44 protein-coding genes and 2 pseudogenes are annotated in these 57,671 nt (G+C 75.5%); 22 read left to right on the forward strand and 24 right to left on the reverse strand.

Annotated features, from left to right (window positions below; translation table 11 throughout):
* Positions 1-11 precede the first annotated feature (11 nt).
* Together ACFU9E_RS22010 and ACFU9E_RS22015 are read left to right on the forward strand one after the other, a co-directional pair.
* Positions 12-3,506, forward strand: coding sequence for an amino acid adenylation domain-containing protein (locus ACFU9E_RS22010; protein WP_380680389.1), 3,495 nt, complete (start codon positions 12-14; stop codon positions 3,504-3,506).
* Complete coding sequence (locus ACFU9E_RS22015; RefSeq protein WP_380680392.1) at positions 3,503-4,411, forward strand: leucyl/phenylalanyl-tRNA--protein transferase; 909 nt, start codon at positions 3,503-3,505, stop codon at positions 4,409-4,411. The genes ACFU9E_RS22010 and ACFU9E_RS22015 overlap by 4 nt, the downstream gene beginning before the upstream one ends.
* Positions 4,412-4,457: 46 nt before the next feature.
* Here the strand turns inward: ACFU9E_RS22015 and ACFU9E_RS22020 are convergent, their stop codons facing one another.
* Complete coding sequence (locus ACFU9E_RS22020) at positions 4,458-5,960, reverse strand: right-handed parallel beta-helix repeat-containing protein (RefSeq protein ID WP_380680395.1); 1,503 nt, start codon at positions 5,958-5,960, stop codon at positions 4,458-4,460.
* Positions 5,961-6,219: 259 nt separating this feature from the next.
* Between ACFU9E_RS22020 and ACFU9E_RS22025 the strand changes: the two genes are divergently transcribed.
* On the forward strand, positions 6,220-6,984 hold the full coding sequence (locus tag ACFU9E_RS22025) for a serine hydrolase (protein WP_380680398.1): 765 nt from the start codon (positions 6,220-6,222) through the stop codon (positions 6,982-6,984).
* Here the strand turns inward: ACFU9E_RS22025 and ACFU9E_RS22030 are convergent.
* The 6 genes from ACFU9E_RS22030 to ACFU9E_RS22055 all read right to left on the reverse strand — a co-directional run bounded on the left by ACFU9E_RS22030 (position 6,929) and on the right by ACFU9E_RS22055 (position 14,036).
* Positions 6,929-8,014 carry an aminotransferase class I/II-fold pyridoxal phosphate-dependent enzyme gene (locus ACFU9E_RS22030; RefSeq protein WP_380680401.1) on the reverse strand — a complete coding sequence of 362 codons (1,086 nt, stop codon included), beginning with the start codon at positions 8,012-8,014 and terminating at the stop codon, positions 6,929-6,931. The two genes, ACFU9E_RS22025 and ACFU9E_RS22030, sit on opposite strands and share 56 nt — an antisense overlap.
* A gap of 148 nt (positions 8,015-8,162) precedes the next feature.
* Positions 8,163-9,296, reverse strand: coding sequence for an FAD-dependent monooxygenase (locus ACFU9E_RS22035; protein WP_380680404.1), 1,134 nt, complete (start codon positions 9,294-9,296; stop codon positions 8,163-8,165).
* Positions 9,297-9,383: 87 nt separating this feature from the next.
* A complete protein-coding gene (locus ACFU9E_RS22040) occupies positions 9,384-10,004 on the reverse strand; it encodes an ATP/GTP-binding protein (RefSeq protein WP_380680407.1) in 621 nt (206 codons plus the stop codon).
* 3 nt (positions 10,005-10,007) lie between these two features.
* A complete protein-coding gene (locus ACFU9E_RS22045) occupies positions 10,008-10,439 on the reverse strand; it encodes a DUF742 domain-containing protein (RefSeq protein ID WP_380680410.1) in 432 nt (143 codons plus the stop codon).
* Between the two features lie 7 nt (positions 10,440-10,446).
* Positions 10,447-10,878: a roadblock/LC7 domain-containing protein gene (locus ACFU9E_RS22050; protein ID WP_380680413.1), complete on the reverse strand. Its 432-nt coding sequence runs from the start codon at positions 10,876-10,878 to the stop codon at positions 10,447-10,449.
* Positions 10,875-14,036: a nitrate- and nitrite sensing domain-containing protein gene (locus ACFU9E_RS22055; protein WP_380680416.1), complete on the reverse strand. Its 3,162-nt coding sequence runs from the start codon at positions 14,034-14,036 to the stop codon at positions 10,875-10,877. Before ACFU9E_RS22055 ends, ACFU9E_RS22050 begins: the two co-directional genes overlap by 4 nt.
* Before the next feature lie 706 nt (positions 14,037-14,742).
* On the opposite strand from ACFU9E_RS22055, the pseudogene ACFU9E_RS22060 reads away from it, so the two are divergent.
* Positions 14,743-16,416, forward strand: a pseudogene (locus ACFU9E_RS22060) (2-isopropylmalate synthase); the annotation flags it as partial.
* 90 nt (positions 16,417-16,506) lie between these two features.
* Complete coding sequence (locus tag ACFU9E_RS22065) at positions 16,507-17,004, forward strand: YbaK/EbsC family protein (protein WP_380680440.1); 498 nt, start codon at positions 16,507-16,509, stop codon at positions 17,002-17,004.
* A 153-nt stretch (positions 17,005-17,157) separates the two neighbouring features.
* Here ACFU9E_RS22065 and ACFU9E_RS22070 read toward each other — a convergent pair whose 3' ends face one another.
* Positions 17,158-18,573, reverse strand: coding sequence for an MFS transporter (locus tag ACFU9E_RS22070; RefSeq protein WP_380680419.1), 1,416 nt, complete (start codon positions 18,571-18,573; stop codon positions 17,158-17,160).
* 193 nt (positions 18,574-18,766) lie between these two features.
* On the opposite strand from ACFU9E_RS22070, the gene ACFU9E_RS22075 reads away from it, so the two are divergent.
* Positions 18,767-19,357 (forward strand): helix-turn-helix domain-containing protein, encoded by a 591-nt coding sequence (locus ACFU9E_RS22075; protein ID WP_380680443.1) that lies wholly within the window; start codon positions 18,767-18,769, stop codon positions 19,355-19,357.
* 59 nt (positions 19,358-19,416) lie between these two features.
* Here the strand turns inward: ACFU9E_RS22075 and ACFU9E_RS22080 are convergent.
* Positions 19,417-19,587: pseudogene (locus tag ACFU9E_RS22080) on the reverse strand (NAD(P)-binding protein); the annotation flags it as partial.
* A gap of 451 nt (positions 19,588-20,038) precedes the next feature.
* Between ACFU9E_RS22080 and ACFU9E_RS22085 the strand changes: the two are divergent.
* The 3 genes from ACFU9E_RS22085 to ACFU9E_RS22095 all read left to right on the forward strand — a co-directional run bounded on the left by ACFU9E_RS22085 (position 20,039) and on the right by ACFU9E_RS22095 (position 21,626).
* Positions 20,039-20,305, forward strand: a complete 267-nt coding sequence (locus ACFU9E_RS22085) for a hypothetical protein (RefSeq protein WP_380680422.1) — start codon at positions 20,039-20,041, stop codon at positions 20,303-20,305.
* Positions 20,305-20,928 carry a restriction endonuclease gene (locus tag ACFU9E_RS22090; RefSeq protein WP_380680425.1) on the forward strand — a complete coding sequence of 208 codons (624 nt, stop codon included), beginning with the start codon at positions 20,305-20,307 and terminating at the stop codon, positions 20,926-20,928. Before ACFU9E_RS22085 ends, ACFU9E_RS22090 begins: the two co-directional genes overlap by 1 nt.
* 92 nt (positions 20,929-21,020) lie before the next feature.
* The gene (locus tag ACFU9E_RS22095; protein WP_380680428.1) at positions 21,021-21,626 is read left to right on the forward strand and encodes a helix-turn-helix domain-containing protein; all 606 of its coding nucleotides are present in this window, start codon (positions 21,021-21,023) and stop codon (positions 21,624-21,626) included.
* A gap of 127 nt (positions 21,627-21,753) precedes the next feature.
* On the opposite strand, the gene ACFU9E_RS22100 is transcribed toward ACFU9E_RS22095, so the two are convergent.
* Positions 21,754-23,154, reverse strand: a complete 1,401-nt coding sequence (locus ACFU9E_RS22100) for a LuxR C-terminal-related transcriptional regulator (protein WP_380680431.1) — start codon at positions 23,152-23,154, stop codon at positions 21,754-21,756.
* Between the two features lie 160 nt (positions 23,155-23,314).
* Between ACFU9E_RS22100 and ACFU9E_RS22105 the strand changes: the two genes are divergently transcribed.
* Entirely contained in the window at positions 23,315-24,283 is a 969-nt protein-coding gene (locus tag ACFU9E_RS22105; RefSeq protein ID WP_380680434.1) for an NADP-dependent oxidoreductase, read from the forward strand.
* 172 nt (positions 24,284-24,455) lie between these two features.
* A complete protein-coding gene (locus ACFU9E_RS22110; RefSeq protein ID WP_380680437.1) occupies positions 24,456-25,184 on the forward strand; it encodes an MIP family channel protein in 729 nt (242 codons plus the stop codon).
* A gap of 188 nt (positions 25,185-25,372) precedes the next feature.
* Here the strand turns inward: ACFU9E_RS22110 and ACFU9E_RS22115 are convergent, their stop codons facing one another.
* From ACFU9E_RS22115 to ACFU9E_RS22140, 6 genes are all read right to left on the reverse strand, one after another.
* On the reverse strand, positions 25,373-26,023 hold the full coding sequence (locus ACFU9E_RS22115; protein WP_380679781.1) for a response regulator: 651 nt from the start codon (positions 26,021-26,023) through the stop codon (positions 25,373-25,375).
* Complete coding sequence (locus tag ACFU9E_RS22120) at positions 26,011-27,255, reverse strand: histidine kinase (RefSeq protein ID WP_380679784.1); 1,245 nt, start codon at positions 27,253-27,255, stop codon at positions 26,011-26,013. The genes ACFU9E_RS22115 and ACFU9E_RS22120 overlap by 13 nt, the downstream gene beginning before the upstream one ends.
* Positions 27,256-27,517: 262 nt before the next feature.
* Positions 27,518-28,228, reverse strand: coding sequence for an ATP-binding cassette domain-containing protein (locus ACFU9E_RS22125; RefSeq protein ID WP_380679787.1), 711 nt, complete (start codon positions 28,226-28,228; stop codon positions 27,518-27,520).
* 126 nt (positions 28,229-28,354) lie between these two features.
* Entirely contained in the window at positions 28,355-29,119 is a 765-nt protein-coding gene (locus ACFU9E_RS22130) for an ABC transporter ATP-binding protein (protein WP_380679790.1), read from the reverse strand.
* Entirely contained in the window at positions 29,116-31,224 is a 2,109-nt protein-coding gene (locus ACFU9E_RS22135) for an ABC transporter permease (protein WP_380679793.1), read from the reverse strand. Before ACFU9E_RS22135 ends, ACFU9E_RS22130 begins: the two co-directional genes overlap by 4 nt.
* A 12-nt stretch (positions 31,225-31,236) precedes the next feature.
* Complete coding sequence (locus tag ACFU9E_RS22140) at positions 31,237-31,854, reverse strand: hypothetical protein (protein WP_380715265.1); 618 nt, start codon at positions 31,852-31,854, stop codon at positions 31,237-31,239.
* A 149-nt stretch (positions 31,855-32,003) separates the two neighbouring features.
* Between ACFU9E_RS22140 and ACFU9E_RS22145 the strand changes: the two genes are divergently transcribed.
* Together ACFU9E_RS22145 and ACFU9E_RS22150 are read left to right on the forward strand one after the other, a co-directional pair.
* On the forward strand, positions 32,004-32,642 hold the full coding sequence (locus ACFU9E_RS22145; RefSeq protein WP_380679798.1) for a hypothetical protein: 639 nt from the start codon (positions 32,004-32,006) through the stop codon (positions 32,640-32,642).
* A complete protein-coding gene (locus ACFU9E_RS22150) occupies positions 32,633-34,054 on the forward strand; it encodes an ABC transporter substrate-binding protein (RefSeq protein WP_380679801.1) in 1,422 nt (473 codons plus the stop codon). The genes ACFU9E_RS22145 and ACFU9E_RS22150 overlap by 10 nt, the downstream gene beginning before the upstream one ends.
* 24 nt (positions 34,055-34,078) lie before the next feature.
* Here ACFU9E_RS22150 and ACFU9E_RS22155 read toward each other — a convergent pair whose 3' ends face one another.
* From ACFU9E_RS22155 to ACFU9E_RS22170, 4 genes are all read right to left on the reverse strand, one after another.
* Complete coding sequence (locus tag ACFU9E_RS22155) at positions 34,079-35,443, reverse strand: PP2C family protein-serine/threonine phosphatase (protein WP_380679804.1); 1,365 nt, start codon at positions 35,441-35,443, stop codon at positions 34,079-34,081.
* A gap of 108 nt (positions 35,444-35,551) precedes the next feature.
* The gene (locus ACFU9E_RS22160; RefSeq protein ID WP_355362720.1) at positions 35,552-35,974 is read right to left on the reverse strand and encodes a MarR family transcriptional regulator; all 423 of its coding nucleotides are present in this window, start codon (positions 35,972-35,974) and stop codon (positions 35,552-35,554) included.
* Between the two features lie 37 nt (positions 35,975-36,011).
* The gene (locus ACFU9E_RS22165) at positions 36,012-37,214 is read right to left on the reverse strand and encodes a M48 family metalloprotease (RefSeq protein ID WP_380679807.1); all 1,203 of its coding nucleotides are present in this window, start codon (positions 37,212-37,214) and stop codon (positions 36,012-36,014) included.
* Between the two features lie 100 nt (positions 37,215-37,314).
* Entirely contained in the window at positions 37,315-38,121 is an 807-nt protein-coding gene (locus tag ACFU9E_RS22170; protein ID WP_380679810.1) for a universal stress protein, read from the reverse strand.
* Between the two features lie 257 nt (positions 38,122-38,378).
* Here ACFU9E_RS22170 and ACFU9E_RS22175 point away from each other — a divergent pair, with 257 nt between their 5' ends.
* Together ACFU9E_RS22175 and ACFU9E_RS22180 are read left to right on the forward strand one after the other, a co-directional pair.
* Positions 38,379-39,653 (forward strand): CapA family protein, encoded by a 1,275-nt coding sequence (locus tag ACFU9E_RS22175; RefSeq protein WP_380679813.1) that lies wholly within the window; start codon positions 38,379-38,381, stop codon positions 39,651-39,653.
* A 75-nt stretch (positions 39,654-39,728) separates the two neighbouring features.
* Positions 39,729-40,019 carry a CYTH domain-containing protein gene (locus ACFU9E_RS22180; protein WP_380679816.1) on the forward strand — a complete coding sequence of 97 codons (291 nt, stop codon included), beginning with the start codon at positions 39,729-39,731 and terminating at the stop codon, positions 40,017-40,019.
* A gap of 7 nt (positions 40,020-40,026) precedes the next feature.
* Here the strand turns inward: ACFU9E_RS22180 and ACFU9E_RS22185 are convergent, their stop codons facing one another.
* From ACFU9E_RS22185 to ACFU9E_RS22195, 3 genes are all read right to left on the reverse strand, one after another.
* Positions 40,027-40,728, reverse strand: coding sequence for a siderophore-interacting protein (locus tag ACFU9E_RS22185; RefSeq protein WP_380679819.1), 702 nt, complete (start codon positions 40,726-40,728; stop codon positions 40,027-40,029).
* An 89-nt stretch (positions 40,729-40,817) separates the two neighbouring features.
* The gene (locus ACFU9E_RS22190) at positions 40,818-41,606 is read right to left on the reverse strand and encodes a TetR/AcrR family transcriptional regulator (protein ID WP_380679822.1); all 789 of its coding nucleotides are present in this window, start codon (positions 41,604-41,606) and stop codon (positions 40,818-40,820) included.
* 10 nt (positions 41,607-41,616) lie between these two features.
* The gene (locus ACFU9E_RS22195; protein ID WP_380679825.1) at positions 41,617-42,855 is read right to left on the reverse strand and encodes an MFS transporter; all 1,239 of its coding nucleotides are present in this window, start codon (positions 42,853-42,855) and stop codon (positions 41,617-41,619) included.
* Between the two features lie 305 nt (positions 42,856-43,160).
* Here ACFU9E_RS22195 and ACFU9E_RS22200 point away from each other — a divergent pair, with 305 nt between their 5' ends.
* The 6 genes from ACFU9E_RS22200 (at position 43,161) to ACFU9E_RS22225 (ending at position 48,970) form a co-directional block, all read left to right on the forward strand.
* The gene (locus ACFU9E_RS22200; RefSeq protein WP_380679828.1) at positions 43,161-44,012 is read left to right on the forward strand and encodes a 2,3-dihydro-2,3-dihydroxybenzoate dehydrogenase; all 852 of its coding nucleotides are present in this window, start codon (positions 43,161-43,163) and stop codon (positions 44,010-44,012) included.
* A 243-nt stretch (positions 44,013-44,255) separates the two neighbouring features.
* On the forward strand, positions 44,256-45,458 hold the full coding sequence (dhbC, locus tag ACFU9E_RS22205; RefSeq protein ID WP_380679873.1) for an isochorismate synthase DhbC: 1,203 nt from the start codon (positions 44,256-44,258) through the stop codon (positions 45,456-45,458).
* A 92-nt stretch (positions 45,459-45,550) separates the two neighbouring features.
* Entirely contained in the window at positions 45,551-47,239 is a 1,689-nt protein-coding gene (locus ACFU9E_RS22210) for a (2,3-dihydroxybenzoyl)adenylate synthase (protein WP_380679876.1), read from the forward strand.
* Between the two features lie 83 nt (positions 47,240-47,322).
* Positions 47,323-47,955 carry an isochorismatase family protein gene (locus ACFU9E_RS22215; RefSeq protein WP_380679831.1) on the forward strand — a complete coding sequence of 211 codons (633 nt, stop codon included), beginning with the start codon at positions 47,323-47,325 and terminating at the stop codon, positions 47,953-47,955.
* 5 nt (positions 47,956-47,960) lie between these two features.
* The gene (locus ACFU9E_RS22220; RefSeq protein ID WP_030391815.1) at positions 47,961-48,185 is read left to right on the forward strand and encodes a phosphopantetheine-binding protein; all 225 of its coding nucleotides are present in this window, start codon (positions 47,961-47,963) and stop codon (positions 48,183-48,185) included.
* Positions 48,185-48,970, forward strand: coding sequence for an AMP-binding protein (locus ACFU9E_RS22225; protein ID WP_380679834.1), 786 nt, complete (start codon positions 48,185-48,187; stop codon positions 48,968-48,970). The genes ACFU9E_RS22220 and ACFU9E_RS22225 overlap by 1 nt, the downstream gene beginning before the upstream one ends.
* Positions 48,971-49,086: 116 nt before the next feature.
* Here the strand turns inward: ACFU9E_RS22225 and ACFU9E_RS22230 are convergent, their stop codons facing one another.
* On the reverse strand, positions 49,087-50,244 hold the full coding sequence (locus ACFU9E_RS22230; protein WP_380679837.1) for a M20 family metallopeptidase: 1,158 nt from the start codon (positions 50,242-50,244) through the stop codon (positions 49,087-49,089).
* A 129-nt stretch (positions 50,245-50,373) separates the two neighbouring features.
* Here ACFU9E_RS22230 and ACFU9E_RS22235 point away from each other — a divergent pair, with 129 nt between their 5' ends.
* Positions 50,374-57,627 (forward strand): amino acid adenylation domain-containing protein, encoded by a 7,254-nt coding sequence (locus ACFU9E_RS22235; protein ID WP_380679839.1) that lies wholly within the window; start codon positions 50,374-50,376, stop codon positions 57,625-57,627.
* Positions 57,628-57,671 lie beyond the last annotated feature (44 nt).

Consider the following 57,671-nt stretch of genomic DNA (forward strand, 5'->3'; position numbering starts at 1 on the left):
AGGTCAAGCCGGTGGACGATGCAGCAGAGAGCGCACGGGGAGCACGTCCCGGAGCGCGTTCCGGACGTCACGCCGTGCTGGTCAGCCAGGACGGTCAGTACGCGATCTGGCCGGGGGACCTCACGGTGCCGGGCGGCTGGCGCCCGGTGTTCGGGCCCGCCCCGCGCGAGGAATGCCGCCGGTACGTGGAGCGCGAGTGGGCTCCCGCCGGACTTGGCTGCGGGCCCCCCGGACACGCCCCCGGGACCGGAGCCCGACCCCGGTCCGGGCCCGCCGGCACCGTGCACGGGCTGGTCCGGGCGCGCGCCGCGCACGACCCGCGTGCCGCCGCCGTCGTCGCGGACGACCGCACGCTCGACTACGGAGAGCTGGACGCCCGCAGCGAACGGCTCGCCGCCGTGCTGCGCGCCCTGGGCACCGGGCCCGAGCGGATCGTCCCGGTGTGCCTGGAGCGCGGAGCGGACCTGGTGACCGCCTGGCTCGCCGTGCTCAAGGCGGGCGGGGCCTTCCTGCCGCTGGATCCGGCGCACCCGCACCGTCGGCTCGCCCGGCTGGTCGCGGACTGCGGCGCGCACCTGGTCGTGGCGGGGGAGGGGACGCGCTTCCCGCAGGCGCGGACGGTGACCCCGGACGAGGGCGCCGCCGCGCCGGCCGAGGTGCCCGACATCGGTGCGCCGGACGACCTGGCGTACCTGATCTACACCTCGGGGACCACCGGCACCCCCAAGGGCGTGCCGGTCACCCACCGCGCCCTGGCCTTCACCCTGGACCGGGTGATCGACGCCTACGGGCTCACCCCGGCCGACCGGGTGCTCCAGCTCGCCGCGCTCGGCTTCGACACCTCGCTGGAGCAGGTCTTCGCGACCCTCGCCGCCGGGGCCACCCTCGTCCTCGGCGGCGCCCGCACCTGGGCGCCCACCGAGCTCGCCCACCGGATGCCCGGGCTGCGGCTCACCGTCGCCGACCTCACGCCCGCCTACTGGCACCACCTGCTCGGCCTCTTCCCGCCCGGCGGACCCGCGCCCGAGGGACTGCGGCTGATCGTGGTCGGCGGCGACACCGTGCACGAGGACGACTGCCGGGCCAGCCTGGAGCGGCTGCCGGGCGTCCGGCTGGTCAACGCCTACGGGGTCAGCGAGGCGGCCGTCACCTCCACGCTCGGCGCCGTCACGCGGCGAACGCTCGCCGCGCCCGGTCCGCACGGGCCCGGCGCCCCGGTACCGATCGGACGGCCGCTGCCCGGGGTGCGGGTGCACGTGCTGGACGCCCGGCTCAGCCCCGTGCGACCCGGCGAGAAGGGCGAGATCCACCTCGGCGGGCCGGGCCTGGCCCGCGGCTACTGGAAGGCGCCCGGGTCGACCGCCGAAGCGTTCCTGCCCGACCCCTACGCCCCCGGTCCCGGCGAGCGCATGTACCGCACCGGCGACGCCGGGCGCTGGCGGGCGGACGGCACCCTGGAGGTCCTCGGCCGCTACGACGACCAGCTGAAGATCCGCGGCCACCGCGTCGACCCCGCCGAGGTCGAGTCCGTGCTCGCCGGCCACCCCGACGTCCGGCAGGCGCGGGTCGCCGCCGGCGAGGGCGGCGACGGCAGCCGTGTGCTCACCGCGTACTACACGCTCACCGACCGGGCCGTCTCCGGCCCCCGCGCCCGGCGCGGCCGGATCCGCGCCTACCTCGCCGAACGGCTGCCGGACTTCATGGTCCCGGACCGGTTCGTACCGCTCGCCGGCATGCCGCTCACCCCGGCCGGGAAGATCGACCGCCGCCGGCTGCCGGACGCCCCGCCCCGGGTGCGGCCGCGCGACGACGACCGGGCGGACGGGCGCCCGGCGGACGGGGACCGGTACGAGGGGGACCGGTACGAGGCGGATCGGTACGCCGGGGACCGGCCGGACGGGGCGGCGGCGCGGGCCCGGGCGGACGCGCCGCCCGACCGCCGCGAGCAGGCGCCCGCCCCCGGTGGCACCGGCTCCGCCGTCGAGGCCGGCGTCGCCCAGCTCTGGTCCGAACTGCTCGGCATCGAGGAGATCGGCCCCGACGACGACTTCTTCGAACTCGGCGGCAACTCCCTGCTCGCCATGGAGATGCTCGCCCGGGCCCGCATCGTGTTCGGCATCGACGTCACCCGGATCCGCTTCCTCACCCGCGCGTTACTGCGCGACGCCACCCTGCGCGCCTTCGCCGCCGCCACCCTCGCCGCCGGTGAGCCCCCCGCCGGCGAGGCCGCCGTCGACTGGGCCGCCGAGGCCCGCCTCGACACCCCCCTGCGGCAGTCCTGGAGCCCCGCCCCCTCCCGCGCCGAACCCACCGAGATCCTGCTCACCGGCGCCACCGGCTTCTGCGGCGCCCACCTGCTGGACGCCCTGCTGCACACCACCGACGCCCGGATCCACTGCCTGGTCCGCGCCCCCGACGAGGAGCACGCCCTCGAACGCCTGCGCGCCGCCCAGCAGCGCTACCTGCGCCACGACCTCGCCGACCGCCGCGTCGTCCCGCTCGTCGGCGACCTCGCCGAACCCCGGCTCGGCCTGGGCCGACCGCACTTCGAGCGGCTGGCCGGCAACCTCGACGCCGTCCACCACCTCGGCGGCCAGGTCAACTTCCTCTACCCCTACCACCAGCTGCGCGCCGCCAACGTCGCCGGAACCCGCGAGGTGATCCGCCTCGCCGGACACTCCCGCGGCATCCCCGTCCACTACCTCTCCACCCTCGCCGTGCTGGCCGGCTTCGGCCCGGCGGGCGTGCGGGAGGTCGCCGAACGGACCCCGCTCGCCCACCCCGACAAGCTCGCCGTCGGCTACGTCGAGAGCAAGTGGGTCGCCGAACAGCTGCTCCACCACGCCGCCGCGGGCGGGCTGCCGGTCACCGTGCTGCGCACCAACGACGTCACCGGGGACCTGCGCACCGGCGTGATGAACACCGGCACCGAGATCTGCGCGCTTATCAAGTACATCGCGCAGAGCGGCAGTTGCCCCGACGTCCGGCTGCCGCTGGACTTCGTGCCGGCCGACCGGTTCAGCCGGGCGATCTGCCACGTGGTCGCCCACGCCCCCGCCATCGGCGAGGTCTACCACCTGACCTCGCCGCACCCGGCGGACCTCGCCGACCTCGCCGCCCGGCTGCGTGCCCGCGGCCACCGCGTCGACCTCGTCCCCTACCCGCGGTGGGTGCGCGACCTCGTCCGGTTCGCCGCCGGGCACCCCACCCACCCGATGACGCCGTTCGTGCCGCTCTTCGTCGACCGCGTGCCGGGTACCGAACTGTCCATCAGCGAGCTGTACTTCCAGCCCATGTTCCCGCGCTTCGACCGGGCCGGCACCGAACGGGCGCTGGCCGGCAGCGGGGTGGAACTGCCGGCCGTCGACGACGCCCTGCTCGACTTCTACCTCGACCGGCTCACCGCGGACGGCTTCCTCGACGCGCCGAGCGAGCCCCGGCCGCGGGAGGCGTCGGCGCCGGAGGCACCGCTCGTGGAGACACCGCCGCTGGAGGCGCCGCGATGACGGCCACCGCCCCCGAGGAGCTCTTCGCGGCGCTCGACGTCGCCCGGGCGCCCGCCGACGGCCCGGCCGCGTTCGGCGCCGACCTCGCGCCCCGCACGCTGCTCGCCGCCTACCGGCGCGGACTGTTCCCGCTGCCCGCCGCCGACCCCTACGCGAGCGCCTTCAACGAGGCCCGCTGCGAAGGGGCGGTGGCGGCCGGCGAGATCGCCCTGCTGCCGGTCCCCGGCGCCGACCCCGAGGCCGCCGCCGACCCCGCCGCCGACCCGTACGCGCTCGCCTGGTGGTCGCCCGACCCGCGGCCGCTGCTCGCCGTCGACGGCGTCCGGCTCGGTCGCAAGCTCTCCCGGCTGCTGCGCAACCGCCTGGACTGGTGGACCACCGCCGACCTGGCCTTCGGGGAGGTGCTCGCGGCCTGCGCCGAGGGCCGTGAACCTCCCTGGCTCACCGAGGACTTGCAGCGGGCGTTGACCGGTCTGCACCGGATCGGCGCGGCCCACAGCGCGGAGGTGTGGGAGGAGGGCGAGCTGGTCGGCGGGGTGTTCGGGATCGTCGCCGGGCCGGTGCTCAGTCTGGATTCGATGTTCCACCGCCGCCCGGACGCCGCCCGGGTGGCCGTCGCCGACCTCGCCGCCCGCTTCGCCGCCGCCGGGGGTACGCTGCTGGACGCCCAGTGGGACTCCCCGCACGTGCGCTCGCTCGGCGCCGTTCCGCAGCCCCGGGCCCGCTACCTCGCGGCGCTGGCCGGGGACGCCGGGGACGGCGAGGAGGCCGGTCGGGCCGTCGGGCCGTTGGACACCGTCCGCCTCCCGGCCGCCCGACTCGCCCCGGAGCGCCCCCGCGAGCCGCACCGGCACGGGCGCCCGCGCGCGCACCGGCACCCGTACCGCAACGCCCGGCGTGCCTGAGGGGCCGTCCGCCGAACAGCGGCCCCCGGCCGTCGGCCGTCCGTGGTCAGGAGCCGCCGGGGCGGCCGGGGCCGGGCAGGGTGACCTCGGAGGTGGACGTGCGGACCGGGCCGGCCGGGCCGGTCGCGGTGAGCGTCACGGTGTAGGTGCCGGGGGCGGGGTAGTCGTGGTCGAGGAACCCGTGGCCGGGCTCGACGGCACGGGGCGCGCTGCCGTCCCCGAAGTCCAGGCTCGCGGTGCCCGGTACCCAGCCGGCGGAGTACCCGACCGCGAACCGCGCGTTGAGCGGGTGGCCGGGCCGGGGGCGGGGGCGGGCGCTCACGCGGACGCGCAGCGGGTCCTGGAGCTCGATGGCGCCGCGGTCCCGGTAGCCCCACGCGGTGGGGCTGGGGAAGCCCGGGTGATCGGCCGGCTCGGCGCCGTGGAGGTCGGTGGCCAGGGTGCCGAGGGCGGTCGGGTCGGCCGCGTCGGTCAGACCCGCCACGGCGGACGGGGTGTAGTCCCCGCCGTCGGCGGCGAATCCCGGGTCGACGGCGTTGTCGCTCGCACCCTGTCCGACGGCCCGGAAGGCCTCGGGGGTGGCGAACGGGGTGCCGCCCCAGGAATAGGCGTACGGGCCCGACGGGACGACGGTGTTGTAGTCGACCTTGGTGCTCCGGACGGATCCGGCCGACACCACCAGGGGTGTCGCGGTGGGCGGCGTGCCGCCGCAGCGCGGGGCAGGACGCTTGGCCAGGATGTTGTTCTCGGCCACCGACCCGGTGGAGTTCCCGGCGAACTCCAGGTCGGTCCCGCAATTCCGTGCGAAGGTGTTGCCCACCACGATCGTGCCGGGCGCGTCGGTGGCCACCACACCGCGGCCGGCGCCCCCGGTGATCAGGTTGGTGGTGACGACGACGCCGGAGGTCCCGCTGTCGACCGCGACGCCGGTGACGGGCGCGGCGGAGACCCGATTGCGGCTCACCGTGACGTTCGCGCCCGTACCGGTGATCCGGACGCTCGGGGTCGCCGCCGGGAAGGCCCGGACGCCGCCGCGGGCCGGATCGCCGGCCTCCACGTCGTTGTGGTCGACGAGGATCCGGGTGGAGTCCCTGACGAGCACGCCTTCCTGCGGGGCGTCGAGGCGCAGGCCTGACACGGTGACGTCGTGCACGCCCTCGAACACGAAGGCGTGCGGAGCGGGGGGCGCCCCCGGGGCCCAGTGGCGGGTGCCCACGGACGCGTTCGGCACGCGGTCGGCCTGCTCGGCGCCCTGGAAGACGATCGGACGACCGGGCTCGCCGGAGCGCCTGACGGTGACCTGGCCGGTGAACCGCCGGTCGGGTGCGAGTTGGACGGTCTGCCCGGGGCCGGCCACGTCGGCGGCGGCCTGGACCGTGCAGAAAGGCCGCTCCCGGGTGCCGGTCCCGGCGTCCGAGCAGTTCGAGCGGGGGCCGTTGTCGACGTGGAGCACGGTGGTCTCGGCGTGCGCGGTGAACGGGAGCACGGTCCCGGCGATCGCGGAGCCGGCGGCCGCGAGCGCGAGGCCGACCTGACGGGATGCTGGCACGGGCGGGATCCTCCTGGAGCAGCCGGCACGGAATCGGCGCCACGTGGTTGACGCACCGACAGAAACCGTGTGCGGGCGGGTGGATGCGGGATCGCCAAGAGTATCCATGACCCGTGCGTGCGGTCTCAACCGGACGTGGGGTGCGGCCGGTGGCCGCCCGGCGGCATCGTCGAGGCGTGCGTCGGTTTGGGGTGGGCTCCGGGCGGGGACGGTGGCCGACATGCTTTCCGTAGTGGTCGCCCCATGGGGCGCAGAACCGGTGTTCGAGCGGAACGGGGACGAGCCGCACGACGCCGCCAGCACGATGAAGGTCGCCGTCCTGGCCGCACTGCACCGGGCCGGGGCCGACCCCGGCGAACCGGTGCCCGTGGTCAACGGCTTCGTGTCGCGGGCGGGAGGTGAGTTCGCCAACGATCCGGAGCGGGACAGCGATCCGGTCCCGTGGACGCTGCTCGGCGCCACCGTGCCGCTGGGGCTGCTCACCGAGCGGATGATCACCCACTCGTCCAACCTCGCCACCAACCTCTGCCTGGCCCGGGCCGGCCACGAGGCCGTCGACGAGGTGTGGCGGCGCGCCGGGGCCACCCGCAGCGCCAGCCCGCGCGGCATCGAGGACCACCCGGCGCGTGCGGCGGGCCTGCACAACCTGGTCACCGCGCGCGACCTCGTCCGGCTGCTGCAGTCCCTGGACGGCGAAACGGAGTTGTTCGCGCTGCTGGAGCGCAACGCCTTCCGGGGCGACCTCGCGGCCGGGCTGCCGCCGGGGACCAGGGTCGCGTTCAAGAACGGCTGGATCCCCGGCGCGCGGCACTGTGTCGGCCTGGTCAGCCCGGAGGACTGTCCGCCGTACCTGCTGGCCGTCTGTTACACCGGCCCGCTGGCCTCGGGCGCCGACGGGGCCGAGGCCGATCCGGCGGCCCGCCTGATGGCCCGGGTCTCGGCGGCGGTCTGGGCCCGGCGGCACACGATCACCCGGGCCGGTGGTCGCACAGCTCCACCAGTCCTGCCAGAGCCGGTTCGTTGAGCAGGTTGATCCGCACATGGCCGGGGTGGCCGGGGAGTTCGAAGTGCCGGCCGTCCAGGGCGAGCAGCTGCTCGGGCGGGGCGGTGGGGCGGGCGAACAGGAAGTAGCCGGTGTCGACCGGCTCTTGGGCCGCCAGCGCTCCGGAGGCGGTGAGGCGCTGGTGGTTGGCGCGGACGTGGTCGAGCAGGCGGTGGTTGCCCTCGATCAGCATCAGGTCGGCGGCCCGGTGGGCGAACAGCCGGTCGGCGAGGGTGACATCGCCGTGCAGGTTGAGGTGCAGCTCGGCGAGCGGTTCTCGCAACGGCTCGGGCACCAGCAGGTGGGCGCAGCGGTAGCCGTGGATGGCCAGGAACTTGGTGGGGCAGACCATCCGCAGCGTGAGGTCGGCGGGCAGCGCGGCGGAGTCCTCGCGGCGCCCGCCGTCCCAGCGCATGTACTGGAAGGTACCGTCGACGAACACCAGGGAGCCGGTGGCGAGTTGCCACTCGGCGAGCTGCTTCAGCACCAGCCTGGGCACTCGCCGGCCGGTGTACCAGACCGGGTCGGTGAGCAGCAGCACGGTCCGCTCGTCCGGCAGCCGCAGGTCGAGCCCGGGCTGGTGGGCGTGCGCCTCGGCGACCGGGACCGGCTCGATGCCGAACCGCCGGAAGACGTAGGCGAACCGGTGGGACACCGGCGGCAGGTAGTGGACCCGGGTGCGGTCGGTGGTGCGCAGCCAGGTGCAGAAGGTGGCGAGCAGCGCGCTGGCGCCACCGGCCGGGACGACCTGGTCCGGCGAGCACGGCTCGGCGTCGTAACTCTCGTGCAGGCGGGCGATCTTGGCGCGCAGCGGGAGGTCCTCGCCGAGCGCTGAGAAGCGGCCGACGTCGCCGAGCCGGTACGGCGGGGTGTGCGCGAGGTCTCCGAGGTAGTCGGCCACGAAGGGATGGCCGCCGTTGTCGCCGGAGACGAACAGCCGCCCGTCCGGTCGTCGCCGGGCCCGTTCCACGGCCTCGTACAGGTCGAGCATGCGGAACAACGACGGCGTCATCCGTCCCCCTCGGGCGCTGGCCACTTTGTCGGACGGGCGTCAAGTCTGTCCGGGGCCCGGCGCGGACACAAGTCCGCACCGGGTCCGGGTGGTTCGCGTGCGGGCTACCGGGCCGTAGCGGCCGGATCGGCGGGCCGTGGTGGCCGGATCAGTACGGCTTCACGAGCACGTGCGCCGCGCCCGGGACGCCGACCTTGAGCAGCTCGTCCTCCTCCGGGGTGGTCGGCGTGCCGGTCTCCTGCTTGAGGACCGCCCGGGACAGCGCCTGCACCCACATGGCGCGCGGCCGGCGGCGCTCCTCCCAGGCGGCCAGCGCCGCGGGCACCGTCTCGGCGGCGTCCAGGCTCTGCGCCAGCACCAGGGCGTCCTCGACGGCCATCGCGGCGCCCTGCGCCAGGTGCGGGGTGGAGGCGTGCGCGGCGTCGCCGGCCAGCACCACCCGGCCGACGTGCCACGGCTCCTCGACGGTGACCTGCGAGATCCGCGAGTACACCACCGCCGCCGGGTCGGTGACCCGGGCCAGCGCCTCGGCGATCGGCCCGCCGAAGCCGGCCAGCCGCTCGCGCAGCTGCTCGTGGGCGCGCTCCGGGTCCGGGCGGAAGTCCGCGGCCTCGGCGAACACCGAGCCCAGGTACATGAGTTCGTCGCTGATCGGGGTCAGCAGCGCCTTCGCCGCGAGGTTGCCGGTGGACATCAGCACGCCCTGCAGCTCGGGCGAACGCGGCAGCGTGGCCCGCCAGTTGGCGAATCCGGTGTACTCGGGCGCGTACTTCTCGCCGTACAGCCGCTTGCGCAGCGGCGAGCCGATGCCGTCGAAGCCGACCACCAGGTCGTAGCGGGCGCTGCTGCCGTCCGACAGGGTGACCGCCACCTCCTCGCCCTCGTCGGCGAGTTCGGTGACGGTGGTGCCGAAGCGCAGGGTCGCCCCGGCTGCCGTGGCGGACTCGGCGAGCACCTTGGCCAGCGCCGGGCGGGGGATGCCGTTGTTGGACGGCGCGCCGTCCATCCGGGGCTGCGGGATCTTCGCGAGGACACCGCCGGCCGGGTCGCAGATGGTCAGCACCTCCCATTCGAAGCCGACCGCCAGGCACTGCTCCAGCACGCCGATCTCGCGCATCACGTGCAGCGCGTTGGAGGGCTGGATGATGCCGACGCCGAGCGCCTCCAGGGCGTCGCGCAGCTCGACGACGTCGACCCGGTGGCCGCGGCCGGCGAGGGCGGTGGCGGCGGTCAGGCCGCCGATGCCGGCGCCGTGGACGAGGACGCGCAGGGGTGGGGTCATGGTGGTGGTACTCCAAGCGGGAGGAAACGGGGAGGAGGAAGCGAGGGGTGGAGCGGGGGACGAAGCAGGGGGAGGGAGGGAAACGTTTCAGCGGGCCTGGGCGTCGGCCGACAGCTCCATCAGGTGGTCGACCAGCGCGAGCAGCAGGTCCCGCCCGAACATCCGCACCCGCACGTCGCCGACCAGCATCGGCACCTGCGGGTCGAGGTCCAGCGCGGCCCGGACCTCCGCCACGGTGCGGGTGTTCTCGCCGTGGAAGCAGTTGATCGCCACCACGAACGGGATGCCCCGGCTCTCGAAGAAGTCGATCGAGGCGAAGCTGGTCTCCAGCCGGCGGGTGTCCGCGATCACGATGCCGCCGAGTGCGCCGTTCACCAGGTCGTTCCACATGAACCAGAAGCGCTCCTGGCCGGGTGTGCCGAACAGGTAGATCACCAGCTCCGGGCTGACCGTGATCCGCCCGAAGTCCAGCGCGACCGTGGTGGTCTCCTTGTTGTCCACCCCGGACAGGTCGTCCACGCCCTCGCTGGCGCGGGTCAGGTACTCCTCGGTGCGCAGCGGGGCGACCTCGCTGACCGTGCCGACCAGGGTGGTCTTGCCGACCCCGAAGCCGCCGGCGATGAGGATCTTCAGCGCCGCGGGGGCGGCGGCTGTGAGGGGGGAGGGGTGGGAGGAGCGGGAGGAAGGGAGAGGTGCGGATGGTGCCATGGTTCAGAGCCTCCGGAGTCCTTCGCGTACGGCCGTGAGCAGCCCGAGGTCCAGGCCGCCGTCCCCCGAGGCCCGGGCCACCGAGATCGGCGCCCGGGCCCGCAGCAACCCCTGGGCGATGAGGTCGCCCAGGAGGATCTTGGTCACCGAGACCGGCAGGTCGAGCCCGGCCGCAACCTCGGCGACGGCGGCCGGCCGGCGGCACCGCTCCAGGATCCGGCGGTGCTCCGGCTGCAGCCCGCGGGCCCCGGACGAGCGGGCGGCCAGCACCGGGTCCGCGAGCTCCTCCACCGTGGTCAGCAGCGTGATCAGGGTGAGGTGGTCGTGCTCCGGCGCCGTCCGGCCGCGGGTGATGGTGTACGGGCGCACCATCGTGCCCGCGCCGTAGTCGTCGTCCTCGTCCTCGTCGGGCAGCTCGCTCCAGTGCGGCCTCACCGTGGCGTCACCCCCGGTTCCTGGCGGCGAAGGCGTCGAACTCGCTGCGGACCGGGGTGCTGAGCTTCTGGCCGACCTGCTGGACCAGCTGGTGCATGGCCACCGACATCACCTCGGCGTCCACCTCCTGGTCGGCGACCACCGCCAGGTGGGTGCCCTGCGCGGCGGAGATGACGAACAGCCAGAGCTCGGCCAGCTCGATGATCACCTGGTGCACCGGGCCGCCGTCGAAGAGCTGGCCGATGCCCCGGGCCAGGCTCTGCTGGCCGGTGGCGACGGCCGCCAGGCGATCGGCGTCGGCGCGGTCGATGGAGCGCGAGTGGCTGACCACGAGGCCGTCGTCGGAGAGCAGAACGGCGCTTCTCGTGCCGGGCACCGCGTCGACGAGTCCGTCCAGCAGCCAGTCGAGGTCCTGGTGGGTGGCGATGGTGCGGTTCATGACTGCTCTTCCGTCCTCGTGGTTCGGGGGTCCGCGGCCGGGAGGGCCCAGGGGGAGGAACCCGGCGCGGGAGTCGGGGGGCCGGTGACGGCCGTGGGGGCGGCCGGGCCGGGCGGCAGGCCGCGGTGCGCCGCGGCGTGGTCCGCGGCGTGGTCCGCGTTGTGGTCCGCGGTCGTGCGGTCGGGGCCGGCGGGGTCGGGGTGACCGGGCGCGGTGCCGGCCAGGCCGCGGGCGGCCCGGGACTGGCGCTGGAAGGCGCCGACCGTGGCGCCCGAGCGGCGGGCCGGGCGCTGGAAGGGGCCCGCGGCGGCCGGGGCGGTGCCGGGGCTCCCGGCGGTGCCGGGGGTGCCCGTGGTGCCCGCGGTGCCGAGGTGGCCCGGGTCGCCGGTGCCTCCGACGCCGGGGTGGCCGGCGTAGGGGGCCCGGGGCGGCGGGGGCACGCGCAGCTCGGCGGCCAGGCTGGCCTGCCGGACCCGCTGCGGCAGCGGGGGCTGGGAGCCCGCCGGCCGGGCCGCCGGGGCCGGGGCCGATTCGGGGGCGGTGGCGGGCTGCTCCGCCGGGCCCGGGCCGTCCTCGCGGCGCCGCTCGGCCAGCCGGTAGTGGTCGGCGGGCCGGTACTGCTCGTCGGCGTACGGGGCCTCGGCGGGCGTCACCGTCGCGTAGGCGATGTCCGGGTACGCGGGGTCGTCGTACGGCGCCCCGGTGCCGGTACCGGTGGCTCCGAGTCCGGTTCCGGTTCCGTGTCCGGCTCCGGCGACGTAGCCGTACGGGTCGTCGGGCGAGCCGTGCTCGACCGGCCGGCCCGGCTCGGTGAGCGGGTACAGGTAGCCGTCCGCGTCGCCGGGCGCGAAGCCGTCACCGCGCCCGGCGCCGAGCCCGTCGCCGAGCCCGTGACCGATCCCGTCACCGAGCCCGTGGTCGTACCGGGTGTCGACGTGGCCGCCGAAGCCGTCGCCGAAACCGTCGTCGAAACCGTCGTCGAAGCCGGTGCGGGCCGGGGCCCCGAGCACCTCGTCGTCCGACGGCGGCACGTACTCGACGTGGGCGAAGGCCTGGGCCGGTGCCGGGGGGGTGCCCGGGGTGAACCAGTCGGCGCCCGTCGGGTCCGGGTCCGCCCCGGGCCCTTCGAGGGCCGCCCGCTCCTCGGCCTCGTCCACCGCGACGACCGGCGAGGACGCCGGGGCGGTCGCGGCCGAGGGCATCTCGGTCACCGAGGCGAGCGGCGCCCGCTCCTCGCGCTGCTCGGGCCGCTGGCGCCGGGCGAGCGGGATCGGGGTGACCGCCGCGCCGTCCGGCAGCCCGGCGTCCCCGTCCAGCACGTACTCGCCGGGGACCAGCACGACCACCCTGGTCCCGCCGAAGGCCGACGGGCGGAACTCGATCTGCAGGCCGATCGCGGCCGCCAGCCGGCCCACCACGTGGAAGCCGAGGCGGATGTCGTCGCCGCGCGCCAGCATGTCGGTGCGCGGCGGGTCGTCGGCGAGCGCGGCCGCCATCAGCGCGTTGGCCGCGTCGTACTGCTCCAGGTCCATGCCGAGGCCGCGGTCCTCGATCTCGATGGCGAGCCCGCGCCCGACGACGGCTGCCCGCACGTCGACCGGCGTGGGCGGCTTCGAGAAGCTGGCCGCGTTCTCCATCAGTTCGGCGACCACGTGGGCGACCGGTCCGACCGCCCGCTCGGACAGCCAGGGGTGGCCCTCGACGTCCAGGACGATCCGGCGGTACTCCTGCACCTCGCCCTGCGCCGAGCGCAGCACGTCCAGCAGCGGCACCGGCTTGCGCCACTTCCGCTGCGGCTGGCCGCCGGCCATGATGACCAGGTTCTCCTCGTAGCGGCGCAGACGGGCGGTCAGGTGGTCGAGGTCGAACAGACCCTCCAGCACCTCCGGGTCCTCGTGCCGCCGCTCCAGGGCGTCCAGCTTGCGCAGCTGCTGGCCGATCAGCAGCTGGGTGCGGCGCGCGATCCGCTGGAGCAGCCGCTCGAAGCCGCGGTGCTGCTCGGCCTGCCGGACGGCGGTCTCCAGCGCGGAGGCGCGGGCGAGGTTCATCGCCTTGCCCAGCTCGGCCAGCTCGTCGCCGCCGCGGGCCCGCGCCCCGGCGGTGATCGACCGGCTCTCCGCCTCGACGTCGACCTGCTCGCCGCGGGCGAGGCGCTCGACGACCTCGGGCAGGGTGCGCTCCAGGTCCTGCGCCTGGTGGTGCAGGTCCTTGATCCGCAGGCGCAGCGAGCGGGTCAGCCGCCAGCTGACGACGACCACCGCGATCAGCGCGAGCAGGCCGATCACCGCGGTCAGCACGACCCGGGTGAGCAGCGAGAGGAACGAGTCCTTGCCGACCTGGACGACGCCTTCGGTGCGGGTTTCGAGGGCCTTCACCAGCTGCGGGTTGACCTGGTCGACCGCCTGGCGCCACTGGTCCTGCAGCTGCGGGAGCCGGACGGTGCCGGTGGCGTCGGCGACGGTCGGGCGGGTGATCGCCTGCTCCACGGAGGCCTTGGCCTGCCACGCGGTGCCGCTCAGCACGTCCGTCCAGGCGCCCCGCTCGTCCTGCGGGAGGTAGGGGACGACCTGGACGGTGAAGAGGTGCTCCTGGGCGCCGATCGACTGCTGGACGAGCTGGTAGTCGGAGGCGTTGAGCTTGCCGGACGGCCAGCCGCGGGCCAGGATCGCGTCCTCGCGGGCCAGCATCTCCTTCGCCCAGAAGGCGTTGACCAGGGTCTTGGAGATCCAGGTGACCTCGCCGACGTCGACGTGGCTGAGGGCGGTGAACAGCCGCAGGTCCACCGCGATCAGGTCGGTGTAGTACGTGTAGACGCCCTGCTGGTCGGTGGTGCCCTTGTCGACGGCGGCCCGCTGGTCGGCCAGCTTCTCCATGGCGCGCCGGGCCTCGTCGACGGCCGTGAGCACCTCGGTGGGCGCGTTGCCGCCGGTCTCCCGGGAGAGGGCCTGGAACTTCTGCACGGCCTCGTCGGTGAGCCGGCGCTGTTGCTTCAGCTGCTCGACGAAGACGGCGGCCCCGGCGGTGCCGGTCCGGGCGAGCACCTCGGCGCTGAGCCGGCGCTCCTCCTGGAGGTTGTAGTAGACGATGTTGGACGGCTGTCCCGCCTGCTGGGCCAGCAGGCCCTGGTCCGCCAGGCGCCGGAAGTCGAGGAAGGTCACACCGCTGGTGACCGCCCACAGGACGGCCAGCGCGATGCTGGGGACGAGGGCGAGGACGAGCAGAGCCGTCCGCAGTGACAGGCGCGGCCGACGCCTGCGGGGGGCCTTCGGCGTCGGGGGCCGCCGATTCGCACGCGCGCGCAGAGCTGACTCCTTGGGGCTGGCGGCCGGCCCGGGAGGGCCGCACCGACCGGGGCACGGGCTTTATGACGAGGCGATACTAGTCATACGGTGTGTTAGGAGTGAAAGCCCGTTCGATCTTCGGCGGGCGCACACACAAGTCCTTAACACCGCCGAAGTGCGGGGTTCACGGCTCCGCCGAGCCGCGCGGAGCCCCCGGCGGGCCCGCTGCGGGCCCGTCCCGGCTCCTCCGCGACCCCCGTCCCCGCCCCTCCTCGCCGCCCCGCAAGTCCCGGTGGATGGAACGGGGTTGTTCCGGCGGGCGGTTCACGGCTACGGTACCCGGCATCATGCAGACGTGGAGCCTTCTTCTCGGTGGCCGCAGCGGGGTCTGACAGACCGGCACCCCGCTGCGGGTCGCCGTGCTGCCGGTCGTCGTCCCCCGACACCGAACCAGGGAAGGACCCGCACTCCCGTGCGCTCCACCGAATCCGCACCGAACGCCAAGCCTTTCCCCACCCTGCGCACACCGGCCGGACCGGTCCCGGCCGACGCCCCCGTCTGGAACCGCCAGCGCGCCGGCGCCATGGCGTTCCACCGCTACCGCCCCGCCCACGCCCGCGTCCCGCTGCCGCCCGTCGACGCCCTGCCCGGCGGCCGCCGCTGGCCCGCCCGGCGGATCGAGCGGGCCCCGCTGTGGGTCCCGGTCGACCTGCGGGACGGCAACCAGGCGCTGGCCGAGCCGATGGACCCGGGCCGCAAGCGCCGGATGTTCGACCTCTTCCTCGCCATGGGCTTCAAGGAGATCGAGGTCGGCTACCCCTCCGCCAGCCGCACCGACTTCGACTTCGTGCGCCACCTCGCCACCACCCCCGGCGCGGTGCCCGAGGACGTCACCGTGGTCGTCTTCACCGCAGCCCGCGCCGACCTGGTCGACCGCACCTTCGAGGCCGTCGAGGGCCTGCCCCGGGTCGTCGTCCACCTCTACACCGCCACCGCCCCCGTCTGGCGCGAACTCGTCCTCGGCCGCGACCGGGCCCAGGTGCGGGAGCTGGTCACCGCCGCCGCCGAGCGGATGGCCCGCCGGGCCGGCGACCACCCCGGGATCCGCTTCCAGTTCTCGCCCGAGGTCTTCAACCTGACCGAGCCGGACTACGTGCTGGAACTGTGCGACGGCCTCACCGAACTGTGGGACGCGAGCCCCGACCGCCCGGTGATCCACAACCTGCCCGCCACCGTCGAGATCGCCACCCCCAACGTCTACGCCGACCAGATCGAGTACCTGCACCGGCAGCTGGCCCGGCGCGAGGCGGTGATCCTCTCCGTGCACCCGCACAACGACCGCGGCACCGGCATCGCCTGCGCCGAACTGGCCCTGCTGGCCGGTGCCCAGCGGGTCGAGGGCTGCCTGTTCGGCAACGGCGAGCGGACCGGCAACGTCGACCTGGCCACCCTCGCGCTGAACCTGTACACCCAGGGCGTCGACCCGATGGTCGACTTCTCCGACATCGACGAGATCCGCCGCACCGTCGAGCACTGCAACCGGCTGCCCGTCCCCGAGCGTCACCCCTACGTCGGCGACCTCGTCCACACCGCCTTCTCCGGCACCCACCAGGACGCCATCAAGAAGGGCCTGGCCCACCACGCCGCCACCGCCGCCCGGCTCGGCGTCCCTGCGGGGCAGGCGCCGTGGGACGTCCCCTACCTGCCGATCGACCCGGCCGACCTCGGGCGCGACTACGAGGCGGTGATCCGGGTCAACAGCCAGTCCGGCAAGGGCGGCATCGCCTACCTGCTGCACACCGGACACGGGCTGGAACTGCCGCGCCGGCTGCAGATCGAGTTCTCCCGGGTGGTCCAGGAGTCGACCGACGACAGCGGGCGGGAGGTCACCGCCGACGAGCTGTACGCGCTGTTCCGCGCCACCTACCTGGACGCGGTGCCGGCCGGGGTGGGATGGCGCACCGAGGAGGCGGCCGGGACCGGTGGAGCGCACCGGGCCACGCTCACCCTCGGCGACGCCGCGCACCACGGCGAGGGCAACGGGCCGCTGGCCGCCGTGGCGGCGGCGCTCGGCGCGGCCGGGGTCGCCGTGGACATCCTCCAGTTCACCGAGCACGCCGTGCGCGGCGGCCCCGACAGCGACGCGGTCGCCTACGTCGAGGCACGGGTCGACGGGGAGGTGGTCTGGGGCGCCGGGCGCGACTCCTCGGTCCTGACGGCCGGTGTGCGGGCGGTGCTCGGCGCGGTGGGGCGGGCGGGCGTCCTGCCCGAGGTGCCGGGCGCCGCCGCGGGGCCGGGGGCGGACGTGCTGCCCGGGGAGCCGGGCGGTGTGCGGCAGGATGGGGCGATGACCGACGACACGTCCCTGCCCGCCCGCAGCCGGGCGGTGGCCGACGCCCTCGCCGCGGCCGGTCTGTCCGGGGAGATCCGCGTCCTGCCCGACTCCGCCCGCACCGCCGCCGCGGCGGCCGCCGCCCTCGGCTGCGAGGTCGGCGCCATCGCCAACAGCCTGGTCTTCGTCTGCGACGGCGCGCCCCTGCTCGTCATGACCAGCGGCGCCCACCGCGTCGACACCGCCTACCTGGCCGGCGAACTGGGCACCGGCCCGATCACCCGGGCCGGTGCCGCCCAGGTGCGCGAGGCCACCGGCCAGGCCATCGGCGGCGTCGCCCCCGTGGGCCACCCGGCGCCGCTGCGCACCGTCGTCGACACCGCCCTCGCCGGCTACGACCTGCTGTGGGCCGCCGCCGGGCACCCGCACACCGTCGTGCCGATGACGTACAGGGAACTGCTGAAGCTGACCGGTGGCACGCCGTCGGCGGTGGCCGCGCCCCAGCAGGGGTAGCGCCCGTCGGCGGCGTCCGCCGGGGAGCCGTGGCCGGGGCGGCCCGACATCGGGCCGCCCCGGACCGGTCACCCGACGTCGAACGCGGCGGCCCGGCGGGCGGTCCCGGACGGCAGCGGGTGCCGCGCCGGGTCCGGGCCCGTCACAGCCGATCTACCGGCCGCGGGCGGCGCGGGCGACCACGAGGAGGAAGAGGCCGCAGGCCGTGACCAGCAGCCAGCCCGGTCGGGAGGCGGCGGCCAGGCCGGCCGGGGCCGATCCCGCCACCAGGCCGCCGGCCACCGCGATGCCGACGGCCGAGCCGAGCTGGCGGGCCGTCGAGGTGATCGCCCCGGCCACGCCCGCGCGGTCCGCCGGCAGGCCGCCCACGGCGGTGTTGGTGATCGGCGCGTTGGCGAAGCCGAAGCCGGTGCCCAGCAGGAGGTTGGCCACCAGCAGCAGCGGTACGTCCGCCCCGCCGCCGTCGGACAGCGACGCCCGCACGAGGAGCAGTACGCCTCCGGCCGCCGTGGACCAGGCCGCGAGCAGCAGCGGCCGGCGCGGCCCGGCCCCGGCCACCAGCATGCCGGACAGCGGCGCGCACACCGTCGCCCCCAGCGCCATCGGCAGCACGGCCAGCCCGGCGGCCGTCGGCGTCCACCCGCGCGCGTGCTGCAACTGGAACGTGGTGAGCAGCAGACTCACCGTCAGTGCGACGAACACCGCCACCGCGCCCAGTACGGCCGTGCCGAACACCGGCCGCCGGAACAGCCCGAGGTCCATCAGCGGCTCGGCCCGGTGACGCTCGGCGCGCACGAACCCCGTCGTGGCCGCCACCGCCACCGCGGATCCGGCGAGCGCCCACGGCGAGGTCCAGCCGAGCCGCGGCCCCTCGATCAGCACCGCGACCGCCGCGGACACGGCCGCGATGAGCAGGGCCTGGCCCGGCAGGTCGAGCCGGCGGGCCCGCGGCGCGCGGGACTCGGGCACGAACAGCACGCTCAGCACCACGGCCGCCGCCACCACCGGCACGTTCACCCAGAACACCGACCGCCAGCCGAACGCGGCGACCAACGCCCCGCCGGTCACCGGCCCCGCCGCCATGCTCAGCCCGAACACCGACGCCCACACCCCGATCGCCCGGGCCCGCTCCCGGGGGTCGGGCATGGCGTTCACCACGATCGCCAGCGCCACCGGGCTGAGCATCGAGGCGCCCACGCCCTGCAGGGCGCGCGCCGCGACCAGCGCGCCCGCGGAGGGCGCGAGCGCGCAGCCGAGGGAGGCGAGGCCGAAGAACAGCAGGCCGCACTGGAACACCCGGCGGCGCCCGAAGCGGTCCGCGAGCGCGCCGGCCGTGATCAGCAGACTGGCGAGGACGACGGTGTAGGAGTCGACGATCCACTCCAGGTCGCGGGTGCCCACCCGCAGGCCGCGCCCGATCGCGGGCAGGCCGACGTTGACGATCGTGGTGTCCAGGCCGACCAGGAACAGGCTCAGCGCGCAGACGGCGAGCACGGTCCAACGACGACGGGCGGAGAGCGGGGGAGGGGGTGGCGGCGGTGGTGGTGCGGTGGCCGTGGCGGTGGTCATGGGGTGGGCGCGCCTTCCGGTCGTACGGTCGTATCGGCGCGCCCATGCTGCGGTCGGAGGAGGGCCGGGGCGCAGTGTTCTTGCGGAAACCGCAAAGAGGCGGCTCCGGGGCACAATCGCCTCCATGGACGCCGACTCCACCACGACCGACGACGTCGCCGAGACGGGCGACGGGGCCATCGACGCTGCCGCGATGGGTGACCTTGCCGCGACGGATGACGTCACGCGGACCATCGCCGCCATCGGACCCCGGCTGCGCGCGCTGCGCCTCGGCCGCGGCCTCACCCTGGACGCCCTCGCCGCCGCCACCGGCATCTCGGTGAGCACCCTGTCCCGCGTGGAGTCCGGCCACCGCCGCCCCACCCTCGACCTGCTCATCCCGCTCGCCCGCGCCCACCGCGTCGCCCTGGACCACCTGATCGCCGCCCCCGCCACCGGCGACCCCCGCCTCCACCTCCGGCCCCGCCGACGCGACTCCGGCAGCGTCCTCGTCCCGCTCACCCAGTACCCGGGCCGGGTGCAGGTCTTCAAACAGGTCCTGGCCCCGCGCGAACCCAGGCTCGTCAGCCATGCCGGCTACGAATGGCTGTACGTGCTCGCCGGTGAGCTGCGGCTGCTCGTCGGCGACCGCGTGTTCACCCTCCACCCGGGCGAGGCCGCCGAGTTCGACACCGCCGAACCCCACTGGTTCGGCCCGGCCGGCTCCGAGGCCGTGGAGATCCTCCACCTCTACGGCCCTCACGGCGACCAGGCGGTGCTGCGCACCGCCACCGCCCCCGCCTAGGAAGTCGGCCCGGTCGACTTCCGGTGCGCGGTGGTGGGGGCGCCCGGGTGCCGTTCAGAGGCGTGCGGCCCCTCGTTGGCCCGGTACGGCGCCCGCGCGGTGCGGGCCCGGCCGCCGAGCCGCCGGTGCGCCTCGTGGAGCGTCACCTCGGCGCCGGCCTCGGCCGCCGGGATGGCCGCCGTCAGGCCGCCGAAGCCTCCGCCGATGATGGTCGTCCGCCGCCGTGCCATGGGCCCGTCCTCCGTGGGGCGTCCGTGTCCGGCCGCTCCGGATCGGTGCCGGGTAGGGCCGCTGCCGGGAGGGAGACGGCGCGGCGTGCCCGGATGTGACAGCCCGTCGCGCGCAGCGGGGGGTGGGGGCGCTGAGCGGGGGCCGGGCGGGTGCCGCCCGGCGTGCGTGGGGCGTGCGTGGGGCGTGCGGGGCGGCGCGTGTTCGGGTGTGGGCGCCGGGCGGGTTCCCGTCAAGTCGGTGCGGGGGCGTTCTCGCAGGTCGGGCGGGGTGCGGGGCGGTGGGGGCGGCACGGACGGCGAGGGGCGGGAGCGGTGGGGGTGGCCGGTTCCCGGCGCTCCGGCGGTGCGGGTGGCGAACAACGGCCCGCCGCTGTCGGCCGCCGCTGCTACACCGAAGGCTGCGACACCGAAGGCCGGTGCGACGCGGGCCGTTGTGGCGAAGGAGGCAGGTATGGCAGGTGGCGGTGCGTGGGTCGAGGTGCGCGCCCATCTCCGGCGCGAACCCGGATCGGGCGGGGGCGGCGGTCGCGGCGGTGGCGGCCGGAACGGTGGCCGCGCGGGGCGGCGGACCAGCGGGTGGGTGCTCGCCGGGGCGGCCGCGGTGTTCTACCTCTACGGGCACTTCGTCGGCTACCGCGACGACGCCGCCGGGCCGGTGCCCGCCACGCCCGCCGCGTCCGCCGAGGCGTCGGCGTCCTCCATCGCGGGGGCGCCCTGATGGCCCCGCCCTTCCGCAAACCGCGCGGCCCGGTGGAGCGGCTGGCGGCGGCGCTCGTCGCCGCGGCGGTCGCGGTCGCGGTGCTCGGCATCACCCAGGCGCTGCTGCGCTCCTGGGTGTTCCTCGCGGTGGTCGCCGTGCTCGCGCTCGCCGGCGCCGTCTGCGGCCCGATGCTGGAGCGCACCCGCACCGAACGGCTGGCCGGCCTGCGACTCAGCCTCGCCGAGGTGGACGCGATGGGCGACCAGGACTTCGAGTACGCGCTGCGCGACCTGCTGGTCCGGGACGGCTGGACGGCGGACCAGGTCGGCCGGCAGGGCGACCAGGCCGCCGACGTGATCGGCCACCACCCCCGGCACGGCCGGATCGTCCTCCAGGCCAAGCACACCACCGTCGGCGCCAAGGTCGGCGTGCAGGTGATGTACCAGGTCAAGGGGACCGCCGGCCCGGTGCACGGCGCCGACGTCGCCGTGGTCGTCACCAACGGCGCCCTCACCCGCGACGCGATGGCCTGGGGCGACCAGTACGGGGTGCACTGGGTCGACCGCGCCCGCCTGGAGAGCTGGGCGGCGGTCGGTCGGCCGCTGCACCACCTGCTGCCCCTGCCGCGCCGCCCGCTCTGACCGCGCTCTCCCTCCCGCCCCGTTCCTTCCCCTCCTCCCGTTCCCGGGAAGCCGCGTTGCCGGAACCGGGACGGCCTGCTTCGATCGTCCGTATGGACCAGGACGCCAACCCCGAGATCGCCGCCACCCTGCGCCAGATCGGTCCCCGGCTGCGCCGCCTGCGCGAGCGCAAGAACATGTCCCTGACCGAGCTGGGCCAGGCCACCGGCATCTCCAAGAGCACGCTCTCCCGGCTGGAGTCCGAGCAGCGCAAGCCCAGCCTGGAACTCCTCCTGCCCATCGCCGCCGCCCTCGCCGTCCCGCTCGACGAGATCGTCGCCGCCCCACGCGTCGAGGACCCGCGCGTCCACCAGCACCCGGCCCGGGCCGACGGACGGACCTTCGTCCCGCTCTCCCGCCACCGCACCGAACCCCGGGCGTTCAAGATCACCATCCCGGCGGCCCACCAGACCCCGTCACTCGCCACCCACACCGGCCACGAATGGCTCTACGTACTCTCCGGCCGCCTGCGGCTGCTGCTCGGCGAACACGACGTCGTCCTCGCCCCGGGCGAGGCGGCCGAGTTCGACTGCCAGAACCCGCACTGGTTCGGCTCCTCCGGCGACGGCGACGTCGAAGTGCTCAGCCTCTTCGGCAAGCAGGGTGAACGCCTCCACCTGCGCGCCCGCACCCGCCCGAAGGGGACCGAGCGACCCTGAGCCGGGACGGACACCCCGGCACCCGAGCCGACGACGCCCATGCCGCCCCGTCATCGTCCCCCCGGCCCTGCTTGGGCCGGGGGAGTGGGAAGTCGGCGGGTCCGACTTCCTGCGCCGGCGTCGGGGGTCAGGAGGCGGCGTGGAGGGGGGTGGGGGATGGGGTGGGGAGGCCGGCGCGGTGCGCGAGGGCGGCGGCTTCGCCGCGGGAGGCGACGTCGAGCTTGGCGAGGATGTTGGCGACGTGGAACTTCACCGTGGACTCGCTGATGTGCAGGGCGTGGGCGATCTCGCGGTTGCGGCGGCCCCGGGCGAGCTGGTCCAGGACCTCCAGCTCCCTCGGGTGCAGGCCCTCCAGCGGGTCGGTGGCGGCGCTGGACGTGCAGGCCTCCGGGGCGTGCAGGGGCAGGTCGGCGGTCACCGTGGTGCCCCAGCCCGGGACGGCGTCGATCGTCAGGCGGCCGGCCAGGGCGGCGATCCGGTCGGCGGTGCGGTGCACGGCCAGCGCGTCGGCGGTCAGCAGGCCCGGGCCGTCGTCCCGGACGACCACGCGCAGGCCGTCCCCGACGAACTGCCACCGCACGTGCAGGCGGCCGAGCCCTTCCTGCTCCAGCATGGCGAGCACGGTGGAGCGCACGGCGGCGCGGGCGGCGTGCGCGGTGTCGGCGGGCACCGAGCGGTCGCTCTCGGCCGGGGCCAGCAGGTCCAGCTGGACCGGGCTGTGCCGCAGCAGCGGCCGGACCGCGTCGGCGAGTCGGGCGAACGCGACGGCGGCCGGCTCCTCGCTCAGCTCGCGGTCGCGGTCGGAGGCTCCGCGCAGGTCGAGCAGCGCGGTCACGGCCAGGTCGGTGGCGCTGCGCCGGGCGGTGGCGTCGTCCAGCGCGGCGGAGCGCAACGGCGCGAGGATCGCGGAGAGCGCGGAGGCGTGCGCGCTGCCGAGTTCGGCGATGGTGCGTGCCCGGGCGCTCGCCGAGGCACGTGAGGCGGAGGCGTGCGCGGGGGCGGCGTCGACGGCCCGGTGGTGGGAGTGCGTGGTCAGCAGTTCCCACAGTTGCTGAAGCACGCGCAGCGGTCGCTCGGGCAGCGGCGCCGGTGGCCGGTCGGCCCCCGGTCCGGAGTCGGCGCGGACCAGGACCAGCAGCGCCCCGTTGCTCCCGGTCGGCGCCGCCGCCACGGCGACCGCGGGGCGCGCGCGCCCCGCGAGCACCGCCTCGCCCTGCCAGGGCCGGCCGGGCGTCACCTGCTCGCCGAGTCGGGCCAGTTCCGCGCCGGTGATGCGCGCGGAGAGCTCCTCCGGCCCCGACGCGCTCGCGGGGGAGTGCGTGCAGATCCCGCTCAGCTGGGCCAGCGCGATGTGCGGGACCAGGCCGGCGAGCACTTCGGAGATCCTCGGCATCAGCCGTGTCCGGGGTGTGCGCAGCACCTCGGCGGCGAGGGCCAACGCGCCCTCGGGGTCGTCCCAGGACCACCCGTCGGCCCCCGCCGCCCCGTCGTCGCCGTGTCCGTCCTCGCCGCGCGCCTGCTCCACCATGCCGACCAGCGTAGTTCGCGCCGGTCCGCCCCCGGCCTGGCCGAACGGACGGGTGGAACCGTCCGAACGGCGGGGCGGCCGGGCCCGTCGCCCGTACCAGGCTGGAGCCGTCACCGGGACGAGCCAAGTCCCCAGGAGCGAACGAACGGTGGGCATTCCCATGAGCAACCCTTCCGGCACGGGTACGGGTACGGGCACCCTCTCGACCGAGGCCGTCGGCTTCACCGAGTACGGCGGCGTGGACGTCCTGCGGCCGATCTCGGTCGAGCTGCCCCCGCCCGGCCCCGGCCAGGTGCGGATCGCGGTGCGCGCCGTCGGCGTCAACCCGCTCGACCACAAGGTGCGTTCCGGCGCGCTGACCGCGCTGTTCCCGGTCGCCTTCCCCGCCGTCCTCGGCTACGAGGTCGCGGGCGTGGTGGAGTCGGTCGGCGCGGGCGTCACCGAGTGGCGGGCCGGCGACGAGGTGCTCGGCGCGGTGCACGGCGGCGGGTACGCGGAGCACGTGCTGGCGGAGGCGGACCGGCTGGTCCGCAAGCCGGCCGCGCTCGGCTGGGCGCAGGCGGCGGCGGTCCCGGTGGCCGCCGAGACCTCCTGGCGCTCGCTCGACCTGCTGGGCGCCGAGTCCGGCCACACGCTGCTGGTGCACGGCGCGGCCGGCGGCGTCGGCACGCTGCTGCTGCAGTTCGCCCGGGCCCGGGGGATCCGGGTGATCGGCACCGCGAGCGAGGCCAACCACGCGTACCTGCGCGAGCTGGGCGCGGTGCCGGTGGCGTACGGCGAGGGGCTGGCCGAGCGGGTCCGCGCCGCCGCGCCCGGGGGTGTGGACCGGGTGCTGGACGCGGCCGGGTCGGGTGTGCTGCCGCTCTCGGTCGAGCTGGCGGGCGGAGCGGAGCGGGTGCTGACCATCGCCGACTGGCAGGGCGCCGAGCAGCACGGGGTGCGCTTCACCGGTGGAGAGTCGACCGCCACCTACGACCGCCCGGCGCTGAACGGCGCGATCGAGCTGTTCGAGGCGGGTGACCTGACCCTGCCGCTGCACCGGGTGCGGCCGCTGGCGGAGGCGGCCGAGGCACAGGCCGAGAGCGCGCGCGGCCACCTGCGGGGGAAGATCGTCCTGATGGTGAGCTAAGTCCGGATTGGCCTGATTTTCACTCGTTTGGAATAATCCGACGCTCGGAATCCCCGAGATCACGGGGATCAGCCGGTCGGCCGACATGCGCTCGCCCATTCGAGTGCACAGGGTTGACCGGAGCGACGGGCGGCATCGGACCGTCCGCGCGGACGAGGTCAGGAGGACCCGGATGGACAGGCGAGCGGTGGTCGGCGAATTCCTCGGAACGCTGTTGTTGGTGCTGCTGGCGGTGGGCGCGGCGGTGCTGGCCGGGGAGGCCATCGGCTCGGTGGGCATCGCGCTCGCCTTCGGCCTGGTGCTGCTCGCGCTCGCGTACGCGATCGGGCCGATCTCCGGCTGCCACGTGAACCCGGCGGTGACGCTCGGTTTCCTGCTGGCCCGCCGGATCGACGGCCGCACGGCGGTGTCGTACTGGGTCGCGCAGGTGCTCGGCGGCATCGCGGGCGCGGCGCTGGTGCTGCTGCTCGCCAAGCAGGTCCCGGGTCTGGAGACCCACGGCAAGCTCGGCACCAACGGCTGGGGTGACCGCTCGCAGGTCCACATCAACGCCGGCGGCGCCTTCCTGACCGAGGTCGTGCTGACCTTCCTGCTGGTCTACGTGGTGCTCGCGGTCACCCACCGCCTCGCCGCCACCGGCTTCGACGGGCTGCCGATCGGCATGGCCCTGGTGGTCGTGCACCTGGTCGGCATCCCGCTCACCGGCACCTCGGTGAACCCGGCCCGCAGCCTCGGCCCGGCCCTGTTCGCGGGCGGCCCGGCACTCTCGCAGCTGTGGCTGTTCCTCCTCGCGCCGCTGGTCGGCGGCGCCCTGGCGGCCGGCGTGCACCTGCTCACCCACCCGCAGCCGAACCTCCCCGTCGCCGAGGCGCTCGCCACGGACGCCCGGGCGGCGGCGTAGTCGACGGAGTCGGCGAATCGGTGGAGTCGGCGTCAGGATGGCGCCGACTCCACCGTTCAAGGCCGGGCGACTGCAGTCCGGTGTCCGGGGCAGACGGCCTGGGCCCATCGGGTACCGCACACGTCCGCGGGGCGCTCGGCCATCGGGGCAAGTACTCCGGCCGTAGATCGTGATCACGGATGGGAAGGTCAGGTCCGGGCCGCTCCGAGGAACCGCAGCACGGCCAGGACGCGGCGGTGGTCCGCGTCGACCACGGGCAGGTCGAGCTTGGCGAAGATGTTGTTGATGTGCTTCGCCACGGCGCTCTCGCTGACCACCAGCGCCTGCGCGATGCCGGCATTGGAGCGCCCCTCGGCCATCAGGCCGAGCACCTCCCGTTCGCGGGGGGTCAGCCGCGCGAGCGGGTCGCTGTCGCGCCGCAGCAGCAACTGGGCGACGACCTGCGGGTCCAGGGCCGTGCCCCCGTCCGCCACTCGCCGGACCGCAGCCACGAAGTCGGCGACATCGGCAACCCGCTGCTTGAGCAGGTAGCCCACACCGCTGGTGTTCGCGGACAGCAGGTCAGCCGCGTACCGCTCCTCCACGTACTGCGAGAGCAGCACCACCGGCGTCCCCGGCCAGCGCCGACGGATCTCCATCGCCGCCCGCACCCCCTCGTCGGTGAAGCCGGGCGGCATCCGGACGTCGATCAAGGCGAGTTCGGGCCGGTGCTCCGCCACTGCCGCCAGCAGCCCCTCCGCGTCGCCGGCTTCCGCGGCGACCTGGAACCCGCCCATCTCCAGCACCTTGATCAGGCCGACCCGCAACAGCACCGAATCCTCGGCGATCACCGCGCGCACGGCAGCTCCGCGGTGATGGTGGTGGGCCCGCCGGCGGGGCTGCTGACGTGGAAGGCCCCGTCGAGGGAACCGACCCGCTTGGCCAGCCCGGTCAGCCCCGTGCCGGCGGCGTCGGCACCGCCCAGCCCGTCGTCGGTAACGCGCACTCGCAGCACCTCGCCGACCCGACGGACCATCACCTCTGCACGCATCGCGTTGGCGTGCTTCGTCGCATTGGTCAGCGCCTCCGAGATCACGAAGTACGCGACCGACTCCACGCTGGGCGCCACCCGCTCCTCCAGATTGACCCGCAGCCGCACCGGCAGGGGCGTGCGGGCGGCCAGCCCGGACAGCGCCGCGTCCAGACCACGGTCTTCGAGCACGGCCGGGTGCAGCCCCCGCACCAGGTCATTGAGTTCGGCGATCGCCTCCTTCGCCTCCAGGTGCGCCCTCGCGATCACCTCGCGGGCATCACCTGGCAGGTCCGGGCGGGTGGCCATGGCCAGACCCAGGTTGACCGCGAGAGACACCAACCGCTGCTGGGTGCCGTCGTGCAGGTCGCGCTCGATCCGGCGGCGCTCCGCGTCGACGGCCTCGATCAAGTCGGTCCGGCTCACGGCCAGCTGATCGACCCGCTCCTGGAGCCGCTGCGCCAGGCTGGGCCCGAGCAGGCCCGACGCCAGCCGCGCCTCGGCCCGGGCTACCGCCCGCGCGGTCCAGGGCAGGGCGCACAGGAGGAGGAGTCCGGTCGCCGTGTAGACCGGTAGCTGGGTCAGGTGGTCGAACCCGTCCTGGCGGATTCCGGTTGGCAGCGCCCATGACCAGGCGTAGGCGGTGACGCCCGCCAGGGACGCCGCTGCCACCGCGAGCACCAGCAGCTCCAGCAGCGCGAGCGGCGGGCCCAGCACGAGGTGGTAGCCGATCTTGCGCCAAGGCCGCGTCGCCGCGAGCCACCGGGCGGTCGAGGCCCACGTCCATTGTTCCGGCGCGGTGGGGGTGAGCCGGGGGACGTCCACGCCGATGAGCACCCGGTGGCGAGCCCGCTGGACGGCCGTCAGTACCGGGGCGCCGAGCAGGACCAGGGCGGCCGACACGGAAACCGTAAGGAGCCAGTTCCCCGTCCTGGCGGTGGTCGTCGCCGCCCAGGACCACACGGGCACCAGCGCCAGGTGCGGCAGCACACCAGCGGCGAGAAAGCCGGTGTCCCGCCGCGCCCGGAGGACCGTGCGTCTCAGTCCAGCTGGAATCGTCATGGCACGACGCTAGAGCACCGCAGGAGGACGGTGCCATGAAGCCTGTACCCGATCTCATGGTGAACCCAGTACCAGCCGCAGATCCTGATCTCGGCCTGTGGGTGGCCGAGCGGTCGGCAGACGGCGAGGTCTTCGACCTCGGGATCGCCGCGTGGATCCTGAGCGGCTCGACCGACCTGGCCCGTGCCGTCCGCGGGGGGAGAGAAGAGCGCGTACTGCTGAGTGGCGTCGATCACGGCCGCCGCTGCGCCGGGCGAGGTGATCACCGGGTCGCGTCCGGAGCCGTTCTCGGCTCGCCGGGCTCCCAAGGCTCCCCGGGCTCGCCGGGCTCGCCGGAGAAGGTGACCTCACCCCGGTGCAGGACGTGCACGGCCGCCGCCCCGGCCAGCGTCGCGGGGAGCGTCTGCGCGGTCAGCACCACCGTCCGACCGGTGGCGGCGGCCGAGGTCAGCAGGTGTTCGTGCAGTCGGGCGGCGGCGGCCGGGGCCAGCCCCCGGTCCGGTTCGTCGAGCAGGAGCAGCGCCGGCGCGGCGGTCAACGAGCGGGCCACGGCTACGAGTTGCTGCTGACCGCCGGAGAGCGTTCCGGCCCGCCGGGGGAGCAGGGCGGAGAGCTCGGGGAACAGCTCCAGTGCCTCGTCCGCGAGATCGCCCCGGGTGCGGGCGCCGAGGGCGAGGTGCTCGGCGACGGTCAGCGAGGCGAACACGGCCCGCTCCGCCGGCACCAGCGCCAGCCCGAGCCGTACCCGCTGGTGCACGCCGAGCGCGGTGACGTCCCGCCCCCGCCACACCACCCGCCCGGCGGCCGGCCGCACCAGCCCGGCCAGCGTGTGCAGCACGCTGGTGCGGCCGGACCCGTTGCGGCCGAGCAGCACGGTCACCCGCCCGGCGGGCACGGCCAGGTCCACGCCGTGCAGGGCCTCCAGCGGGCCGTACCGCACCCGCACGGCCAGCAGGGCGACTTCGACGGGCATGGGGCGCTCCGGGGGTCGAGTACGGGTTGAGGGTTGGGAATTGGAAATCTGTCATCTGATATCTGTCAGCTGTTATCTGTTATCTGTTTTCTGAAATCTGTCAGTTGTCAGCTGTCACCCGTCCCGTCACCGCCCCCAGGCGCGGACCACCCGGGGGTCGGCCAGCACCGCCGCCGTCGGCCCGGCCGCCACCATCCGGCCGTCGGCCATCGCGTAGACGGTGTCGGCGAGTTCGGCGACCAGGTCCGGGTCGTGCTCGACCAGCAGTAGGGCCATGCCGTCGTCGGCGAGACCGCGCAGGACGGTGAGCAGCCGGGTGGTCTGCGCGGAGTCCAGGCCCGCCGCCGGCTCGTCCAGCAGCAGGACGCGCGGCTCACCGGCCAGCGCCCGCGCCAGTTCGACCAGCCGCAGCACGCCCGTCGGCTGCCCGCCCGCCGGCTCCGCCGCCACCGGGCCCAGCCCGAACACGGCGAGCGCCCGCGCCGTCCGGCCGTCCGCCGCGCCTGGGCGCCGCTCGGCACCGGAGCGCTGCTGCTCCGCGCCGACCCGGACGTTGTCCGCCACCGACAGCGTCGGGAACACGGCGATCTGCTGGAACGTGCGGGCCAGCCCGAGCCGCACCCGCCGGTGCACCGGGAGCCGGGTGACGTCCCGGCCGCCCAGCAGCACCCGGCCGGCATCCGGGCGGGCGGTCCCGGCCAGACAGTCGAACAGCGTGCTCTTCCCCGCCCCGTTCGGCCCGATCAACGCCGTCACCCGCCCCGGCTCCGTGACCAGATCGACCCCCGCCACCGCCTCGATCCCCCCGTACCGCCGCACCACCCCGCGGGCCGTCAGCCGGGTGGCGGGCACCCCGGCCGACGGCGCGACGGCGCGACGCGGCCCGGTCACGGCCCGGCCTCCCCCGGAGCCTCCCCGGGCGCCTCGCCCCCGGCCGTCCGGCGGGCCGCGATCAGCGCCCGCACCCGCCGCCCCACCGGCGACAGCCGGCCCGTGGGCAGGGGCGGCGCCGCTGCCGGCAACGCCGACGGGGTACCGGGCCGCACCGCCGCCCGGGCCGTGGCGAGGCCGGCGAGGCCGCCCGGCAGCCGGCCGATCGCGGCCGCCAGCACGCCGACCGCGACCGCCGACACCCCCGCCACCGTGCCCGCGTCCAGACCGGTGAGCAGCGCCGCCGCCAGGACCGCCGCCAACGCGCTGTCCGCGCCCGCGACGACCACGGCCGCGAACCAGAGCAGACCCTGCACGGGGTCGAACGCCGCCGGGTCGAACGCGCGCCCGGCCATGCCCATCAGCCCGCCGCCGAGCGCTGCCAGCGCCGCACCCACCACGAAGGCGCACAGCTTGAGCCCCGGCACGTTCACCCCCGCCGCGGCCGCCCCCGGTTCGTGGTCGCGCATCGCGCTCAGCGCCCGGCCGGTGCGCCCGCCGTGCAGGGCCCGCACCACGGCCGCGCCCAGCCCGAGCAGCAGCAGTTCGGCGACGTAGAACGCGCGGTCGCCCGCCAGGAACGCGGGCCGGTCCAGGACCAGCCCGGTGGTGGCGTACGGCTGCTGGAAGACGAACCGGCTGAGCGTCGTGCCGACCGCGAAGGTCACCAGCGCCAGGGCCAGGCCGCGCCGCCGGATCGCCGGCCAGCCGGTGAGCAGGCCGAGCGGCGCGGTGGCGAGCACGGCGAACAGCAGCGCGGGCACGGCCGGCAGGGCGGGCAGCCCGGGGATCCGCCCGGACATCAGCAGCGCCGTCCCGAGCGCCCCCAGCCCCGCGTACCCGGCCTGGCCCAGCGAGATCTGCCCGCCGTAGCCGGTCACCACCACGATCGACAGCAGCACCAGCGCCAGCGCCGGCACCAGCAGCGCGCTGCGCAGGTCGTTGCCGCGGAAGCCGAGCGGCAGCAGGAGCAGCACCAGGCAGACCGCCCGCGCCGCCCAGGCACCCCCGCCGCCCCGTGCCCGCACCCACGGGGGGACGGGCGACCCGTCCGGCCGCCCCCGCCCGTCGGTGAGCCCGGGGCCGGCCAGCAGCGCGGCGACCAGCAGCGCCACCACGAACAGGTTCGCCTGCACCGCCTGCACCAGCGGCAGCAGCTGCCCGTCCGGCCGGAACCGGGTCAGCTCGGCCTGCAGCACGCCCAGCCCCAGCCCGGTCACCACCGCGACCGGGATGCTCCGCAGCCGGGCCGCCACCGCGACGGCCATCGTCTCCATGACCAGCAGCGGCAGCCCGTACGGGTCGAGCAGCAGGTACGGCGCGAGCGCGATCCCGACCAGCCCCGCGGTGAACGAGCCGAACGCCCACCCGGCCGCGGACACCCGGTCGGCGTCCACCCCGGCCAGTTCGGCGAGCCGCCGGTCGTCCACCACCGCCCGCAGCCGCAGGCCGAACGGCGTGAACCGGGTCGTCGCCCCGACCGCCAGGGCGAGCACCAGGATCGCGGCCAGCTGCGCCACCGTGTCCGGGCGCAGGGTGTGCCCGCCGGGCAGCGCGATCGGTGCCCCGCCGAGCGGGGACGGCGCGCCGCCCACCGGCGCGGCCCCCCACACCAGCACCACCACCCCGATGAGCAGCACGAACACACCGAGGCCGGCCACCATCGTCTCGGCCGGTCCGGCACCGCGCCGTTGCAGCGGCCGGTACACCAGGACGTCCAACAGCACTCCGAGGGCCGGCGCCACCAGCAGCAGACAGCACCCCACGGCCGGCCAGACCGGCCAGCCCCGCACGACGACCAGGTCGCGCAGCAGGTAGGCGACGAACATGGCCTGCGCGCCCTGGGCGAGGTTGAGCACACCGGTGGCGCGGTGGCAGACGACCAGGCCGATGCCGCTGAGCGCGGCGGCGCTGCCGACGGTCAGTCCGGCGAGCGCGAGGTCGGCGGTGAGACCGGTCGAGTCGAGACCGGCGGCGTGGAGCACCGTCGCGTGGAGCACGGTCGGGTGGAGCGGGATCGCGGGGAGGGCGCTCGCGCCGAGGGCTGCCGAACCGAGCCCGGTCATCGGCCCGCCGCCTCAGCCGGTCGGCGGGCGCGGATCGCCCGGACGGGTGGTGGAGCCGTCGGACGGCTCACCGGCCGGCCCCGGGTCGCAGAGCGGGCAGGGCGTGAGCCCGCGCTCCCGGACGGTGGAGGCGTCGACGGGCGCGGCGGCGGCCTTACCCGCCACCAGCGGGCAGTCCGGGCGGTGGTAGAGCGTGCCACCGGGCACGGCCAGCGGGGCGCCGGTGGCGGCGGCCGGCGCGTCGTCGCCGGGCCGCGCCGGATCGACGAGCAGGGCGTACAGGTGCTCGATCCGGCGGTCCGTGGCCGTGGGCGCCCCCGAGAGCGGCGGTGACGGCGGTCCGGGGCGGCCGCGCCCGGGCGGGCGCACGGCGACCAGGACGGCGCCCGCCACGATCAGCGCCGCCCCCGGGACGGTCGCCGACGCCAGGTAGGGGACCTGCTCCTCGACAAAACGCTCGCCGGACACCCCGTACCAGCCCAGCACGCAGAGCACCGCGCCCACGGCGACCAGCGCCCATCCGGCCCACCCGCCGTTCTCCCGGGCCGAGCGCACCGCGCTCGCCGCCGCGCCCTTCGCGCGGTTCGTACCGCTTGGTCGCCCCTGTGTCCCGGATTGCGATTCGTCCATGGATCCGCCTTGATGGTGTCACTTGCGACGTTTCCAGGATCGGCCTGGAACAGCATCCGGAACGGCGCGAACCGGCCCGAGCGGCGCCCGCGAGGCGCGCCCGCCGGTTCCGCCCGCCCCGGCCGTCGAGAGCCGTCGAGAGGAACACCATGCACGTGAGGCAGAGCGGTACCCGGCGGGCCGCCGGCCCGGTCCTGCGGTCGGCGGGCGCCCTGCTCGCGCTGCTGCTGGCGGTCGCGGCGGCCGCCTGCAGCAGCGGCAAGTCGGAGTCCTCGACGGCGAGCCCGTCGCCGCCCGCCGCGACCGCCACCGCGACCGGCACCGAGACCGCGACCGGGACCGCGACCGGGACGATGACCGCGACGGCCACGCAGACGGCCACCGGGACCACGAGCCCCAGTCCCGGGGCGACCGCGCCCGCCGACCCGGCGGCGGCCACCTCCGAGATCACCGCCAACTGGCAGAAGTTCTTCGACCCGACCACCCCGATCCCCGAGAAGGCCGCGCTGCTCCAGAACGGTGACACGCTGCTGCCCGTCCTGGAGGGCTTCGCCCAGGACCCGCGGGTCGGCCAGGTGCAGGCCAAGGTGACGAACGTGGCGTTCACCTCCGCGACCGAGGCGACCGTCACCTATGAGCTGTCCCTCCAGGGCAGCGTGGTCGAACCGGCCGCGACCGGCCAGGCGGTGCTGGACAACGGCACCTGGAAGGTCTCCCGCGCGACCCTCTGCGGACTGCTGACCCAGGCCGCCGGTGCCACCGGCACCCCGATCCCCGGATGCAGCTGATCCCTGCCCCGCGTCGGCGCCCGCGCCCCGCCGCCCCCGCCCTCGCTCTTGCCCTGGCCCTCGTCCTCGTCCTCGTGCTCGTGCTGTCGGCAGGGGTGGCCGGCTGCGGGACCCGCCTGCCGCCCGATGCCTTCGGCGCCCGCCCCACCACGGCGGGCGCCACCGGGACCGGGCCCGGGGGGAGCGCCGCCGGGAACCCGGCCTCCGACACCGGCGTCACCCCGACCGAGATCCGGGTCGGCATCGTCACCTCGCTGACCAGCCCCGTCGGCAGCGAGGTGTTCAGCGGTCCGCGCTACGGCGCCCAGGCCTTCTTCCAGGCACTCAACGACCACGGCGGCCTGCACGGCCGCACCGTCAAGGTCGTCACCTGCGACGACGGCGGCAGCGGCATCGGCAACCAGGACTGCGTGCACCGGCTGATCGACCAGTCGCACGTCCTCGCCTTCGTCTCCGGCAGCGTCCTCGACTACGCCGGCGCCCCCTACGTGAGCGGCAAGGCGGTGCCGGACGTCGGCGGCCAGCCGATCGGCACCGCCTACGACCGCTGGCCGCACCTGTACGGCATCTACGGCAGCAACGCGCCGCGCGACGGGCACGCCGTCGGCTGGAACGGCACCCTCTACCAGTCCACCGAGGTGTTCCGTTTCTTCAAGCAGAAGCTGGGTGCCACCAGCGCCGCCGTGGTCGCCTACAACCAGGCCGACTCCGCCCGCTACGCCGCCCAGCTGCGCGCCGGCCTGGAGGCCGAGGGCTACCGAGTGCTCGTCCAGACGGTGGACTTCGCGCTGCCGAACTTCCAGGCGGTGGCCGCGGCCGTGCGGGCGGACGGCTCGCAGTTGCTGTTCGACGCCATGGACACCCGGGGCAACGCCGCGCTCTGCCGCTCCCTGGACGAGTCCGGGGTCCACATCACCGCCAAGGTGACCAATGTGCAGAACTGGTCGGAGTCGGTGCGCACCGACTACCAGGCCTCGCCCACCTGCCGCAACGAGCTCTGGGCCACCTCCTCCTCGCTCAACTACGAGGACGTCGGCCACCCGGCGGTGGCCGCGTTCCGGGCGGCGATGGCGCGCTACTACCCGGACCGCGAGCCGCTGCTCTCGGCCTGGGAGCTGGAGGGCTGGGCGGGCGCCCAGTGGCTCACCGACGCGATGGACTCCTGCGGCGCGGACCTCACCCGGGCCTGCGTCGAACGGTTCATGAACCGCCCCGAGCCCTACGACGCGCACGGGCTGATCCTGCCCGCCTCGTTCGTCCCCCAGCCCCCGCCGACCGGGCTCACCCGGGCCTGCCTGAACGCGGCCCGCTGGCAGGACTCCGCCGAGGGCGGGCGCGGCGGCTGGGTCACCCAGGTGGCCTCGATGACCACCACCTGCTTCGACGTGCCGCAGCTGCCGTACCAGCCGTGAGCCGCCCGGCCCCCTGGTGGTGGATCAGCCGAGGCGCTCCACCACGACCATCGCCGCGTCGTCGTCCAGCCGCCCGCCGACGTACGCGAGCAGGTCGCGGCGCAGGTGGTGCAGCAGGGCCGCCGGGCGTTCGGCGGGGTGGGCGGCGGTCCGTTCGGCGGTCCGCTCGGACAGGGGGTAGAAGCGCCGCGCGTCGTCGCGGGCCTCGATCACGCCGTCGGTGTAGATCAGCAGCCGGTCGCCGGGCAGGAACGCGAACTCCTCCACCGAGTAGGGCTCCGGGGCCAGTTCGCCGAGGCCGAGCGGCGGCGCGGTACGGCCGGGCTCCAGGGTGGTGACCAGGCCGTCGTGCAGCAGGAGCGGCGGCGGGTGGCCGCAGTCGACCAGCCGGATCACCGCCTCGTCGTCCGGGATGTCCAGGACGAGGGCGGTGATGAACGACTCGCCGCTGTCGTCCGTGGCGGCGGACGCGGACGCGGCGGACGTCGTGGTTGCGGGGGTCGCGGGGGTCGGTGCTGCCGGGGAGGCATGGGCCGGCGCGTAGCCGGGCGGCGGTGGACGGGCGCCCGGCCGGAGCGGGGGCGGGAGCCGCGGCTGCTCCTCGGCGCCCCGGTCCTCGGCGCCCCGGTCCTGGGTGCCCCGGTCCTGGGTGCGCTGCTGCTCCGCGAGCTGGGCGAGGTCCCAGGCGATGCTGCCGTCGAGGTAGCCGACCAGGCCCGGCAGCTCGGCGTGCAGGTGCGCGGCGGCCCGGAACGCCCCGAGCAGCAGCGCGGCGTCGCCGAGCGAGGACAGGCCCTTGCCGCGCACGTCGCCGACCAGCAGCCGGGTGCCGACGGTGGTGCGGGCCGCCGCGTAGAGGTCGCCGCCGACCTGGGCCTCCGCCTCGGCGGCCAGGTAGACCGAGGCCAGGCGCAGCGGGCCGATCCGCTCGGGCAGCGGGCGCAGCAGGACGCGCTGCGCCGCCTCGGAGACTGAGCGGACCTGGGCGAGTTGGCGCTCGTGGCGGTCGCGCAGCGCGCGCAGGCCGACGATGAGGGCCGAGACGGCGATCAGGGCGCCGAGCTGGGTCTCGTGGTTGGCGGTGGTGAGGCCGTCGCGCAGGATGCCGATGACGGTGAGCCCGGCGATCGCCAGCACCGCCACGACGGCGGTGGCCCGGGCACCGGCGACGGACGCGGTGAGCGCGGGGGCGACGATCAGCAGCGGGCCCAGGTGGATGCTCGGCGGGGAGAGCACGTCGACCACCGTGATCACCACGATCAGCGCGAGCGGGACCGCCGTCATCGCCCGGCGGCCGGGCCGCCGGGAACGGCGGCGGTCGCGGGAACGCCGGTCGTCGGGGTGCCCCGCGCCGGGGTGCCGCTCGCGGGGAGGCTGCCGAGGTGGCACCTCTCCTCTGTACACCGTCCGGGTGGTCCGCCGCACCCCGAGCCGGTCGGTGGTCCGGCCCGGCCGGCGGCCGGGTCAGCCTTCGCTCGGCCTTCGCTCGGCCTTCGCTCAGCCTTCCGAGCCGTAGCGGGCGAGGTAGTCGGCGAAGCGGGAGACGTCCTCGTCCGACCAGTCGGTGAAGCGGGCGGCGAAGGAGAGCCGCCGCTGCTCGTTGGCCTCGCGCAGCAGGGTCAGCCCGGCGTCGGTGGCGAGCAGGATCTGCCCGCGCTGGTCCTCCGGGTCGGTCTCGCGGCGCAGCAGCCCCAGCTTCTCCAGGGCAGTGACCTGGCGGCTCACCGTGGACTTGTCGAGCATGAAGTGCGCGGCGACGTCGGCGGCCCGGCAGCCGCCGCGCTCGGTGATGAGGTCCAGGATGCTGTAGGTGACCAGCGAGAGGTCCGGGTGCAGCTGGGACGCCTTGTGGCGGGCGCGGCGGGCGAAGGCGGTCAGCTCGCGCTGGATGGTGGCGATCGACGTCTCGCGGTCGGGCACGGTGACCTACCTCCTCGGGGCCTCGGGCTTTGTTGCACTATACAACGAGTTTGGGGGTGGAGGGGCGACGGGGCCGCCAGGCACGCGCGGCCGCGATCCGCCGGGTGGCGCTCGGGTGAGTGGCGAACAGTAGCTCAAGCACCCGCGGCGGGTCGACGTCGGAGACGTTGGTGACCGCCAGCCTGCGCTGCATCGCGATGAACTGCTCGACGTCCCCGGTCAGTTCGAGGGCGTGCCGGTCCGCCCGGGTCTCCACCCGACGGCTCACCGCGCACTGCACCGGCCCGGACAGCGCCCCCAGCAGCGCGGCGACCGCCGCGAGCAGCGGCAGCGACCGCGGATCGGCCGCGTCCGTCGCGCCCGCCGCCGACAGCAGCGCGTCCCAGCCGGAAGCCAGGCCCAGCAGCACGACCACGACGGCCGCGCCCACCGCGCCCAGCACCGTGCCGGTCAGCACGTCCCGGTGCTTGACGTGCCCCAGTTCGTGCGCGACGACCAGCTCCACCTCGCGCGGGTCGGCCGTCGACAGCAGCGTGTCGTACACGACGATCCGCCGGGTCGCGCCCAGGCCCGAGACGTAGGCGTTCAGCGCCGTGGTGCGGCGCGAGGCGTCGGCCACCAGGACGTCCCGCACCCGGACGCCGTCCCGCTCGGCCAGGCCCAGCAGTGCCTCGCGTTGCGGGCCCGGCTCCATCGGGGTGAAGCGGTTGAACACCGGCTCGACGAGCAGGGGGTAGAGGAAGGAGAGGGCGGCGGTCAGCAGCGCGGCCACGCCCGCCGCCGGGATCCACCAGCGGTCCGGCGAGCGGTCGGTGAGCGCGTAGAGGCCGAAGGCCACCGGGAGGGCGAGGGCCAGCGTCAGTGCCAGCCCGCGCAGGACGTCCACCGCCCAGCCGGCCCAGCCCTGGGTGACCAGGCCGAACCGGGCCCGCACCGACCGGGCGCCCGCCCCGAACGGCAGCTGTGCCAGCTGCCCGAGCAGCACCAGCGCGGCGGCGCCGGCGAGTACCTCCGCCGTCCGCGAGCCGCCGAACCATCCGCCGACCGTCGAGACCAGCCCGGCGCCGGCGGGCGTCAGGCCGAGCACCAGGGTCAGTGCCAGGCCGGTGAGCCGTCCGCCGAGCGCCCACGGGAGCTGGCTCCTGCGCAGCGCGCGGCCGCGGGCGCGTTGGGCGGGGGTGAAGTCGGGCGCCGGGGCGGGGTGGTCGCCGCCCGGAGTTGGGCTGACAGAATCTGTCATCTGTTATCCGTCATCTGAAATCTGTCAGCTGTCAACTGTCAGCTGTCAGGCGTCGGCCGTCGATCGTCGATGGTCATCTTGTCCTTCGGTCGTCAGCATGTCACTCCTCGGCGGACCCCGTGGCGCCGTGGGTGCCCGCGCGGAGCAGCTGGTGGCCGAGGTCGACCAGCGCCCGGCCGACCGCGAAGTCGTCGCCCACCGCCGGCGCCGGGGCGTCCAGCGGATTGCGGTGGGCCAGCGCGTCGCTGTGCAGCACGGTGCCGTCGGCGTCGAGCACCGCGTGCACCCGGGTGGTGTCGCGGTCCTCGACCACGTGCAGGCTCAACTGCCAGTCCTTGGTGCGGACGGCCGTCTGGCCACCGCCCGCCGCCTCCGAAGCCGTGGCGGCCGCCGCGAGCGGCGCGGGCGCTGCGGCGGTCCCGTCCGCCCGGACGATCACCACCGGGCACGACCCGTGCACGGCGCAGCGTGTGCTCACCGACCCCAGCAGCGTCCGGGCGAACGTCCCGCGGCCCCGGCTGCCGAGCACCAGCAGATCGGCGTCCTCGGCGGCCTCCAACAGCGCCTCGGCCGCGTGCCCCAGCACCAGGCTCTCCGTGACCGGCACCGGCCGCCGCGCACCGATCACCTCGTCCACCTCGGCGGTCAGCGTCCGGCGAGCCGACTGCTCGAAGCCGTCGTCCACCATCGGGGCGAACCAGCCGTACAGCGACGGGTACTCCCACGCGGCCACCGCGTGCACCGTCGCTCCCGTCAGCACCGCCTGTCCGACCGCCCAGCGCAGCGCCGCCTTCGACGGCGCCGAGCCGTCGATCCCCACGACGATCCGCCGCCCGGTGCCCGTGGTCCCACTGCCCGTGGTCCCGCCGCCCGTGATCCCGGTGTCCGTGGTTCCGTTGCCGGCCATGACCCACACCGCCCGCCTGCCGTCACGGCCCCGGCACCCTCGCGGGGCCTCCACGCTTCCACGCTGCGCGCCACCCCGGGCGCCGCGCCAGGGACGGAATGGCCAAGGCGCGGCAGCGGGTTGGGACGCGCGGGCCCGGAGCGGGCGGCCCCGGACGCCGGGCGACGGGCGGGTTTCGATTGTGGAGGCGGGGCGAAGGCGGCGCGGGGGAGTGGCGTAGGCTGACCGCTTCCGGATCGACCTTGGGGGAACAACTCATGCGCCGTGCCGCGGCCGCCGTCGCCCTGCTGATCGGGCTGATACCCGTGGCCGCCTGCGGGCCGGACGACCCCGATCCGGCCGCCGTGAAGGCATCGAAGTCGGCCAAGGCGGCGGCCGACGCGGCCGCCGCAAAGGCCTCGCCCGGTGCGTCCGACGGTTCCGCCGCCCCCGGCGACCAGGAGTCCGGCGACACCGCGGCGCCCCGTCCCGACGGCAGCATCACGGTGGCGTTCGCCGGGGACGTCCACTTCGAGGGCCGCACCGAGGCCCGGCTCTCCGTGCAGCCGCCCGAGACGGCGCTCGGCCCGATGGCCAAGACCCTCTCCGCCGCCGACCTGGCCGTGCTCAACCTGGAGACCGCGATCACCGAACGCGGCGCCCCCGAGCCCAAGACGTACACCTTCCGCACCTCGCCCAAGGCGCTCACCGCGCTCAAGGACTCCGGCGTCGACGTCGTCTCGCTCGCCAACAACCACGCGGTCGACTACGGCGCCGACGGTCTCACCGACACCCTCGCCGCGAAGGCCTCCTCGCCGGTCCCGATCGTCGGCTTCGGCCGCAACTCCGAGGAGGCGTACGCCCCGTACGTCAGCACGGTGCGCGGGGTGAAGGTCGCGGTGGTGGCGGCCAGCCAGGTCGAGGACCTCACCAACCAGAAGTGGCGGGCCGGCGCGAACAAGCCCGGCATCGCCTCGGCGCTGGACACCGCCGCGCTGCTCAAGGCGGTCGGCGAGGCGAAACGCCAGGCGCCGGTGGTGCTCGTCTACCTGCACTGGGGCGACGAGGGCAAGGCCTGTCCCACCGCCGCGCAGACCGCGATCGCCAAGAAGCTCGCCGCCGCGGGTGCGACCGCCGTGGTCGGCACGCACGCGCACACCATGCTCGGCGCCGGGATGATCGGGGACACCTACATCGGGTACGGCTTCGGCAACTTCCTCTGGTACGGCACCTCCAACTACGCCAACTCCAACGAGACCGGGGTCACGACGCTGACCGTCAGCCCGGCCGGCAAGGTGCTCGGCGAGGCGTTCGCCCCGGCGAGCATCGACGACAAGGGCGTGCCGGTGCCGCAGTCCGGTGCCGCCGCCACCGCCGCCCTCAAACGCCGCGACGGTCTGCGCGGTTGCACCGGCCTGGCCCCCGTTCCAGGCCCCGCCGCCGCGTCGGTCGGCGCGTCCAGCACCGGGTCCGGCACCGGCACTGCCTCGGGCGCCGCGCGGACCCCTGCCCCCACGCCCACGCCCACGCCCACCCGCACCGCTTCACGCTGAGCGGTGGACGGCGGTGATCGCTACGGTGTACTTCCCGGGGCCCGACCGGCCGACGAAGGAACGTGGGGGCGTGCGGTGATCGAGGCGGAGCTGAAGGCGGTGGTGCGTGAACCGGACACCGTGCTGCGACGGTTGGAGGACGCGTACGGGCCGGGGCGCGCCGAGGTGTACCGGGACACCTACTACGACACGGCCGGCGGTCGGCTCTCCGCAACCGACCGTGAGTTGCGGATCCGCGAGCTGCCCGCCGCGCTCGCGGCCGTCCGGGCGGTGCTGGCCGGGCTCGGCGTGCCGGAGGGTGACCTGACCGTCGAGCCGTACACCGCCGCCGTGGCGGCCGCCCGCCTTCGTCCGCCTCGACCGTGACGCGCCGTCAATCCTTGTGGTCCGCCTCGCCGTGCTTCCAGTAGCCCTTGCTGTGGACGCGTTCGCGAGGCAGCGCCCAGTCGGTCAGCAGGTGACGGCGCACGGTGGCCACGGAGTTCGCCTCGCCCGCCAGCCAGGCCGCGGTGCCGGCCGGGAGGTCGGTGGTGAGCAGGGTGTCCGCGAGCGTGCGGCCCTTCGGCAGGCCGGGGTCGCGGGTCAGCCAGTGCGCGGTCAGGCCGACCCGGTCGGGCAGTGGCACGGCGGACCCGGCCGCGTCGCCGACCTCGACGAACAGGGAGACCGGGACGGCCGGCGCGAGGTCGTCGAGGATGGTGAGCGCGGCGGGCAGGGCGCTCTCGTCGGCGGCGAGCAGTACATGGCCGGCGTCGTCGAAGGAGGGGCGGCGGCCGCGTGGCCCGGCCAGTCGGGCCGGATCGCCGGGGCGGGCGATCTCGGCCCAGCGGGACAGCGGACCGTTGCCGTGCAGGACGACGTCGATGTCCACCTCGCGCTCGGCCGGGCGGTGGTGGCGGATGGTGTAGGCCCGGGAGTGGCCCTCGGGAAGCCCCAACTTGACCCACTGGGTGGGGTGTTCGATGGCGAGGGTGTCCAGGCTGGGTCCGGTGAAGGTGAGCCGGACGAGGGCGGGGGTGAGCGGGGTGACGGCGACGACCCGTACGTCGTGGGTCGGCCGGGGGCGACGGAACACGGTGACTCCTGGCGGGGATCCGGTGCGCGCGGGCGGTCGACCCGGAGGTGAACACGGGCCGGGCGCGGCGCAGTTGGGAAGGGGATGGGTCAGCGGGAAAGGTGCTGGTCGAGCAGTGCGTCGACAAACGCGGCGTCCAGCGGGCGGCGCAGCACCAGCGCGCGGTGGTAGAGCGGGGCGAGCAGGGTGTCCAGCAGGACGGCGGCCTCGTCGGCACCGATCTCGTCGGCACGCGTTCCCGAACCCGCACCTGCGTCCGTAGCCGAGCCCGATTCCGACTCCGCGCCCGCGCCTGTGCCGATTCCGAGGCAGGCGCGGGTGTGCGCGATGTCCCGGGCGCGCAGCTCGTCCAGGAACCCGCCGTGCAGCAACTCGGCGGTCCGGGCGTCCAGTTGGGCGTGGCCGAGGAGCGCCTGGAGGACCTGGCCGGCCGGTTCCGTGCCGAGGAAGGCCGCGAACCGGTGGACGTAGGCGCGCAGGTCGGCCGGACCGGAAGGCGTGTCGGACGGCCAGGCCAGGGCGGTGGCCGCGTCGAGGACGAGGTTGTCGAAGAGGATGTCGACCTTCGACTTCCACCACCGGTAGATCGTCTGCTTGGCGACCCCGGCGGCGGCGGCGATGCCCTCGATGGTGAGGCCCTCGAAGCCCACCTCCACCAGGAGGTCGTCGGCGGCGTTCAGCACCGCCAGGCGCGCGGCCTCGCTGCGCCGTCCGCTGCCGGTACCGCCAACGGCTCCGGTGCCGCTTCCGCTCCCCGCCGGGGTGGCGGCGCTCGCCCGGCCGCCGACGGCGCGGCTTCCGGTGGCGGGGCGGGGCTGGGCGGCGATGGCGGGTCGGTCCTTGTCCGGGGGCCGCTGCGGGCCGGTGGCGGTGGGCACGGCCATCCTCTCACGCCCGCTCGGGACGGGTGGTCGGCGCCTGTCGGGCTCCGCGCGGCCGACGCACCAGCCCCGCCGCGATCACCAGTGCCAGCAGGGCGACCACGGCGCTGAAGGCGACCCCGCCGGTCCGCAGGTCGGTCACCCGCACCAGCACGCCGACGCCGATCACCGGCAGCGAGAGCATGGTGAACAGCACCGCGAAGAAGGCGGACACCGTCTCGCCGCGCTGCTGCGGCGCCACCCCGCCGTTGATGGTGCCCAGTCCGGTGCCGATGGCCGTGCCGGTGGCGAGGCCGTTGACGCAGGCGCCGAGCAACAGCGGGGCCAGTGTGCCGCCGAGCAGTGCTCCGGCGACCAGTCCGGCGGCCAGCACCAGCCCGGCGCAGGCCAGCGGAAGCGCGCGGGCCGGCGGCAGGATCCGGACGAGGAGCTGTCCGACGGCGGTGGAGAGGAAGGCCAGCGCGACGACGAGCCCGGTCAGCGCGTGGTGGTGCAGGTGGAGCACGGTGGCCAGGAAGAGCCCGCTGACCGCCGTCAGCACACCGGTGACGGCGAATCCGGCGCCGCCGGCGAGCGCGGCGCGCAGGAAGTCGGCGCGGATCGCGGGCGGGACGCGCAGCGGCTGGAGGCGCAGCCGGAACCGGGACGCGGCGCGCAGCTCGGCGGGCACCGTCTCGGGGACGGCGAGCAGGCCGAGCAGGGCGGCGCCGGTGAGGACGAGCGTGACCGTCCAGGGGAGCCGCAGCGGCGAGCCGGCCCATTCGGCGAGGCCGCCGGCGAGCAGGGTGCCGCCGGCCAGGCCGCCCATGTTGGCGGCGAGCGCCAGGGTCTGGGCGCGCAGTCGGCGCTCCGGCGGGGCGAGGTCGAGCAGGGCGGCGGTGGCGGCGCCGGTGACCAGGGCGGCGCCGAAGCCGGACAGCACGCGGGCGGCGAGCAGCCAGGGCAGTGAGTCGGCGGCCTCGAACAGCCCGGCGGCGGCCGCGGCGAGCAGCAGGGCCGCCAGCAGGACGGGCCGGCGGCCGATCTGGTCGGAGAGCCGGCCGAGGGCGAGCAGTCCGGCGACCACGCCGAGCGCGTAGACGGCGAAGACCACCGTGACGGTGAACGTCGAGAAGCCGAAGCCCTGTTGGTAGAGGGGGTAGAGCGGGGTGGGGACGGTGGTGCCGGCCATGGTGACCCAGAAGGCGAGGGCGACGGCGGCCGGGGCGAGGCGACCGCCGGGGCGTCGGGGCGGGGCGGAGTGCATGGGTGTTCCTCGGGTGGGGAGACGGGGATGGCTCGGAAGGAGTGAAGACGTGAAGATGCGAAGGCGCAGACGTGCGGAGGCACAGAGCGTGGAGGCTCGGAGCGCCAAAAGTGGACGAAACGTTGCGTCTCGATTCGACGCCGCGACCGTAGCACTGGACGCAACGTTGCGTCTAGATTCCTCGACCGCCCGGCCCCGGCGCTCCGCCCGCGCCACCGACCGCAGTTGACGCCCCCGCAGGGGTCGCCGGGCCGCGCGCGGCCTCTCGGCGGCTCCGAACAACTGTGTTAGGTTAGGCTTGCCTAATGTTGCTGGTCGGAGGGGATTTTCCTGTGCAACAGTCCGAACTCGCCGGCGCCGTCGCGATCGTGACCGGCGCCGGGCAGGGCATCGGCGCGGCCGTGACGCGCGCGCTCGTCGCCGCCGGCGCCGTCGTCGCCGCAGCCGACCGCAACCCCGGCCCGCTCGCCGCCCTCGCGGACGAACTCGCGGAACGGCCGGGCGCCCCGGGCGCGAGCGACCCGGCCACCGGCGGCCCCGTTCACCCCTACCTGCTGGACGTCACCGACGCGGCCGCCGTCGAGTCCACCGTCGCCCTGGTCGAGCGTCAACTCGGCCCGGTCGGGATCCTGGTGAACGTCGCGGGGATCCTGCGCGCCGCGCCGGTGACCGAGCTGAGCGACCAGGACTGGGCCGACACCTTCGCGGTCAACACGACCGGGGTCTTCCACGCCTCGCGCGCGGTCGGGCGACGGATGGCCGGGCGCGGCGGCGGTGTCATCGTCACCGTCGGCTCCAACGCCGCCGGCGTGCCGCGCACCGGGATGGCCGCCTACGCGGCCTCCAAAGCGGCGGCCACCATGTTCACCCGCTGTCTCGGCCTGGAACTCGGCCGCTCGGGGGTGCGCTGCAACATCGTCTCGCCCGGCTCCACCGACACCGAGATGCAGCGCGCGCTCTGGCGCGACGACGCTGCGGCCGCCGAACAGCGCGTCATCGACGGCGACCTGTCCGGCTACCGGGTGGGCATCCCGCTCGGCCGGATCGCCCAACCCGCCGACGTCGCCGAGGCGGTGGCCTTCCTGGTCTCCGACCGGGCCCGCCACATCACCATGCACGACCTCTACGTGGACGGCGGCGCCACCCTGCGCGCCTGACACCCCGGCAGTCCGAACACCGTGCCGCCCGGGCCGTGCCGCCCGGGCAGCCGGACGCCCGGGCACCCGGTGGCCCGGACCGCCGCGCGGACCGCGACCCGGGACGAGCGGCGCCCGGACCCGCCGCCCCGCCGGGGGCCGCACCCCACCGGGGGCCGCACCCCACCGGGGCGCGCCCCGAACCACACCACCCGCCGACCGCCGCGAACAGCGACGCCCGGCGACCACTCGCAGACTGGGAGAATCCAGGTGACCACCGTGCACCACGCCCCCGCCGGGACGGACCACACCGTCATCGGCGCGGCCAGCGGGCTGCTGGGCCAGTATCGGGCCGCGCCCGACGAGGCGTTCTTCGCCTCCCCGACCCGCACGCTGCTCGCCGAGGGCGTGCACGCCCGGGTGCCCCAGGACGGGCGTCCGCTGGCCGAACGGGTCGCCGACACCCTCGCCCGGGCCCGCCGGGACGGCATCGAACACCCGCTGGTGGTGGGCGCGGTGGCGTTCGACCACGACGGCCGGGCCGAACTCGCCGTTCCCGCCCGGCTGCGCGGCTGCGGCGCGCTGCGCGACGACCCGCTGATCGCCCTGCCCGCCCCGGCCGCCGACCGGATCGACTGGAACGTCCGCCCGGTGCCCGCCCCCGAGGCGTACGGCGCCGGCGTCGCCGAGGCCGTGAACCGGCTCCAGGAGGGCGAGTTGAGCAAGGTGGTGCTCGCCCGCACCCTGGAGCTGCAAGCCGACCGCCCGCTCGACCTGCCCGCGATCCTCCAGCGCCTCGCCCGCCGCGACCCCGGCGGCTACACCTTCGGCGTTCCGGCCGGCGGCGGGCGCACCCTCATCGGCGCCAGCCCCGAACTGCTGCTCTCACGCCACGGCGCCGCCGTCGTCGCCAATCCGCTGGCCGGCTCCGTGCCGCGCAGCGCCGACCTCGGCGAGGACGTCCGGCGCGCCGCCGCGCTGCTGGAATCGCCCAAGGACCTGCACGAGCACGCCTTCGTGGTGGAGGCCATCCGCGCCGCGCTCGCCCCGTACTGCCGCACCCTGGACGTGCCGGAACGGCCCACCCTGGTGCGCACGGCCGCGATGTGGCACCTGGCCACCACCATCACCGCCGAACTGGCGGACCCGGCGGTCTCGGCCCTGGAGCTGGCCGTCGCCCTGCACCCGACCCCGGCGGTCTGCGGCAGTCCGACCCCGCTCGCCCGCGCGGCGATCCGCGAGATCGAGCCGTTCGACCGGGGCCTGTACGCGGGCATGGTCGGCTGGGGCGACGCGGACGGCGACGGCGAGTGGGTGGTCACCCTGCGCTGCGCCGAGGCCGACGAGCGGACGCTGCGGGTGTTCGCCGGCGCGGGCGTCGTCGCCGAGTCCCGGCCGGAGGCCGAACTCGCCGAGACCAGCGCCAAGTTCCGTACCTTCCTGGACGCCGCGGGGGTACCGCGGTGAGCGATCCGACCACCCCGGGGGACTCCGTGACCGAACCGCTCGACCTCGATCCGGCGGGCCCGGTGGACCAGCTGGACCACGCGGAGGATCCGATGCGGCGGGTGCTCGCCGGATTCACCCCCTGTCCGGCGGAGTTCGCGGAGCGCTACCGGGCCGCCGGACACTGGCGCGGCGAGACCTTCGGCTCGATGCTGCGCGAGCGCGCCGCCGCTCACCCCGACCGGATCGCCGTCGTCGACCCGGTCGGCGGCGAGGGCGAGGACCCGACCCGCCGCTGGACGTACGCCGAACTCGACCGGCGGGCGGACCGGATGGCCGCCGGGCTGCGCGCCCTGGGCATCGGCCGCGGCGACCGTGTGGTGGTCCAGCTCCCCAACATCGCCGAGTTCTTCGAGGTGGTCTTCGGGCTGTTCCGGATCGGCGCGCTGCCGGTCTTCGCGCTGCCCGCGCACCGGTACACCGAGATCTCCTACTTCTGCGCCTTCACCGGCGCCGTCGGCTACGTCGTCCCGGCCGTCGAGGGCGGCTTCGACTACCGCGAACTCGCCACCCGGGTAAGGGCGGAGACGCCGTCCTTGCGGCACGTCCTGGTGGCGGGCGGCGACGCGGGCGCGCACACGCCGCTGGCCGCCGTCCCGGTGGACCCGGCCGGCGACGGGGAGGAGCCGCAGCCCGAACCGGGGCCGGGCGACGTCGCCTTCCTCCAGCTGTCCGGCGGCAGCACCGGGGTGCCCAAGCTCATCCCGCGCACCCACGACGACTACATCTACTCGCTGCGGGGCTCGGTCGAGCTCTGCGGCCAGGACGAGAACAGCGTCTACCTCGTGGTGCTGCCCGCCGCGCACAACTTCCCGCTCAGCTCGCCGGGTTCGCTCGGCACCCTGTACGCGGGCGGCCGGGTGGTGCTCTGCCCGCAGCCGAGCCCCGAGACGGCGTTCCCACTCATCGAGCGCGAGGGCGTGACCATCACCGGCCTGGTGCCGCCGCTGGCGCTGCTCTGGCTGGAGGCCGCCGAGCGGCGCCGGGCGGCCGGGGCGCCGACCGGGCTGGAGAGCCTGGAAGTGCTGCTGGTCGGCGGTGCCAAGTTCAGCGAGGAGGCCGCCCGGCGGGTGCGCCCGGTGCTGGGCTGCACCCTCCAGCAGGTGTTCGGGATGGCCGAGGGCCTGGTCAACTACACCCGGCTGGACGATCCGGAGGAGGTCATCGTCACCACCCAGGGACGCCCGATCTCCCCGGACGACGAGGTGCGGGTGGTCGACGACCAGGACCGTGAGCTGCCCGACGGCACCACCGGCCACCTGCTCACCCGCGGCCCCTACACCATCCGCGGCTACTGGAACGCGCCTGAGCACAACGCCAACTCCTTCACCACGGACGGCTTCTACCGAACCGGTGACCTGGTCCGACGCACCGCCACCGGCCACCTGGTGGTCGAGGGACGGGCCAAGGACCAGATCAACCGGGGCGGCGAGAAGGTCGCCGCCGAGGAGATCGAGAACCACCTGCTGGCCCATCCGGCCGTGCACGACGCCGCGGTGGTCTCGATGCCCGACCCCTACCTCGGCGAGCGCACCTGTGCCTACGTCGTGCTGCGCGAGGAACACCGCGCGCGCCCGCCGAAGTCCGTCGAGCTGAAGCGCTTCGTGCGGCAGCGCGGGCTGGCCGACTTCAAGGTCCCGGACCGCGTCGAGTTCGTCGACGCCTTCCCCGCCACCGGCATCGGCAAGGTCAGCAAGAAGGACCTGCGCGCCGCCATCGCCGCCGGCCTCGCGACCGGCTGAACGCCCGACGTCCGCGACGTCCGCGACGTACCCGAAGTCCCCGAAGTACCTGAACTCCCCGACACAGCTAAGGAAGCACCGCCGTGGGCCTGCCCCGCATCCCCTCCTATCCGATGCCCGCCGCCACCGACCTGCCGGTCAACCGGGTCGACTGGACGGTCGACCCGTCCCGGGCCGTGCTGCTGGTGCACGACCTGCAGAACCACTTCCTGAGCGCCTTCGACACGACGGCCGCGCCGGTCACCGAACTGTTCGCCAACATCAACCGGCTGCGGGCCTGGGCGGCCGAACACGGCGTCCCGGTCGTCTACTCGGCGCAGCCGGGCGGCCAGACCCCCGAACAGCGCGGCCTGCAGCAGGACTTCTGGGGCCCGGGCATCCCGGACGACCCGCGGGCGGCGGCCATCGCCGACGCCGTCGCCCCGGCCGAGGGCGACCGGCTGCTCACCAAGTGGAAGTACAGCGCCTTCGTCCGCACCGACCTGGACGAGCTGCTGCGCGAGCACGGGCGCGACGAACTGGTGATCACCGGCGTCTACGCCCACATCGGGGTGCAGGCCACCGCCTGCGACGCGTGGATGCGCGACGTCCGGGCGTTCGTGGTGGCCGACGCGGTCGCCGACTTCGGCGCGGACGAGCACCGCGCCGCGCTCACCTGGGTGGCCGGACGCTGCGGCGTGGTCACCGCCACCGATGCCGTACTGGAAGGGAAGTGACGGGCATGGCCTTCACCGTGGAGCGGATCCGGGCCGAGGTCGCCGACCTGCTCGGCGAGGACCCGGCGGACATCCCGCTGGACGAGAACCTGGCCGACTGGGGCCTGGACTCGGTGCGGCTGATGGCGCTGGCCGAGCGCTGGCGGGCCGAGGGCGCCGAGGTGGCCTTTCTGCAGTTGGCCGAGCGCCCGGCCGTCGAGGCCTGGGCCGAGCTGCTCGGCGCGTCCTGATGGAGCCCGGCCCGGGGGCGCCCCGGCCCGCCGGGGTGCGGCGGTGGCCGGCGACCACGGCGATCGGCCCCTTCGAGGCGCAGGCCGCCCGGACGCCGGACGCCCCGGCGCTGCTGCCGGCCGGTGCGCCGCCGGTGAGCTACGGCGCGTTGAACGCGGCGGCGAACCGGACGGCGCGCTTCCTGGCGGAGCGCGGCGCCCGCCCCGGTACGGTCGTCGGCCTCGCGCTCACCCGCCCGGCCGACCTCGTGCCGGCGCTGCTGGCGGTGGCCAAGTCGGGGGCGGCGTATCTGGCGCTGGACCCGGACGACGCGCCGGGGCGGCTGGCCTGGCTGCTGGCGGACGCGTCGCCGGTCTGTGTACTGGGGGAGGGGGTGCGGGACGCGGAACGGCCGGCCGCCGCCGAACTGGCCGGCCGGGCGGTCACCGACCCGCCCCGGGCACTCGCCCCGCAGCATCCGCTCTGTCGGGCGTACGGCCCGGGCGGGCGGCCGGCGGGGGTGTGGACGACGCACGCCGAGGTGGACCGCCGGGTGCGCGAGCTGCAGGCCGCGTACGGGCTCGGGCCGGGCGACCGGGTGCTGCAACTGGGGCTGCCGCTGTGGGAGTTCCTGTGGCCGCTGCGGACCGGGGCGGCGCTGGTGCTGGCCGATCCGGACCGACCGGGCGAGGTGGGGGAGCTGGTCCGGGACGCCGGCGTGACGGCCCTGCGGGCCGCGCCCTCGGTGTTCGGAGAGCCACTGCCCGAGCCGGGACCGGTGCACCTCGTTCCGGAGCGCGGCTGACGACTGACAGCTGACGGCTGACAACTGACAGATTTCAGATGACAGATAACAGCTGACGGATTCTGAAATCTGTCAGCTGTTATCTGTCAGCCGTCAGCGCACCGCCGCCACCGCCGTCACCGCCGCCCCGCCGCGAAGTCCGCCGCCGTCCACGCCATGGCGACGGCGCCCCCCACGATCGCCCGGTCCGCCGCCGGTGAGACGGCGGCTTCGGCGAACGCCGCCTCGTGCGGGCCGCAGGCTCCGCCGGTGATGTCCAGCACCGGGTGGATGGCCGGCAGCACGTGCGAGACGTTGCCCATGTCGGTGCAGGCGAACGGTCCGCTCTCGACCGGCTTCGGACGCCCGACCGCCGCCGCGTTGGCCCGCCACAGGCCGAGCAGCCCGGCGTCGCTGCGGAAGTCCAGGTAGTCCGGCTCGGGCCGGGTCAGCTCGACCTCGCACCCGGTGGCCAGCGCGCCCGCCCGGAAGCAGTCCTCGACCCGGGTGCGCAGCTCGGCGAGGTCCTCGGCCACCGAGGCGCGGATCTCGTACTCGGCCGCGGCGCTGTCGGGGATGAGGTTGGGCGCAGTCCCGGCGGCCGTGGTGATGCCGTGCACCCGCCAGTGCGACGGCAGCTGCTGGCGCAGCAGCCCGAGGGCGACCTGCGCGACGGTGAGCGCGTCGGCGGCGTTGCGCCCCTCGTGCGGATCGAGGCTCGGGTGGGCGGCGCGGCCGGTGTAGCGCACGGAGAGGGTGCCGAGCGCGAAGGAGTGGAAGTCGGCGACCTCCACCGGACAGGGGTGGACCATCATCGCGGCGTCCACGCCGTCGAAGGCGCCCGCGTCCAGCAGCAGCGCCTTGCCCGCCCCGCGCTCCTCGGCCGGGGCGCCGATCACCCGCACGGTGAGCCCGAGCCGGTCCGCGTACGGGGCGAGACCGAGTGCGGCGCCGAGGCCGGCGGCGGCGATGAGGTTGTGGCCGCAGGCGTGGCCGAGCCCGGGCAGCGCGTCGTACTCGCAGACCACGGCGACGGTGACCGGACCGGACCCGAGGCGCGCGTCGAAGGCGGTGGGCAGGCCGTACGCGCCGGGCGCGACGGAGTACCCGTGGGCGCGCAGCAGTTCGGCGCACCACTCGGCGGCCCGGTGCTCCTCGAACGCGGTCTCCGGGTGGGCGTGGATGCGGCGGCTGAGCGCGAGCAGTTCGTCCCGGTGGGCGAGGACGCGCTCGCGCACCGCCTCCTTCACTCCCGGGTCGGCCACGGCCGGCTCGCTCGCGTTCAGTGGGGACATCGGCGCCTCCGGGGGCGTCAGGGCCCGCCTCCCGGCGGGCTGTTGACCAGACGATATGTAGATAGCTTAGGCTAACCTAAGTAGGCAGTAGGCGTTCCGTTGCGCCGGACCCGAGGAGCTCTCAGAACCATGCGTCGCCACCAGGCCGCGTCCGACCCCGTCGCCGTCCCCGCCGCAGCCGACGTGCCGCTGCTCGCCACCCAGGCGGCGATCTGGTACGCCCAGGCGCTCGACCCCGACAGCCCGGTCTACAACACCGGCGACGCCGTCGAGATCACCGGCCCGCTCGACGCCGAACTCTTCGAGACCGCCCTGCGCCGGACCGTCGACGAGGCCGACGCGCTCGGCGCCGTCGTCGTCACCGACGGCGCCGCCGGCGAGGCCCCGCACCAGCGCCTGGTCCCCGGCCGCCCCTGGCCCCTGCACCACCTCGACCTGCGCACCCACGCCGACCCCGAGGCCACCGCCGAGACCTGGATGCGCGCCGACCTCGCCCGCCCCGTCGACCTCGCCGAGGGCCCGCTGTTCACCCAGGCCCTCATCCGCCTCGACGACCGGCGCCACTGGTGGTACCAGCGCGTCCACCACCTCGCCGTCGACGCCTACGCGCTCACCCTCCTCGCCGGCCGGGTCGCCGAGCTCTACACCGCGCTCGCCACCGGCGCCCGCCCCAGCGACCGCACCTTCGCCACTCCCGCGGAGGCCGCCGCCGAGGAGGCCGCCTACCGGACGAGCCCGGACCACGCCGCCGACCGGGAGTTCTGGCGCACCCGACTGGCCGGCGCCGACGCCCCCGCCACCCTCCCCGGCGGCAGCACCCCCACCGGCACCCCCACGGCCACCCCCACCGCCACCCCCACGGCCCCACCCCGCCTCACCGCCGAACTGCCCGCCGGCACCCTGCCCCGCCTGGAGGCCGCCGCCAGGGCCGCCCGCGCCACCTGGGCCGAACTCGTCATCGCCGCCACCGCCGGCTACCTGCACCGCCTCGCCGGCACCGAGGACGTCGTGCTCGGCCTGCCGCTCGCCAACCGCCGCGGCCCCGCCGCCCTGCGCACCCCGATCGCCACCGCCAACGTGCTGCCGCTGCGCCTCGCCGTCCACCCCGGCGACAGCGCCGCCGAACTGCTGCGCCGCGTCGTCCTGGAAGTCCGAGACGTCCGCCGCCACCAGCGCTACCCGCTGGAGGACCTGCGCCGCGACCTCGCCCTCACCGGCACCCGCCGCGCCCTGTTCGGACCGATGGTCAACATCAAGGCCTTTGAGGGCGACCTCGACCTCGCCGGCCTGCCCGGCACCGTCCGCAACCTCGCCGCCGGCCCCGTCGACGACCTCGCCCTCGCCGTCTCGCCCGGCCCCGGCGGCGCCCTGCGGATCGGCCTCGAAGCCCACCCCGACCGCTACGCCGCCGACACCCTGGCCGCCCACCTCGACGGCCTGCTGCGCTACCTCGACGGCCTCGCCACGCTGCTGCTCGACGACCCGCACACGCCGATCGCCAGGATCGACCTGCTCGACGAGGACGCGCTGCGCCGGGCCACCGTCGGCCGAACCGAGCCCCCCGCCACCCGCACCGTGCCCGAACTGCTCGCCGAGCAGGCCGCCCGCACCCCGGACGCGGTCGCCCTGCGCTGCGGCGCCACCACCCTCACCTTCGCCCAACTCGACGCCGCCGCGAGCCGCCTGGCGCACCGCCTCACCGCCCTCGGCACCGGTCCGGGCACCCCCGTCGCCCTCGCCATGCCGCGCGGCGCCGACACCCTGGTCGCCATGTTCGCCGTGCTCAGGGCCGGCGGGGCCTGCCTCTCACTCGACCTCGCCCACCCCTGGCAGCGGATCGCCGACATCCTCGACGACACCCGCCCGGTCTGCGCCGTCGGCACCGCCGAGGCCCTCGCCGCCCTCCCCGGCGCCGCCGGACGCCCCGCCGTCGCCCTCGACGACCCGGCCGTGCGCGCCGACCTCGCCGCGCCGCCCGCAGCGGCGCTCCCCATCGGACCGCTGCCCGCCCCCGACCCCGCGCACACCGCCTACCTGCTGCACACCTCCGGCTCCACCGGCCGCCCCAAGGGCGTCGTCGTCACCCACGCCTCGCTCGCCAACCTGCACGCCGGCCACGGCGAGGACCACATCGCCCCCGCCGTCGCCCGCACCGGCCGCGAGCGCCTGCGCATCGCCCACAGCGCCTCCTTCGCCTTCGACGCCTCCTGGGACCCGGTGCTGTGGATGCTCCACGGCCACGAACTCCACCTGCTCGACGACGACACCTACCGCGACCCGGCCGCCCTCGCCGCCCACGTCCACCACGAGCGGATCGACTACCTCGACGTCACCCCCTCCTACCTCGAAGTCCTGCTCGCCGAGGGCCTGCTGGCCGAGGACCGGCACCGCCCCGCCGTGATCGCGGTCGGCGGCGAGGCCACCCCCGAACCGCTCTGGCGCCGCCTCGCCGCCGTCGACGGCCTCACCCCCGTCAACCTCTACGGCCCCACCGAGACCACCGTCGACGCCTACTCCTGGACCCCGGGACCGGACGGCACCCCCGTCGGCCGCGTCGTGCGCGGCTCGCGCGCCTACGTCCTCGACGGCTCGCTGCGCCCCGCCCCCGACGGTGCCACCGGCGAGCTGTACGTGGCCGGCGCCTGCCTGGCCCACGGCTACCTCGGCCGCCCCGACCTCACCGCCGAACGCTTCCTCGCCGACCCCTACGGCCCGCCCGGCGCCCGGATGTACCGCACCGGAGACCTCGCCCGCCGCCGCCCCGACGGCACCCTCGAATTCCTCGGCCGCGTCGACGACCAGGTGAAGATCCGCGGCTTCCGGATCGAGCCCGGCGAGATCGCCGCCGTCCTGGGCGAACTCCCCGGCGTCGACCGGGCCGTGGTGATCGCCCGCCCCGGCCCCAGCGGCAAGCGCCTGCTCGGCTACGCCGTCCCCGCCGCCGGCGCCGTCCTCGACGCGGCCGCGCTGCGCTCCGCCCTCGCCGCCCGGCTGCCCGAGCACATGGTGCCCGCCGCCGTCCTCGTCCTCGACAGCCTGCCGCGCACCGGCAACGACAAGCTCGACCACCGCGCCCTGCCCGAGCCCGAGTCCACCACCGAGACCCTTGGCGGCGCCGCGCCCGCCACCCCGCCGGAGGAGATCATCTGCGGGCTGTTCGCCGACCTCCTGGAGCGGCCCGGACTGCCCTCCCGTGAAGCCGACTTCTTCGACCTCGGTGGTCACTCCCTGCTCGCCGGACGGCTCGCCGCCCGGCTGCGCGAGGCCCTCGGGGTGGCCGTCGGCTTCGCCGACGTGTTCCGCAACCCCACCCCGGTCGCCCTCGCCGCCCTGCTGCGCGAGCGCTCCGCCCCCGAGCCGCGCCCCGCCCTGGTCCCCGTCGAGCGCACCGGGCACCTGCCGCTCTCCCCGGCCCAGCGGGGTCTCTGGTTCCACTACCGGCTCGAAGGTCCCAGCCCCACCTACAACATCCCGCTCGCCCTCACCCTCGCCGGACCGCTCGACCGCGACGCCCTCGCGCTCGCCGTGACCGACCTCGCGGCCCGGCACGAGACCCTGCGCACGGTCTACGGCGAGTCCGCCGACGGCGAGCCGTACCAGCGGATCCTGCCGCCCGCCCCCGTCGAGCTGCACCACGGCACCGGCCCGCTCGCCGACGCCGTCCGTTACGCCTTCGACCTCGGCGCCGAACCGCCGCTGCGTGCAAGCCTGTTCGACAACTCCGACGGCACCCGAACCCTTCTGTTGCTGCTCCACCACATCGCCGCCGACGGTGCCTCCACCACCCCGCTGGCCCGCGACCTCGCCGCTGCCTACGCCGCCCGCCTCGCCGGCCGATCCCCCGAACTTCCGCCCCTCGACATCCAGTTCGCCGACCACGTGGCCTGGCAGGCACGGCTGCTCGGGACCGCCGAAGCACCCGGCCCGCTCGCCGTGCGCCAACTCGACCACTGGCGCAAGGCCCTGGCCGGCCTGCCCGACCAGCTCGACCTGCCCACCGACCGCCCCCGGCCCGCCGTCGCCTCCCACCGCGGCGCCACCGTGCCGTTCCGCCTCGACGCCGACGCCCACGCCGCCCTGGCCGCACTCGCCCGCACCACCGGCACCAGCGTGTTCACCGCCGTCCAGGCCGGCCTCGCCGCGCTGCTCAGCCGGCACGGCTGCGGCACCGACATCCCGATCGGCACGCCCGTCGCGGGCCGCGAATCCGACGAAACCGCCGCCCTGGTCGGCTACTTCGTCAACTCCGTGGTGCTGCGCACGGAGACGTCCGGCGAGCCGACCTTCCGCGAGCTGCTCGGCCGCGCCCGCACCGCCGTCCTCGCCGCCCACGACCACGCCGACCTGCCCTTCGACCGCCTGGTCGAGGAGCTCAACCCGCCCCGCTCGCTCGCCCGGCACCCGCTGTTCCAGGTCATGCTCGCCTGGCAGTCCGTCCCCGACCGGGAGTTCGAGCTCGGCGGAGGCCTCACCGCCACCATCGCCGCGATCCCCTCCAGCACCGCCAAGTTCGACCTCACCCTCAACGCGGGCGAACTGCGCGAGGGCGGCATCGCGGGCTTCCTGGAGTACCGCACCGACCTCTTCGACGAGGCCACCGTCCAGGCGCTGGCCGAACGCCTGGCCCGGCTGCTCACCGCCGCCGCCACCGACCCCGACACCGCCGTCGGCCTCCTCCCGCAAATCAGTGCGCAGGAGCACCACCGCGCCCTGGTCGAGTGGAACGGCACCCCCGTCGCCTCACCGCCCGATGCGGCAAGGGCCGGCGCCACCCTGCCCGAGCTCTTCGAGGCCGCGGCCCTCGCCCACCCTGTGGCGATCGCCGCCAGTTGCGACGGCGAATCGCTCGAATACGCCGAACTCGGCGCCCGCGCCGACCGGTTGGCCCGTCTGCTGGCCGCCCGCGGCATCGGCCCCGGCACCATCGTCGCGCTCGCCCTGCCGCGCTCCCTGGACCTGGTCGTCGGCCTGCTCGCGGTCGCCAAGGCCGGCGCCGCCTACCTGCCGCTCGACCCTGAGTACCCGGCCGACCGGCTCGCCTACATGCTCTCCGACGCCGCCCCGGCCGCGCTGATCACCGATCGCGCCACCGCGCCCCGGATGCCCGAGCACCACGTCCCGCAACTCCTGGTCGACGGCGGCGAGTCGGACCGCTACCCGGCCGTCCCGCTCGCCCAGCACGAGCGCACCCGGCCGCTGCGCGCGGAGGACACCGCCTATGTGATCTACACCTCCGGCTCCACCGGCCGTCCCAAGGGCGTGCCGATCACCCACCACAACGTCGTCCGGCTGTTCTCCGCCACCGACCACTGGTTCGGCTTCGGCGCCGAGGACGTCTGGACGCTCTTCCACTCCTACGCCTTCGACTTCTCGGTCTGGGAGCTGTGGGGCGCCCTGCTGCACGGCGGCCGGCTCGTCGTCGTCCCGCACCTGGTCAGCCGCGACCCGGCGGCCTTCCTCGACCTGCTCGCCCGCGAGCGGGTGACCGTCCTCAACCAGACGCCGTCCGCCTTCTACCAGCTCAGCGCCGCCGACCGGGAACGCCCCGGCAGCGAACTCGCCCTGCGCTACGTGGTGTTCGGCGGCGAGGCACTCGAACTCGGCCGCCTCGACGACTGGTACGAGCGGCACGCCGAGGACGCGCCCACCCTGGTCAACATGTACGGCATCACCGAGACCACCGTGCACGTCTCCTACCTGGCCCTCGACCGCGCGAGCGCCGCCGCCGGCACCGGCAGCACCATCGGCGTCAACATCCCCGACCTGCGCGTCTACGTCCTCGACCCGTACCTGCGGCCCGTGCCGCCCGGCGTCACCGGCGAGATGTACGTCGCCGGGGCCGGCCTCGCCCGCGGCTACCTCGGCCGCCCGGCGCTCAGCTCCGAGCGCTTCGTCGCCGACCCGTACGCCGAACTGTTCGGCGAGCGCGGCACCCGGATGTACCGCTCCGGTGACCTCGCCCGCCGCCGCGCCGACGGCGTCCTGGAGTACTTCGGCCGCGCCGATCAGCAGGTCAAGATCCGCGGCTTCCGGATCGAACTCGGCGAGATCGAGGCCGTGCTGGCTTCTCACCCGGCCGTCGCCGACGCCGCCGTGATCGTGCGCGAAGACGTGCCCGGCGACAAGCGCCTGGTCGGCTACGCCGTCCTCGCCCCCGGCGCGGAGCCGGCCGGCGCGGAGGAACTGCGCGCCCGGACCGCCGCCGACCTGCCGGTCCACATGGTCCCGTCCGCCGTGGTGCTGCTGGACCGCCTTCCGCTCACCGCCAACGGCAAGCTCGACCGGCGCGCGCTGCCCGCCCCCGACGCCCCCGAGGCCGGCAGCGGGCGGCCCCCGCGCAACCCGCGCGAGCAGCAGCTCTGCGAGCTGTTCGCCGAGGTCCTGGGCGTCCCGGCGGTCGGCGTCGAGGACGACTTCTTCGCCCTCGGCGGCCACTCGCTGCTGGTCGTCCGGCTCGCCGGCCGGATCCGCGCCGTGCTCGGCCTGGAGGTCGGCATCGGCACGCTGTTCCAGGCACCCACCGTCGCCGCCCTGGACGCCGCGCTCGCCGCCGACACCCCCGGCGCCGACGCGCTGGACGTCCTGCTGCCGCTGCGGCCAACCGCCCCCGGCCGGCGCAACCCGCTGTTCGCCGTCCACCCGGCCGGCGGCCTCAGCTGGTGTTACACCGGCCTGATCCGCAACCTCCCGGCCGACGTGCCGATCTACGGCCTCCAGGCACAGGGTGTCGGCGCCGCCACCGCGGGCGAGCCGCTGCCCGCCACGATGGAGGAACTGGCGGCGCACTACGTCGACCGGCTGCGGGAGGTCCAGCCCGAGGGCCCCTACCGGCTGCTCGGCTGGTCCACCGGCGGCATCATCGCTCACGCCATGGCCGCCCGGCTGGAGGAACTGGGCTGCGCGGTCGAGCTGTTGGCCGTGCTCGACGCCTACCCGGCCGAGGGCTTCCGCGACCTGCCCGTCCCGGACCAGGCCGAGGCCCTGGAGGCGCTGCTCACCATGGGCGGCTACGGTCCGGAGGACCTCGACGGGCGGCCGCTCGAACTCGGCCACGTCACCGAGCTGCTGCGCCGCGAGGGCAGCCCGCTGGCCGGCCTGGACGACGCCACCGTCGAGGCGCTCAACCGGATCTACCTCCACATCAACCACCTGGTGCGCGGCTACGACCACCGCCGCCTCCGGGGCGACGTGCTGTTCTTCCGCGCCACCGTCGACACCATCGACGAGACCCTGGTGCCCGAGCTGTGGACGCCTTACGTGGCCGGGCGGATCGCCAACACGGACGTCGCCTGCTCGCACAAGGACATGACGCTGCCCGAGCCGATCGCGCACATCGCGGGCGTCGTCGCGGAGCACCTCGCCGCCCTCGACTCCCGCGCCTGACAACTGACAACTGACAGATAACAGATAACAGATAACGGATGACA

Source organism: Kitasatospora sp. NPDC057595, assembly GCF_042800875.1.
Lineage (GTDB): Bacteria > Actinomycetota > Actinomycetes > Streptomycetales > Streptomycetaceae > Kitasatospora.

Bases quoted from the DNA above. Each gene is read 5' to 3' on its own strand.
- ACFU9E_RS22015 (WP_380680392.1), top strand. From the start codon at position 3,503: ATGACGGCCACCGCCCCCGAGGAGCTCTTCGCGGCGCTCGACGTCGCC.
- ACFU9E_RS22030 (WP_380680401.1), bottom strand. From the start codon at position 8,014: ATGACGCCGTCGTTGTTCCGCATGCTCGACCTGTACGAGGCCGTGGAA.
- ACFU9E_RS22035 (WP_380680404.1), bottom strand. From the start codon at position 9,296: ATGACCCCACCCCTGCGCGTCCTCGTCCACGGCGCCGGCATCGGCGGC.
- ACFU9E_RS22040 (WP_380680407.1), bottom strand. From the start codon at position 10,004: ATGGCACCATCCGCACCTCTCCCTTCCTCCCGCTCCTCCCACCCCTCC.
- ACFU9E_RS22050 (WP_380680413.1), bottom strand. From the start codon at position 10,878: ATGAACCGCACCATCGCCACCCACCAGGACCTCGACTGGCTGCTGGAC.
- ACFU9E_RS22065 (WP_380680440.1), top strand. From the start codon at position 16,507: ATGACCGACGACACGTCCCTGCCCGCCCGCAGCCGGGCGGTGGCCGAC.
- ACFU9E_RS22070 (WP_380680419.1), bottom strand. From the start codon at position 18,573: ATGACCACCGCCACGGCCACCGCACCACCACCGCCGCCACCCCCTCCC.
- ACFU9E_RS22075 (WP_380680443.1), top strand. From the start codon at position 18,767: ATGGGTGACCTTGCCGCGACGGATGACGTCACGCGGACCATCGCCGCC.
- ACFU9E_RS22085 (WP_380680422.1), top strand. From the start codon at position 20,039: ATGGCAGGTGGCGGTGCGTGGGTCGAGGTGCGCGCCCATCTCCGGCGC.
- ACFU9E_RS22090 (WP_380680425.1), top strand. From the start codon at position 20,305: ATGGCCCCGCCCTTCCGCAAACCGCGCGGCCCGGTGGAGCGGCTGGCG.
- ACFU9E_RS22095 (WP_380680428.1), top strand. From the start codon at position 21,021: ATGGACCAGGACGCCAACCCCGAGATCGCCGCCACCCTGCGCCAGATC.
- ACFU9E_RS22100 (WP_380680431.1), bottom strand. From the start codon at position 23,154: ATGGTGGAGCAGGCGCGCGGCGAGGACGGACACGGCGACGACGGGGCG.
- ACFU9E_RS22105 (WP_380680434.1), top strand. From the start codon at position 23,315: ATGAGCAACCCTTCCGGCACGGGTACGGGTACGGGCACCCTCTCGACC.
- ACFU9E_RS22110 (WP_380680437.1), top strand. From the start codon at position 24,456: ATGGACAGGCGAGCGGTGGTCGGCGAATTCCTCGGAACGCTGTTGTTG.
- ACFU9E_RS22120 (WP_380679784.1), bottom strand. From the start codon at position 27,255: ATGACGATTCCAGCTGGACTGAGACGCACGGTCCTCCGGGCGCGGCGG.
- ACFU9E_RS22125 (WP_380679787.1), bottom strand. From the start codon at position 28,228: ATGCCCGTCGAAGTCGCCCTGCTGGCCGTGCGGGTGCGGTACGGCCCG.
- ACFU9E_RS22135 (WP_380679793.1), bottom strand. From the start codon at position 31,224: ATGACCGGGCTCGGTTCGGCAGCCCTCGGCGCGAGCGCCCTCCCCGCG.
- ACFU9E_RS22140 (WP_380715265.1), bottom strand. From the start codon at position 31,854: ATGGACGAATCGCAATCCGGGACACAGGGGCGACCAAGCGGTACGAAC.
- ACFU9E_RS22145 (WP_380679798.1), top strand. From the start codon at position 32,004: ATGCACGTGAGGCAGAGCGGTACCCGGCGGGCCGCCGGCCCGGTCCTG.
- ACFU9E_RS22150 (WP_380679801.1), top strand. From the start codon at position 32,633: ATGCAGCTGATCCCTGCCCCGCGTCGGCGCCCGCGCCCCGCCGCCCCC.
- ACFU9E_RS22165 (WP_380679807.1), bottom strand. From the start codon at position 37,214: ATGACAGATTCTGTCAGCCCAACTCCGGGCGGCGACCACCCCGCCCCG.
- ACFU9E_RS22170 (WP_380679810.1), bottom strand. From the start codon at position 38,121: ATGGCCGGCAACGGAACCACGGACACCGGGATCACGGGCGGCGGGACC.
- ACFU9E_RS22175 (WP_380679813.1), top strand. From the start codon at position 38,379: ATGCGCCGTGCCGCGGCCGCCGTCGCCCTGCTGATCGGGCTGATACCC.
- ACFU9E_RS22195 (WP_380679825.1), bottom strand. From the start codon at position 42,855: ATGCACTCCGCCCCGCCCCGACGCCCCGGCGGTCGCCTCGCCCCGGCC.
- ACFU9E_RS22200 (WP_380679828.1), top strand. From the start codon at position 43,161: ATGTTGCTGGTCGGAGGGGATTTTCCTGTGCAACAGTCCGAACTCGCC.
- ACFU9E_RS22210 (WP_380679876.1), top strand. From the start codon at position 45,551: ATGCGGCGGGTGCTCGCCGGATTCACCCCCTGTCCGGCGGAGTTCGCG.
- ACFU9E_RS22220 (WP_030391815.1), top strand. From the start codon at position 47,961: ATGGCCTTCACCGTGGAGCGGATCCGGGCCGAGGTCGCCGACCTGCTC.
- ACFU9E_RS22225 (WP_380679834.1), top strand. From the start codon at position 48,185: ATGGAGCCCGGCCCGGGGGCGCCCCGGCCCGCCGGGGTGCGGCGGTGG.
- ACFU9E_RS22230 (WP_380679837.1), bottom strand. From the start codon at position 50,244: ATGTCCCCACTGAACGCGAGCGAGCCGGCCGTGGCCGACCCGGGAGTG.
- ACFU9E_RS22235 (WP_380679839.1), top strand. From the start codon at position 50,374: ATGCGTCGCCACCAGGCCGCGTCCGACCCCGTCGCCGTCCCCGCCGCA.